Raw genomic sequence first — 57671 nt, 5'->3', positions numbered from 1 at the left:
AATACCATTGCCTGGGGCGAGATTACCCCATGATATGGCAATCACTGAAAACTATTCAATTTTGATGGACTTACCTCTTCATTGGAATCAAGGCAGTCACGGATTACACTTTTTCAAAGACCGTCCCAGCCGATTTGCAGTTGTACCTAGGCATGGCAGTACAGAAGACATTCAATGGTTCGATGCGAGTGCTTGTTACATGTACCACACCGTAAATGCATACGAAGAGAACGGCAAAATTATTATGGATGGCTGTCGCCAACCCGATCCAATTACGCCTCGCAAACCAGGTGATGGTGTTATCGAAAGAATGGAGTCTGCAGGTACTTGGAAAGATGTAAAACTTTACCGCTGGACATTTGATTTGGCGACAGGCGAAACCACCGAAGAGCAACTTGACGATACCAATGTCGAATTCCCCATGATCAATGCAGATTGGGTGACAGGCAAAAAATACCGCTACAGCTACTCAACATTAATGCCCACAGAAAGCTTAATTAATTTTAGTGGGATTTTTAAATTTGACCATCAAACACGGGAAAATCAAACCTACGTGTTTCCTGCAGGAAGCTGTGGTTCTGAAACGCCATTTGCCCCAGCTGATAATGCTGTTAATGAAGATGATGGGTACCTGATCAGTTTTCTTACCTATGCTGAAACAGGTGAAAGTGAAGCTATCATTCTCGATGCAAGAAAAGTGGATGCTGGCCCCATTTGTCGTCTCAAAATCCCCAGTCGTGTGCCTGTTGGATTCCACGCCTGTTGGGTTAGCAGCGACAAAGCTGCAGGTTTATAAACGTAATCAATAGTTAAAGAGAGTGTTATGACTGGACAAAACATTTACATTTTAGGTGGCCATCAGACTGATTTTAGTCGCAATTGGGCCCGTGAAGACAAAGGAATATACGACTTATTTGAAAGTTGTTTACAACAAAGTTTAATCGACTCAAAGATTCCACCTAAGGATGTAGATGTTGCCCATGTGGGTAACTTTGTGTCTGACCTATTTACCGGACAAGCACAACTTAATGGTTTTTTCGCCCACGCCGTTCCTGAATTTGCCGACATACCTACATCGCGTCATGAAGCAGCCTGTGCGTCAGGCTCCATCGCCCTACTAAGTGCCATGCGCGATTTGGAAGCCGGCCATTATCAAGTAGCTTGTGTGATGGGTATAGAGTTAATGCGCAATGTTAACTCAGCCACAGGAGCTGAATATTTAGGCGCAGCAGCTTGGGTAGGTAAAGAAACCGAAGGTTGCAACTATGTATGGCCGAAAATGTTTGCAGACCTGCTTGAACACTATCAACATAAATATGGTATCGATACTCGGCACCTTTCCAGAATTGCAGAGCTCAATTTTGCTAATGCTAAACGTAACCCCAACTCTCAAACCCGTAACTGGCAATTCTATGAACAGAGTTTTATGGATGATAACGAGTTTAACCCCATCGTTGAGGGGCGACTACGAAAACAAGATTGTGGACAAATCACCGATGGTGCAGCGGTGGTATTCTTAGCGTCGCAAAGTTACGCAACTGAATATGCAAGAAAACACAACATTCCTCTATCTTCAATCCCGAGAATAAAAGGTTGGGGACATCGAAGTGCGCCTTTATTGATGAACCGTAAATTGGAATTAAGTGAACAAGATGGATTGATATTTCCCCACGTGAAACGCACTTTTAACGATGCATTAATGCGCGCTAACTTGGAAAATGTGCATAGCTTAGATTTACTCGAAGTGCATGATTGTTTCTCTATGACCGAGTACATGCTAATTGACCACTTAGGCTTGACCGCACCTGGTGAATCATGGAAAGCCATAGAAAATGACATCATTGCCTTTGATGGCGATTTACCTATTAACCCTAGCGGCGGACTCATTGGTCTGGGGCACCCTGTTGGCGCAACTGGTGTAAGAATGATGTTGGATGCTTATAAACAAACGACGGCGCAATGTGCCGATTACCAGATAGAAAATGCCAACAATGTGGGTATTTTTAACCTAGGTGGTAGTGCAACTACCTGCGCATCTTTTATCGTCGGTACCGATTAGTATTAGCCAGTACCAAGGAAACACGCTGGTTTGATTGCATGTGAGCTTAGTTTAGTGAATAGCTTAGTTTAGTGAATAACTTGGTTTTGCATTTGTTCAAATTGCACCTCCTTTACTTTCGTTACTAAACTAAGTTCTATGCAAAGCAGCAACACCTCATACGTAACGAATATAAATCGACAAGCTATAGAACTAGGTTGAATTTTATTAGGGTTTTAGACAATAAAAGAGGTTAACAAATATATTGCTAGTAACTTTCATAATCACACCTTTATAATTGGAGATATATTTTAGATTTGGAAGTCAGCTTACGTGTCAGAAAATAAGGAACCGATTCAATTGGGGAGTGCACCTAAAGATGTAAAGCTCATTCAGACTTGCTCAATTTGGCGAGCACTTGAGATTATTGGTGACAGCCCAGTTTTGTTGCTTATGGAGAGTTATTGGCTCGGAGCTAGACGATTCGATGAGTTCTGCCAACAAACTAAACTCCTAAAACCTGTTGTAAGCAATAGACTCAAACGTCTAATTGATAAAGGTTGTATGGTTAAAGTTGCATACAGTGAGCGCCCCAAACGATACGAATATAAAGCCACTGAAAAATTTATCGACCTGTATCCCGTTGCGCTAGCAATGCTGCACTGGGAACGTCAATGGGGACAAAAGTCCGGGAAACTTGAAATTGTTTTAACCCATAAATTATGTGGCAACACCACCGAACCCTTTCCTGCCTGTGAGTCTTGCGGCACTGAAATTAGCCCATTAGATGTTAGCTGGGAAACTGGCCCAGGTGCTGGAGAAATGGAAGCGGAATACAGTGCTAGACGAAGAAAAACATCTAAATCTGGCAGCAGTACAACGTTACTCGATGACAGTATTCAAATCATCGGAGACCGCTGGGGCATGTTAATATTTCGCTCATTGTTCAGTGGCATCAATCAGTTTCAAGGCATACTTAAAGCCACGTATATTGCCACTAATATTTTGTCCAATCGCCTTTCAGAGTTATGTGAAGATGGGTTTCTGATCACCACCGAAGTGCCTGGAGATTCTAGACGGATTCAATATAAACTAACTAAAAAAGGTATGAGTATTTATCCAATAATACTGACCTTAATGCAATGGGGAGACAAATGGCTTCCCTCCCCTGATGGACCACCACTGCTGCTTACCCATAACATATGCGGAGATCCTCTCAAGCTTGAAATGGTGTGTTCCTGCTGTAAAAAAGAGGTATTGCCAACGGATATTACCTACGCACTGCAAATCCGTAATAGTCGGGGCAAGCTTAGTCAGTAACGAGTACGCTTTGCTTAAATTACCCCGTTTGTTTTGAATCCTCTGATCTGTTCGGCTGTGTAACCTACTTCACTGAGTACTTCAGTGGTGTGCTCCCCTAACATCGGCGCTCGGGTAAAATCATCGACCTTAGTTTTTGAATATCGAATAGGATGATCCGCAATAGGCGTAGGAGTTTCAACACCCGGATATTCGCAGTATTGGAACATATTTGCGGCCACCACATGCTCATTTTGTAGCACTTCTCGGGGAGTTAACATCTCCCCACATGGAATACCGGCTTGGGCTAATTCAGTGACTACTTGTTGGTTTGTTCGCTGCTCACACCAAAGTGACATTCGCTGACAAATAATATCACCGTGATCGCCACGGGACTGATCGGTGGCAAACCTAGGATCATCTAACCAAGACGACTCACCCATTAATTTCGCCCAACGTTTAAATATTCCCGCGCCAACGACCTGCACTGTGACATAACCATCAAGGGTACGGAATGAGTCGGTTGGCGCATTATACTGCCCCCTAGTTCCACTGCCTGTTCGCCCTAGAGCAGATACAGCTTCTTCCATTAACGGAGCATTATTAAAGGTTAAAGCAGTTCCTAACAATGTGCCTTCAACCACTTGGCCTTCGCCGGTTTGCCCGCGGTGCATCAAAGCAGCTAAGGTACCAAAAGCACTTAGTGATGCAGTACCAAAATCATTATATGGAGCAAAAGACTTCCCAGGCTCATCTTCACTGCCACTTAGATACATACTGCCTGACATAGCCTGAGCCACGGTATCAAAACCACCTTTTGCAGCATAAGGACCAGTGGAGCCAAATGCTGAGCCAGTAGTCAAAATAATATCCCCCTTAATCTGTTTAAGGGTTTCGTAATCTAGCCCCAGTTTTTTTAGGGCAGGATAAGGCAAGTTAGCCACCACCACATCAGCCGTTGAAACTAACCTACGAACCACTTCACGACCTTCTTCAGACGTTGGATTTAAGGTTATGCCGCGTTTATTTCGGCCAATCTGAGTATGATAGGCCCCCTCACCTTGAGCATTTATTGGTACCGTGTAACGGTCTTCTCCGCCACTGGGTTTTTCTATGCGAATAACGTCCGCACCTAAATCGGCAAGAAGAGTGGCGCAAAAGGGCCCAGCAATATATCGACCAAAATCTAATACTCGAATGCCATTTAAAATCTTGCTCATAAAGCTAGCCTCTTATTTTACTGAATAAAGAAAATCTCATAGGCAAAAACCACATACCGTCGAGCCGACTAGTTTGGGGTTTTGCTTTTAAATCGCTGGATAGCTGCTTCATATTCCTTGGCGAGATCAGCAACAATATCAGCTACGGGTTCAATACTGTGGCTGCGGCCAACACCTTGCCCTGCCGCCCAAATATCTTTCCAACGTTTATTGTCGCCTCCCCCTGAGTAATCTCGTTTCCCTTTATCGTTAAGGGTCTCGGGATCAACTCCAGCTTTGAGTAAACTTGGTTTCAGCCAGGATGCTTTTGTTCCGGTAATGGCCGCTGAGACGATTAAGTCATCTGAATTCGCTGCCACCACCATGTCTTTGTACTCGGCTTGTGCCATGCTCTCTTTTGCTGGCAAAAACCGCGTGCCCATATACACAAAATCGGCCCCCGCGGCTATCGCTCCAGCCACCCCTGCGCCGTCGGAAATGCCGCCTCCTACCGCAACATAACCATCAAAAAATTCCCGCACTGCGGAAATAAATGCAAAAGGAGAGAGTTGACCAGTATGGCCACCCGCGCCGGCGCTAATGCACGCTAAGCCATCAACACCAGCTTGCGCGGCTTTTTTAGCCAGCTTCAAATCCACCACATCAGCAAACACCTTACCGCCATAAGACTTTACTGTTTCCATAACCGGTTTGGGTGAACCCAAAGCAGTGATCACTATGGCGGGTTTGTACTTAGCCACAAGTTTTAATTCTTCTTCCAAGCGGGTATAAGTTGAATGGGTGATTAGATTCATTATCCAAGGAGCATCTTGATCCGTTAGGGCGCTGGATATTTTATGCATCCACTCATCTAACTCTTCAATGGTGCGGGTATTGGTGGACGGAAATGCACCAGAGATCCCCGCCTTACATGCGGCAATGACCAGCTCAGGGCCTGATACGAGAAACATCGGGGCACAAAATACTGGCAAGTTTAAATTTAACGCTTTAGCTTTATTCATTGATACAATTCTCTTATGGTGTTTTAGCTAGATATGAGGCCTCAAATTACACTTTTTCCAAAACCGTAACTGTAGTCACGCCCTCTTCGACACCTAGAAAGCCGCCACCGTTTTCTGCCACACCAATACGAGCACCATCGACCTGTCGCTGACCTGCCTCTGCGCGCAATTGGGTAGTTAATTCGTACATTTGGGCGATGCCAGTAGCGCCGACAGGGTGTCCCTTGGCAAGCAGTCCACCAGAGGGATTAACCGGTGTTCGTCCACCAATTTTAAAGTCTCCTTTTTTTAAAGCGGCTCCCACTTCTCCTTGCTCACACAAACCTAAATTTTCGATTTGAACCAAAGTAGAAAACGCTGTGGCATCGTGTACCTCTAAAACGTCAATATCTTTAGCAGCAATGCCAGCTTCTTCATAAGCAACTTGCGCCCCTCTTCGACTAATGTGATGAGCGTAATCAAATTTATCCCGTGTAATGGTGCTTAATAACGCCAACGAGCGAATACGTACCGCACGGGACAAACCAATCTGTTTTAATGCTTTTTCACTACATAACACCAACGCAGAAGCGCCATCACTGACGGGCGCACACATGGCGCGAGTAAAGGGTTGGACGATACTTTTATCGGCTAAAACCTGTTCAACGGTAAAAGGGGTGCGATACTGAGCATTAGGGTTATATTGTCCATGACAATGGGTATTGGCAGCGATACGAGCGAAGTCTTCTTGGGTTGAGCCAAAACTATCCATATGCACCCGCGCTTGAGCGGCATATAAGTCCATAAACAAACTGCGATCAGGTCCAGGCTTCTCTCCGCCAATGGAAACGATATAATCGAGCACACTTTTTTGGTCGTGGATATCAGTACCGCCAGCAAATGCAGCCGCCACTTTTTCAGGGCGATCTTTGTAAACCATTTTTTCAGTGCCAACCACTAACGCAATATCCACCATGCCTGCTTTTATTGCGGTCATCGCCTGATGAACCGCCGTTGAGCCTGAGGCACAGGCATTTTCAACATTGATGATGGGGATCCCTTCAATGCCTGCAGCACGCAGCGCAATTTGCCCTCGAATGGTATTTTGACCTTCCAACATTTGTTGACGAGTATTTGAAAACCAAGCACCTTGAATAGCTTGTTTGCTGATACCTGCATCCTTAAGAGCGGCTTCCACTGATTGAACAGTTAAAGACTTAACCGTTTCGTGAATACGTTTGCCAAAGGGTGTCATTGATGCCCCAACAATATACACATTCTGGCTCATGCTGCGCCCTCGGTAATCGGCCGACGTCGTTGTGCAATTCGAAAACGCGAAGCCACAAAGGACAAATCGGCTAAACATGCATTGCCCGCAGGGTTCAAACCAGTAACATGATAATCACTGTATGCTGCCGCGAAATTAATCCACATAGCACCGGTAAGATTAATTGTTAGATTCGCTCCCACTTGTGCATACACATCAACCCAACGGTCAATATAATCTTCATCGGTTGAATACATGTAACAAGAAATAGTACCGCGAGTACGCGCAAGTTCGGTGGCTTCTTGGGCGGCATCATTACCGCTATTTGCCGCCACAATAAATAACACTGGACCAAAACGCTCTTCGGAATACATTTGTTTATGTTCAGATGTAGCAGAGATCACAAGAGGTGTGCGTGTTCGTGCATTAGGAAAATCCGGATGATTGTAAGGTTTGGCATGAAGTAAAATAGACAAACCTTGTTCGTCTGCCATTGCTGCGGCAGCTTCGACAACATCAAGACTGACTTGCCCTTGAACTGCGCCCATAATACCAGCAGCTAGTTTAGGATCTTGTGCAATAACGTCGATCTCATTGACGATAGTTTGCGCCACCTGCTCAAAACTAACATGCCCTTGCGCTGTTTTAATTCCCTCTTTTGGTACATATACCACTTGCGGGCTGGTGCACATTTGCGCCGAGAATAAACAGGTCGCGCGCGCGATAGCACGCATTGATTCTGCTAAGTTATCGACCGACTCGACCACCACGCTATTTACCCCTGCGGTTTCAGTATAGAGCAGCTTACGAGTAACGGTACTCTCTAAGTAATTACCAAAACGAGGGCTACCGGTAAAATCAATGATCTGCACATCAGGGTGATCAATGTATTGTTGTGCAATAGGCTCTGCAAGGGTGTCGGTTGCCAAAGTGACTAAATTGGGGTCAAATCCAAATTCGGCCAAAGTAGCACGACAGGTTTCCACCACCAGCGCCATTGGCAAAATAGCAATAGGATGGGGTTTAACCACAACTGGGTTTCCGGTGGCGAGACTAGCAAACATTGCTGGATAGGCATTCCAGGTGGGAAATGACGCGCAACAAATGACCAGGCCAATACCTCTGGGTACTAAGGTATAGGTTTTTTCTAAATTAACTTCTTCACGGCCGAACATCCGATGATATTGGGCGCTTGGGGTCACATTGTCCATGGCAATAGCAGCATACGCTAAAGCCTCAATACCACGGTCTAATGCATTTGGACCTGAACCACTAAAGGCTTGGGTATAACTTTGCCCAGCCACATGCATCACCGAATGGGCCATTTCAAAATTTCTATCATACATGCGTTCAGCAATTTCTAGACACAATGAGACTCTTAAATTAGGCGCGGCTTTTGCCCAGTCTGTCATACTGCTTTTTGCCGCCGTTATGGTGGCATGTGGATCACACAGAGGATATGTAATGCCTAGTTTTTGTTGAGTAAAAGGCGAGACTTCTTCTCCTGCCCAACCTTTAATCCCAGGTAAATCCAAACGAAAGGGTTGATGCAGATGAGCCTCAAATGCAGCTTTACCGAGACCCGGTTTTTCTGGACCATGTATCTTAGTTGAAGGAGAGTCTTTAAACGGACTCCAGCTTTTTCGAGTTTTAACTGCCTGTATGGCGTGATCTAGGGTTGTTTGATGCTTGGCGACGATATCTATCGAAGGTTGTTGTTCATTCATGCTCATTCCCCCAATCTCTCAACAATGATGGCACTACCAATGCCTGAAGCACCCGCAGCAACTACGAGACCATATCGCCCCTTTGCGACATCTAAAGTGTCGAGTAAAGTAGATAGTAATATTGCCCCCGACGCTCCCAGAGGATGGCCTTTAGCTAAGTGGCCGCCAGCAACATTGACCTTATCTGGAGACACATCAAAATCACGAAGAAATTTGACGATACTAACGGCAAAGGCTTCCATGTATTCAATTCTATCCATGTCGTTTAACGACAAACCTGAACGCGCTAATACTTTTTCCATGGCATCAATACCCGCCGTTAGTGACTCTGCGGGGTCGCCACCCACTTCAGCACAAGCAACAATTCGTGCCCGAGGTTTAGCATCTATGGCATCTTTAGCGCCAATTAACGCTAAACCAGCCCCATCTGATATGGGTGGAGCATGGGCAATCGTGTGACGATGATCGATATCCTTATCTAGAATTTCTTTGTAGTATTTAGCCGCACCACCAAAGGCAGGTTCGAGAGATGCTAAAGACGCTTGGGTTCCAACATGTAGACACTCTTCGCGATCTAAGCCATTGACTGAGATCCGCGATGCAACTAACTCGCTATCTTCAGCAGCTTTTGTGCGTTGTTGAGACCTTAGGGCAGCTTCATCAAGCTCTTGTCTACTAATATTTTGTTCATCGGCTAAACGATCAGCGGCTAGTGCAACCAACAAGTAGCGACTGCGCAGAGGTAAACTTCTGTCCGTGTAAAAATCAGCTTTGTCAGCCATAAATGGCACACTAGACATCATTTCCACACCACCGGCTAAGACCGTTTCTGCTTGACCAGAATCAATCATAGCAGCCGCTTGAGAAACCGCAGTTAGTCCAGAAACACAAAAATTATTGAGTGAGAAGGCAGTAGTCGAATCCGGTAAGTTAGCTCTAAATTTGGACACCAGAGCAATGTTTCCGCCCTGAGAGCCCACTTGTCCTACTGCACCTAAAATTAATGCGTCGGGCTTTATATCACTGGCAGTGCGCTGGGCAATTGCCGTAACTAATTTTGACACAAGTTCATCAGGTTTCATTGAAGCTAGTGCACCGCCCTCTTTTCCCTTAGCTCTTGGCGTTCGTACTGAATCAAAAATGTAAGCCATGTTGTGTTACCTCCTGCTTTACAACCCATTGAAATAGCACTGCAATCAATGTTTGTTTAATTTCTCTATTTAGTGGAGGCCATCATCACACAACTAAGTATATTTACGCAAGCTAAAATGTTAACGGATTGTAATACTCGAATTTTAACGAGATAAAAACAGGCATGAATTACCATTCTCAATTTAGAAAAAACACGGTTTTATTTCAAACTGAGAATACCCAAGAAGGACAATCTATCAGGGTCTGCAACCCTAATTTTATTATATGTTTATATAGGATAAAGAAATATTTGATCTGTATTTGTTGAACTTAAAGTAGCTATTCTACTTGTGCTTTCACGATGACCTTCTGTTGCAGTAGTTAGGTAATCATTAAAAGAACAAGCGGTGTCTGGGGTAGTTAAAAAATAAACTTAGTTTTAACTTGCAAGTTAATTTCAATACAGATTTAAATCATATTAAATTAACCTTCGCCTTGGATACGCATTAAAAACCCCTTGTTTGCCTGTTGTTTGCATCAAATGAACATAGCGTATAACCTCAACAAACTATTATGCTTGAGCATGACAATCTAATTTTGGGATAAGATGAATTTATGATACTGCGCATTGAGCATTTAACTCGTCATACATACTCTGGGCCCGTTAGTTTTTCAGGACATAGTTTGTATCTGCATCCTGTTGAAGGTCATCAGAGGCGTGTTTTGGCATTTTCTGTGGAAACAATACCACCCTCGCAACAAAACTTTATCAGCGATGTGGAAGGTAACTCAGTGGTAAAATGTCACTTCGGTCTGACTGAATCAGATACTTTAGAGTTTAAAACTGTCATTGAGGTAGAGGTTGATGATGACAACCCTTACGATTTTCTACTCGAATCATACGCCCTTGAATATCCCTTTAAATATCAATCGTCTGACCTAAAATCCTTGGGGCCTTACCTTTTAGATGCTGTGGATGAAAGTGAATCACAAGCTCTGGACTGGTTTCAGCAAGCCGTGCCCTCTCCTGCCAAACACCCAGATATCGTGCAATTTTTAACGGATATCAACCAAGCCATTGGTCGAGACATCCGTTATGTGCGCAGAGATGAAGAAGGTATTCAGAGTCCAAATGAAACACTTTCGTCAGGCTCCGGCTCCTGCCGAGATATGGCTGTATTGTTTATTTCAACTGTCCGTCAATTAGGTTTAGCTGCGAGGTTTGTCAGTGGCTATTTATATGATCCCCCAGCAACAACGGGCGAGAGTTATCGCTTTAATCGCGCGGTGGGCTCTATGCATGCTTGGGCGGAAGTTTACTTGCCAGGCGCAGGCTGGAAAGGCTTCGATCCTACCAACGGCATTTTAGCAAACAGCTTTTTTATTCCCACCGCCGTAAGCCATAACCCTGACACTATAGCCCCTATTCAAGGGCACTATTTTTCCAAACACAGCACTGAGGCTGTTTTAGATATTCAATTGCATATTCAAGAGCGAGATAATGCAGAAGTGAAATCATAGAGATGAAGAAATAGAAGTGTAAATGGGGATTGAGAAAACATCAGCTAATAACCATTACAGGGTTATTAGCTGATAAAAATAACCTATTTATTCGACGGAAAACTCATCGAACAGTTGTACTTCAGAGTTCAAATTGTTTGGATCAAACACATAACTCTGCACAGTTCCGGTTCCAGTATCTAAAATAGAAAAAACCGACAAGGTATTACTGGTCACAAAAGGTAGGTTTGGATAATCTTCATTTTCCAAACTCATGGGGCTAAATACTGTTGGAAAACTCATTGCACGACCCTGAGGATCACCATTTGGTGGATAGTCTTCAATTGCCCAACGTGGGTTTTCCGAATTTACATCAGCCCAAAAATCCGCATAACTGGAGCGCACATCGTTAGTGTATACACCGCTGCTGTCCACATAATATGCGCCATAAGAGTTGCCGACGTTGGAGCTCTCTAAATAGTGTAAATCTTCAACTTGTGCACGATTCCATAAATGCGAGTGGCCTATGTGCACTAAATCGACACCATTTTCTAACAACAGTGGTTCAATATCATTCAGCCAAACATCTTGAGCTACAGGGTATTGATAACGTACTTCAGTAATACTACTAAGCATAGGCTCCACGTTGTTGGTCCAAGTATCCGCGCTCAAAGGAAAGGTAAATTCAGTAATAGTTTCAAGTCCTTGTGTATCAGTTTCCACCAGTTGCATTACAGGTTGAGATAACACTGGAACAGTATTATCGCCCAAACCAAATACACCTTGGTGAGCCATAACGACTTTATATTTTGCATTCTTAAAAGCCTCTGTTTGCATAACCGACTCTAACCATGCGTACTGTTCGGAGTCTTTATCAAAACGTTCAAATAAGAACTCACCAAATCCCCATTGTGATGGATCTTCTAAAGTGGTTAGGCTCTCAACAAATTTAGATTTGCTGGCACCAGATACACTCCATGAACGCCATATTCTGGATACATTCATCGAGATAATAAACACATCACCAAATGCAGTAGCATAATATTCTTCACCACCTTGACCATCATCAGGGAAAGAGAAAATATCTAAAAAGCTGTTTTGGTTGTGGGATTGGTCAGCTATCCATTGGGCTTTAATATCCGCATCATCCGTTGGATTCACTTCTGCCTTTACTTGTTCGTAAGCGGCTTCTGCATACCATGCAGGTTGAGGATCATTGAAACCACCATTGAGGGAGTAATCATCTTCAGTTGGACGAAATCGGCCCATGACCTCATGATTTCCAATAGTGCCAAATAGCGGAGAATGTTGCAGAATCTCACCGCCATTGTATGGGAAACCAGGTAGGTATTTTTGATAGTGACCTTGCAAAGCCGGGAAGAAACCAGGGGCATTATCTTTTGCTTGATCAAACCACTCAGATGCACGATCAGGTACATTTACGAAGTCACCGGCAAACAAAACCGCATCAGGGGTGCCTACGGTTTCAACGACTTTTTGATAGTTCGCTACCACATTCTTTTTCGACTGCAAGTCAGAAGTAAGCAGTATTTTCAGAGGAGTTTCTTTAGCAGGCGCAGGGGCTAATGTAAAAGTATCACTGCTAAACACAAAACCATCTTCATCTTTACTGGAAACAGAGTAATCAACTCGCGTACCTTGAGTTAAACCCTCAGCAACCGCCTCATGACGGTAAACCGAGCGATAGCTCACCTCGTCATAGGTTTTGCCAAATTGCTGAGAAGAAGCGTCTTCCATCATTCGAGTCAATGAGGTTGTGACAACGTTGCTAGTGGTGGTATCACCATATTGCAAACTGTGTTCAGTCCCCTCAAAATTAGTAAACCACACCACACTAACTGAAGTCTCAGTGGGTAATTGCAAGAATGGGTCGCTCAACATGGTGTGCTCTGCATTCACCATAACAGGGACTTCAACAGGCACTTCTACTGGTACTTCTACCTCTACAATTTTGTCGTCATCACAGGCACTAAGACCAGCCACAAGACAAAGTAATCCTAACGAACGTGAGTTCGAAAACTTAGTTTTCATTGTTGTTATCCCTTCAGATATGAGTTGATTTTTTAATTTTACGTAAGCTAACCTAAGCCTAATTGGCACTCGGTTTACGTCTTGAACGTTATATCAAACCACTAAAAATCAGCACAAAACACACGGGTATAAATGCGTCTTACGAAACTACTTTTTAATCAAAAGTTCGATGAATCGTGTGATAAATAGAAATCGCTTAAAACAGCGCAGCAAAAACTAGCAGCGGAAAAAGACAGGAATATTACAGATAAAAAGTGTGATAAATATTTCACAAAACTGAAATATCAGAATGACTTAAGGAAGTTTCTACACCACAAAAAATTGACGTATATCTTAAAAGAATAGTTTTCAGGCTGGCTGTTGCACAACCGAAATGTGAATTTAGTTTATCCTAGAAGGTTAACAAATTATCAATAAAAAGCAGTTACGACTATTCTTGAAAGATACTATTGCGACCAGATCGTTTGGCTTCATATAGGGCCTTATCAGCTCGTTTGAATAGGCTTTCGAAATTATCATCTTGTCGCATTTGAGCAAATCCAATACTGATAGACAGTTTTTCACCTTCAATAAGTTCCATTCCATTGATGTGTTCTAACAGTCGATTACCCACCAGCATAGCGGTTTGACTATTGGTATTGGGCAAAAGCACAATAAACTCGTCCCCACCAAAACGACCTAATAGGTCATCAGGTCTCAATAGTTGTTTAACCATTTCACTGAGGTTTACTAGCGCCTGATCACCTGCGTTATGGCCGTGAGAGTCGTTAATGTTCTTAAAATGATCAATATCGTAAACCAATAAACATAAGTCTTTGTTTTCCCACTGGGCCTGACGCAATTCGATCATCGCACGTTGAGTGAGGTATTCTCTTGACGCAGTTTGGGTTAAGTTATCAATAAATACTTTATTTTTAAGAAGATGGTTGTGTGCAGTTAGCGCGGGCACCGCAATGGCAAACATTGCGTTAGTTGCCACAACATTGATGGCATATTGATAAACCATTACAAAATCCATCAACCCTAATTTATCCACTAAAAAGACAATTAATAGACTACTTAATGCCAAACTAAGTACATTTAAAAATGCATTTTCAGTACAGGCAATCCACATATGGGGTAACACCAAAAAGAAAATCATAAACGAACTATCTACAGACTGAGTATAGTAAGAAACTACCATTGTAATTACTACTAAAGATAATGAAATCAAAACCTTATATTTAAATTGTGGTGTTGGAATAGGATTCTGGCCTTCAATATGATTGAGTATATGAAATGACTTTTTCGGGTATAACACATGCAACACGCTAAAGAATAAAGGACTTAGTACAATGATCCCTGCCATATCGCCAACCCAGAAAGGTAGCCAAGCATGAGTAAACTCCTGAAACGTCATAATATTGGAGTAAACCAAAGACATTAAAACGGAAAAGGTAGCAACCATGGATGAAATAGCCGCTATGATAAGAAAGCTAATAATAGATAGGGGAAGAGTTAGTTGCTTGCTTTGGGTTAACCACCTTAAGCACCGGCTGCCAAAGTAATACGGGATAATATGAGCAAAGCCAAAAAGCACACCACTTAATAGTACTTGATAAAAATTTAGGTGAATTTGATAATTGTTATTGGTAAATAGGGTTACCAATACGGCACCAAGCATAATAATGGGTGTGGCTCGAAGGCCAACTACAAACAACACCGCAAAGCTTAAACCCGCAGCAGGAAACCACACACTCGCGTGATTAGTGTACTCAACTAAAGCACCACTAAACCAAACAAGCAACCAGCTTAACAATAACAAACATGCTCTAGCGTTAGCCGAATTCTGAAAATAAGCTAAGACTTTTTGTTTAATTCCTGAGTACTCTAATTGTGCTGAAAAATCACTTTTCTGCATTTAAATATTTAATCCTTTAGGTCTGAGCATAGCAAAAATAAAGACTTTACATCTTTGCTTAGTATAGCAATAGGATAGGAAGAGATAATATGCTCATTTTGTACTCAGGTATTAATTACGCTAATAAAGTGCAAAAGTACTGGCATGTTAACTCTATTCACTGTCTGCTTTGGTATTTACCAATAACAATAGCGCTGTTAGCTCAACATTTATTCAAAGCTAACTGACGACAGAATGGTTGATTTTATAAGAACGAAGAAGAGGTGTTAAGGAACCGCCTACGGAAAACATCAATAGGCGGTGAATTTAGCGCTTTTACTGTTGCTAGCGCTAATGGTTATGGCGTTGTAGTTGGCCTTAACACACGTATTGGATTACCTGCCAGCGTGGTTATATCTTTTACTTTAACACTGCGTTTTGCAGTTCCCATAAAAGTAACTTCTATTGTAATGGGCTGTAATTTTGCTAATCCAAAATAAATGGGCCTAGCACTTTGAGCATTGTAACCACCACCAGTGGGAACAATTCTGGAACCAAGAATCCCTCCCTGCTCGTCATAAAACCTGACTACCGCACCTTGCTGGGTATAATTCCCCTCGCTATCAAGCACCAATACCGACACACCTCTTGCTCTAGCAGCTTTGTCCAGCTCGTTTTTAAAAACAAAATGTCCGCCTTCACTGCCAAAAGTATCGGTAATTGATACGTCTAGATCACCATCATTATCGTAATCGATCCACTCGACACCATGATCCCCTTTTGAGGTCAATTCCGGGTAACTTTGTTCCACAATAAAACCTTTGCCAGTATTTTTATACAACAAGCCTATGGGTTGAGAAATACCATTTACCTTTTTTGAACCAAGGGCTAATAAATCAAGAAAACCATCGTTGTCGTAATCTCCCCACGCAGCGCCAACGGCGTGATCAGGCAAGGTTAATCCTAAGGATTGAGCCACTTCTTCAAAGCGACCATCTCCGGTATTTTTATACAAAAGGTTTTCACCATAGGTAGTAACGTACAAATCCAGAAAACCATCATTGTTGTAATCGCCAATAGCACAGCCTACTCCGCCCTCTTTCACCGTGCGCAAGGTTTCATCCATACCCAATTCAGGAGCAATATCCACAAATTGAGTCAGATCATTTCTTGCCAGCGTATCACTATCACCGGCTTGATTAGCTAAAAACACATCCAAGTCACCATCGTTGTCTATATCAAACCAACAAGCGCCAACGGTGCGTTTAACATCTTCTACACCAGAGGAAATCCCTAAGCGTTTAAATGTTCCATCAGTATTTTTTAGTAATTGATTACGGCCAGTTCGATTGGCTGCATTTAGATCGGAATCACCGTCATTGTCGTAGTCAATCCAACTGGACTGACGGCTGAAACGTCCTAAAATAGCGAGGCCAACGGACTCTGCCATCTCGACAAATTGTTTGCCTTCGTCATTTCGGTATAAATAGCTGCGACTGGGGATCGGACTAACATTAGAGCCACCTAAAATATCCAGATCGCCGTCGTTGTCAAAATCTCCCCACGCCACACCCCATATTTCATCACCTGTTGATGGTAATCCGAGTTGCTTAGAAACGTTCACGAATACGCCATTATTGTTTTGATAAAGACGAAGTTCTCCACCTTTAATGGATACCAAAAAATCTAAATCACCATCATTATCAAAATCAGCCCAAGCATTTGATAACGAACCCGGTGTATTAAAGGTTTCAGGTTGTATGGAAGTAAATTTTGTTGAAACTGCATATAAATGCGTACTTGTTAACAGGCTCCAAAATGCCCATAAACTGACTAGTAAATATCTATTCTTAAGCATATTCATTGTTCTCTAATAAAGGGGGGAAGTTAATGAATAAAAAAGCTCTTCACTTCAATTAAGTATCTTCAAAGATGCTTCTAGTTCAGGTGTTGGAATGACTTGCGCGGCCTTAAACAAGGTTAACACCACGCAAGCATCTACTTAGAATGCGACAGTTAAACCTGCAAAAACAAATCTTCCTTGCGCATCATATATTTGCGGATAAGTATTACCTCGACCAGAAGTTTCACCACCACCATATCCTGCGATAGATGTTAATGGAGGATCTTGATCTAGGATATTATTGATACCGGCTCTTACTTGCACATCATCGTTAACATAATAGTTTGCCGACAAATCTATGTAATAAGTTGACTCTAACTCGTCAATAATTGGGCTAGTACTAGTTCCATATTGATCAACACTACCAATATGACGCCAAGTTAGTGTGGTACTAAAGTCATCATTGACTTGCCATGCTGCTGAAGCCCAGTGGCGATACTCAGGTCTAGGTGTACCGCATGAACTGCCATAGAAACCAGCGCAATCAAATGCCTCTTCATCCGGTAACGATTGCTCTTCAAAATCACTTAACAAGGTCGCTAAATAATTAAGTTGTAAAGAGCCATAACTGCCAATATCGAAAGAGTAACCTACCGCGATATCAAATCCTGAAGTCGATAAACTCCCGGTATTGATATTAGTCGCTTGAATATAGCTCACGTTATCAGTCAACCAAAGGGTGCCCGCTTCATCTCGGTTCACCAAGCCACAAAAGAATTCGTCACCGCTATCCATACAATTATTCAACGCCAGCTCTGGGGGCACAGTACCAACAAAACCATCAACATCTATTGAGAAATAATCAATACTGATATTTAAGTTAGGTAATGCCTGTGGAGTGATAACAATACCTACGGTTACCGTATCCGACTCCTCAGGCTCAAGGTCTGGGTTACCGCCAGTCAACGTTGGATATTCACCAGTTGAACTGTCTAAAATCTGCCCATAGGTTGCGCTAGTTACACCAGTAAGCATACATTCTTCCAAGCTTCTTGAAGGCTCTGGAGCATCCGTTGATGGATCGAAATCACCGGCACAAGGATCGGAAAGACCATTTGAACCTGCAGAAAGGGAGAAACGCCCATTGGCTTGTGAACTAAATAGCTCAATTGGATTTGGTGAACGCGTAGCACGTTGGAATTGTGCGCGAACAAGTACATCCTCTGTAGGCACCCAAGTTAACCCGCTCGAATAGGTATTTTGTGCGCCAGTGGTATCGTAATCTGAATAGCGGAATGCGCCACTTAAAGTTAGCTCTTTAATACCGGTTTTATTTTGCACCAATGGCAATTGGATCTCGGTAAAGAGTTCCGATACTGAGATATCCCCTGCTACCGGCTCTCTAACTACCGTTGTACTGCTACTTGTATCTGGAGTTAACTGCAAACTATCTTTACGATACTCAAATCCAAACACAACTTGCATGGCTGTCTGCGCAAAAGGACTGACAAAACCGTAGTTTTCGAGATCACCAGAAATGCTACCACCTAAGATCTGTTGTTTAGTGGATCCTGTGCGAATGCTCGGTGCGGTTAAGAACGCAGTAGACGCGGGATCAACAGCGCCCGGTTGAAAAATATTCCATGGCAAACAGTCTGGTTCTTCGCCAGTTAAAAACGAGCGGCACACTGCTTCGCCAGTAGATGGATCTGTAACCACATCAAGCGCTAGGTCAACCCGTTCGGTTAACACATCATTTGTTAGGGTTTCAGTGTAATCAACATGGGAATATTGACCAAAAATTTCATAGTTAAAATCTTCAAAGATTTCACCACGTAGGCCCATCACCACTCGATTGGTCACCAAAGTAGATTCAGTGGCTCTAGAACCACCTTCGATATTCCGTCTGGCCATCAACAACGGCGCTCTAAGTACACCATCATCATCCAGATAAGTAACGCTAGGCTCACAAAATACAGACGACTGATTATCACTCAATAGCGGGTTATCACAGTTAATGGATGTGCTTCTACCTAACGACAATCCACCTGGTGCAATCTGCGCAGTGGTATTATTGCGGCTAAAAGAATAATCCATAAACCAATAGGTATCGTCAGAGATATCGTAATTTGCAAACGCACCTAAGGTAATACGTTCGCGAGGACGCTGCAGATAGTTACCGCCGATAAAATTGTATGCGTCGCTGTCAGAAGAATAGTTGCGCAGTAAACCACTATCGGCATCAACGGCTAAATCGAACGCTCCTTCTCCGGTGCGGCTAAATCGTGTATTTTCAGGTTGTGCACCGGATCCAGTGCAACTAAATTCGGTACCGTTATTGGCCAAACCTAAAGGACAAGAAGAAATGTCTCGGTCTTCCCAACGCACGGCTTTGTCTTTGGAGTAGCCAGCATAAGCAGTAATGTTGCCTTTACCATTGTCTAAGTTGCCACCGGCAATCACATTGAAGTCGATACTTTCACCATCCATTATGGAACCTGGATTAGGTTGTCCGTAACTTTCTAAAAGATCGCCCATGGCCTGGTTGTTATTTTCAGCATAAAAGCTGCTGCCTTGAAGATTAAATTCTAAACCTTCAAAGTCACGCTTCATCACGAAGTTAACAACCCCCGCAATTGCATCAGCACCATATACTGCTGAAGCACCACCGGTTAACACTTCCACGCGATTGATAAGTTGGGTAGGAATTTGGTTCAGATCAGCTGCCACTGAAGTAGGCGAACCATAGGGTAAACGCTTGCCATCAACCAAAACTAAGGTGCGATCGGCCCCTAATCCACGTAAATTGACCGTTGCTGTGCCTGTACCAATACCAGATGAAGAGCTTTGTGCAGACAATGCCTGTGGCAAGGTATTCAGTAGGTCTTCTACTCTAGTGATACCGCGGTTTAACACTTCTTCAGCACCCATCACGGTGACTGGACTGGTTGAAACTAGGTTAGTGCTCTTAATACGAGAGCCGGTTATCACAATCTCTTCAACTGAAGTTGCCTGAGTGTCGCTATCTGCTGCACTTTGAGCCGTTGCACTTGCGCTAAAAATAGCCAGTAACGCACTAGACACGGCACGTCGCTGCATACTTTTTTTCTGGTTTTTCACTTCCGCTACCCTCTCACTGTTTTGTTCTTTTTGATTTTGTGACAACGAAATTTTAATTGCGCCGTCTTCAGTGAGGCTGCTGATGAGCCCAGAATCTTTTAGCAGTAAAGTGATCGCTTGTTGCAGCGTATAATCTCCGACAACCGCGTTGGATTGTCGAACTTTTGCATCTTTATAGGAGAACAATAAAATAGCATCTGTTTGAAATGCGAGCTCATTCAAAGCATCCGCTACATTCATCACAGGCACATTAATATTGTGAGATTGCTTATCTACTTCCATGCTGGCACAAACAGCTGGCCAACTCGAAAGTATAAGAAGCCCCAATCCTCCCAAAAAATTGATCACCACAGCTCTGATAATGGGCATTTCAGTGCCTCTCAAAAATGAAGACAAGAGACTGAGTTAAAACCGGACATTTTATTTTTAGAAAAATAAAAATAAATTAACTCCTTTCATCAGCTTTCTTCTACAGCAGAGACAAGTTGCACTTGGTTATAGTTTAAATGCCTGACTCTTAACCCAAAATTGGCTTCTAAGGCGTTAAACATTGAGTTGGTATCACCCACCTGAATTTGGCCTCCAATTTCAATACCGCGTAATTCAGGATCCAATACTTCTATGGTAACGGGGATATAGCGATTTATTTCTTCCACTGCCTCGGCCAAGGTTTCACCAGAGAAGATTAATAAGCCTTTGCGCCAGGCCATACGTTTAATTTCTTTTTCCCGCCCTAGAGCTTCAGTTGGCAATAGTTCAACGTAAGCACTGCTGTCAGTCTGCTGAGCTGTTGTTGCGGGTAAGTTGGTTGCGACTTTTTTCAAAATGACACTTTGACCAGCTTTAACAATGCCCAAGGTATTCACCTTTCCGTCGCTGTAATCGTCTTCAACGTTCGCCACAGTAGAGGATGTTGCCGTTTGTGATTGTTGATTAGCGTTATCAGCCATTTGACTTTGATTTGAACTAGCATCGTCATTACTGCTTGATAACGGCAAGGTAGAAGCAAGGGCGACACTACCTTCTGTCACCAATAAATCGAGATTACCTTGGTTGAGATAAACATTAAACGCAGTACCTATGGCTTCAACACGCCCACTATCGGCATACACTCTAAAAGGTTTGTTAGGGTTTTTGGCCACTTCGAAATGCGCTTCACCGCGCAGTAAGCGAATATTCCGAAAATCATCACCGTAATCCACTTGAATTTCACTGTTTGTATTTAATTGAGCCTTAGAGCCATCAGCTAAAGTAATGGTTTTTTGCTGCCCGACAACAGTGACATATAAGCCATTGGAACGAGTGAAGTCTTCGCCGCTAAAAATGCCGGTGAATCCAATAACAACTAACAATATCGCCGCTGTAGCTGCAACCCCATAACCCCAAAATGACCGACAAAACGTTTTAATTTTGTTTTTGCATATAGCCATTACGCTCAGTGGTTCAGCCAACTGGCCCAGTACATTGCAATGACTCCAAAACACATTTAGGTTCTTAAGAGCCTCTCGATGTGCAGGGCTTCGCGCCAACCAGGCTTCAAAATCGTGTTCTTCGGCCTGACTTAGTGGTTTATCGCCATCAAGCCTAATCAACCAAGCGATAGCTTCATCTTCGATTGTTTCGTTTACTGGTAAATCCATTTTGTTACTCATGCTATAACCTACCCTGGGATTTTTTTTGAGCTAATCGTTGCTCACCATTGGCACCACTTTGATGACAATTTTGAATATAAGCTCGACTTCGCTTAGTACCATTTCGGAGGTGTTTTTCAACTGTACTAATAGAGATCTCGAGATGATCCGCAATCTCTTGCTGACTCATACCATTCACCTTTCTCAACAAAAATACTTGGCGACACTTCTTAGGTAAACTGGCAACCGCCTCATAGTAAAGTTTGACCGATTGCTGTGCTTCAAGTTCATCTTCCACAGAATCATTGCCGTCGACTGGAATAGACGCGATGCGATCTTCGATATAGTCGGTCATCTGCCGCGACTTTCGATTTAATTCGTTGAGGGCGATGTTTTTAGCCACTTTAAACAAATAAGCTTGGGGCCTTTCAACACCGTTTTTTTGTTCCGCATGGTAAGCTTTCATGTAAGCCTCTTGCGCTACATCTTCAATGTCCTCTGCCTTATACAAAAAGCGTTTTAAAAAGTTTTTTAAAAACTCTCTGTTTTCCCAAAACGCACGGGACACATTTGACATAGACGCAATCTCAGCATGAGATTTTTTCATTTAGTTCATCCGTTTGTTATATTTTTTATAGGGATATTTTTGTTCTTCAATTTATTTTCTTTATCAATTCATGCAAGAATAAAAGAGCACGGTTAATCACTAATAGAATTTCCACTGTCATCGTCAATAAATTGTGACTAAAAATCACAGCAATACTCAGTTTAATACGGTTGCTCTAATAGGCTCACAACAGCATTGCGCATGGGGCTTAGAGCGCATTTGGGCAAAATACTGAGAAATGGATCTATAGATTGAATCAAATTGAATAGTGGTTCGCGAACTTCAAGATAGATTCACCACCCTATTCAATATCGACATATTGCCACATCACCACAATTTGGCAAATTCAATGATTGATAAAATAAGCTTTCATGCCTGAGTATCGATAAGTTTAATGGTACTTTCGCCCCCACAAATTGTTCATTTTTAAAGCAGAGGTAAGACACTATAAAAATAAATGTATGAATTTAGATAAAAAAGTAGCGGAAAAGTGTGGGTTATTGCTCTGTAACTAAGAGACTCCCGATAAAAACTATAACTTGTGAGGATTTTATGAAATTTCGTGACTTAATGTTTGGCGCTTTTTTGGCGTTAGCTGGCACTTCGCTAACCCAAGCTCAAAGCTTCAAAGAGTTTAATGAGGGCTTCCCAGAAACAGTTAAAAAGATGTATCACGTGCCTGTGGCGATGCGTGACGGTGTGAAGCTAGCAACGGATATTTATTTACCTGACAAAACAGGAAAATATCCAACATTGTTAATTCGCGATATGTACACCAATGGCTCTGCTGCTGGCCGCCAAAAGTACGCAAAGTTTGCCACCTTCAATGGTTATGCCTTGGTATTCCAGTCTGTTCGTGGCCGTTATGACTCCGAAGGAAAGTGGTATCCCTATTTTCAAGAAATAAACGATGGGGATGACACCCTAAGCTGGATTGCTGAACAGTCATGGTCTGACGGTAAAGTGGGAATGTTTGGCTCTTCTTATTTAGCTTCAGTTCAGTGGTTAGCTGCGATAAATAAAAACCCAGCATTGGTTGCCATAGCACCAGCAGTGAGCCCTGGTAACTACTATCGTGACGTAGCTTATCCAGGCGGTGCGTTTTCGCTGTTATCCAGAGCTAGTTGGGGAATTGGTTTAGTTGGTAGCAGAACCAATATGTCGTTTCCGGTTGATTGGGTTAGCGGGATCAATCACTTACCCATAGAAACCTTAGCCCAAAGTGTGGGCTTTAATGTGCAACATTTTCAGGATTGGATCGCCCACCCTTCCTACGACGATTATTGGAAGCCATTAAACTTAGAAGACAGAGCAACCGAAATGGATGTGCCAGCCATTAATATTGGCGGCTGGTTTGATGTATTCTTACGCAGCACTATTGGCAGTTATTCCACCATGGCTGAACAGTCTGCATCAAGCACCTCTAGAAAAGGTCAACGCTTAGTAATAGGTCCTTGGCCCCATGGTTGGAATCAATCCTCCAAGCTAGGAGATATAGATTTTGGTGAAAACGCTCTGATTGACGCTCCAGCGATGTTGCTAGACTGGTTTGATTACTGGATGAAAGGCTCAACTAAACCTACAGGTCTAAAAGCAGATGAAGCACCAGTGCGTATCTTTATCATGGGCGAAAACGTTTGGCGTGACGAGCAAGAGTGGCCATTGGCAAGAACCGATTATCGTCCGTTTTATTTCCACGACAATAAAACCCTTTCAGAAAAATCACCGGCGAAAAAGACAGGCACCTTGAAATACGATTACGATCCAGCGGATCCCGTGCCTACCCTTGGTGGCAACATCATGATGCCTAAATTAAGAGGCCCTTACGATCAAAAGCCTCTTGATGACCGTAAAGATATTTTGCGATTTGTCACAGAACCCTTTACTGAAGCCACGGAATTCACCGGCCCGATTAGCGCTGAAATTTATGCTTCAAGTAGTGCTCCTGACACCGACTTTATGGCCAAATTAATAGTGGTTAAACCTGACGGTACCGCATTCAACTTGGTTGATGGTGTAATTCGAGCCCGCTATAGAGAAGGCTTTGAAGAACCCAAGTTAATTGAACCAGGTAAAGTGTATAAATACGAAATCGACATGTGGGCCACAAGCTACAAATTGTCTCCAGGCGATCGTATTAGGGTTGATATCACCAGCAGTAACTACCCACGACTTGCCAGAAACTTAAACACCGGTGCTGAATTCGCTAAAACCTCAGAAATGCAGGTGGCCAATCAGACACTACATATGAGTAAAGACTATCCATCTAAAATAGTGTTACCCATTATTCCTTAAACAGGTAACTCTGCATCCAAAGCGCCCGTTATGCTGAACCTAAATTCAACATAACGGGCGTTTTGTTATTGCCTTAAACTACCCCAGCCAGTCCCCTTTTAGGGACGATAAGAGTAGGTTACCCTAGAACGCCCAACCAATAACAAAGATAGGCTCTGGCGCGTTTAAATCAGCATAACTGTGTTTTTTATGACGAACTGAAAGGGTAAGATGACTCGATTAGAGCTAAAGAGAAAACACTAAATGGAAGCTAGTTGTTTTAGGTGGGAAATCTGATGGTAACACTGAATAAATATGGACTCTGAAAACCGATAATAAGCGAGTTTTAGCTATCGTCGGTTCAGAGCCCATACAATTTACTTAGATTTATTTAGCAGGTCTATGAACTAATAAGGGTTTATTGGCTAAGGTGGTAATATCTTTTACATCCACCGTTAACTTTTCATTGCCCATAAAGTTCACCTCAACGGTGATAGGTTGTAATTTCGGTAACGAAAAATACACAGGTCTGGCGCTTTGTGCATTATACCCGCCTCCGGTTGATACAATCCTTGAACCTAATATCTTGCCTTTTGCGTCATAAAACTTAACCACTGCGCCTTGCTGGGTATAATTGCCTTCGCTATCGAGCACAAGCACCGATAAGCTTTTAGCACGGTCTGCCGGCTTCATTTCATTTCGAAAAACAAAGTGTCCACCGACTTTTCCGTAGCCATCGGTAACCGACAAATCTAAGTCGCCATCGTCATCAAAATCAATCCATTCAACACCATGATCACCGGCTGCAGTTAATTCCGGATAGCGCTCATCCACCTCAAACTTAGTTCCGGTATTGCGATAAAGCTTACCGTAGGGTTCTGATTGCCCATTGACTTTATGATAACCCACGGCGATTAAATCCAGATAACCATCGTTGTTGTAATCCCCCCAGGCAGCGGCTACAGCATGGTCAGGATCCACCACGCCCATGGCTTTACCTACTTCGCTAAAGCTGCCATCGCCATTATTTTTATATAACAGGTTGGCACCGTAAGTAGTGACGTACAAATCGATAAAGCCGTCATTGTTGTAATCACCTGTAGCACAGCCTACTCCACCTTCAGCATACAGGCGCTGTGTCTCATCCATGCCTAATTCAGGAGCGATATCCACAAACTTATCAATGTCATTTCTAGCAACAGTGTCGCTATCGCCAGATTGATTGGCTAAGAAAAAGTCTAAATCACCGTCATTATCAATATCAAACCAGCAGGCTCCAACCGTACGTCTCGAATCATAAACCCCTGATGCATAACTTAAGGGCTTAAAAATTCCGTTCTCGTTTTTTAACAAGCGATTGGCACCCGTTCGGTTGGCAGCATATAAATCTGAGTCACCGTCATTGTCATAATCTATCCAATTTGATTGTCGACTGATGCGCCCTGGAATGGCTAAACCAATAGATTCAGCCACTTCTTTGAACACAGCACCATCATTTCGAAAAACATAAGTACGACTAGGAATCGGCATTTCATTAGAGCCCCCTAAAATATCTAGGTCACCATCATTATCGTAATCACCCCAAGAGACCCCTCGTATTTGATCCCCTTTTGTAGGTAATCCCATTTCCTTGCCGACACTAACAAAATGACCATCATCATTTCGATACAGGCGAACTTCTCCGCCTTTTATCGAGACGAGGAAATCAAGATCACCATCTTTGTCATAATCGCCCCATGCATTGGAGACCGAACCTGCAGTATTAAACGTGTCTGTTTGAATAGAAGTAAACTGAGTTGTTGCTGCGAAAGAATTTGTCGTAACTAATGCACATAACGCGCTTAGTGCTGTAACTTTAAAGTATGAAGATTTTTTCATTACGTTGTTCCTAACTTTGACTAAGTGTTCAAAATACAAATAAGGAGAGATCAAACCTCTGATCTCACCCGTTAACAGACTAAAACACTACCAAGCGTAAGATGTGCGAACGTACCAACTACCACCGGTGAAACCGTATGGCGAATAGGTATCATAGAACCCCGTCCCTAGTGAATTGACTGTGCGCTCTTCAGGATAGGTATTGAATATATTGTTGGCACCAGCGAAAAACTCTAAGCCACTTTCAAATTGATACCCAGCTTCCAAATTAACAATCCATTTTGCTTCATTGGTCGTATCCAAAGACTCAGAACTGCGCACCACTGTCCACTCACCAAAGCGAGTTGCACGGGCATTCATCACCCAACCGTCAACACGATAATTGGCTGAAAATGTCGCTTTAGAATCAGGCACGGCGTCCGTATAAGTACCTAAACGAGTGCGATCAAATTGCTCTACCTCTGAACCATCGGCAAGGACTAATCCTGACAATTCCTCTGGATTGGCATCTACATTCTCAATTTCAACTTTGTTGTAATTATAAGCCGCACTTAAGGTTAAGCTACCGTAACTCACCTCTGGCGACCAAGTGGCTACTAAATCAACTCCTTTGCTGCGAGTATCTATGGCATTGGTAAAGTAGTTAACCGCTCCTAAAGACTCATCAAAACCAGCAGCATCAAGAAGAGCAGAAATCTCATCCCCTATTGTTCCGCCAGTAATAGATAGCCGGGTATCACCACGGTTAAATTGAGATGACTGAGCAATACGGTCATCCACGTCAATTTGATAAACATCAACAGTCAATGACATATTTTTCATGGGTGTAAAGCTAATACCAGCACTAAAGTTCACTGATGTTTCTGGAGTTAAAGGTTTAGCTCCTAAAGCAGATGCAGCCAGATCCGTTGGCGGTAAGGTTTGGCGTAACACGATAGTTTCAGCCACACCGTCGTTATCTAAATCGGTGAATTGTCCTCGACTTCCGCGGAAACCCAACTGTTGAATACTGGGCGCTCTGAAACCTGTACTAAAAGATGATCTTAAGGCAACCGAATCACTAAGTTCATAGCGTGCATTCAACTTACCTAAAACCTCTTCACCAGCGGAGTCATTAAAATCCTCATAACGCAGTGCACCGGCCAAAAATAATTTATCGGAAACATCCCATGCCAAATCAATATATGCGTTTATATTATTGCGAGATACATCGTTTTCAGCTTCAGGTTCGAAGCCAGGAAAACCTTGAGCACCAGGTGACAAACCATTATTGCCATCAGCGTAACTAAGAGGCTCGCCTTTGACTATCTCAAAAGACTCTTTTCGATACTGCATACCAAATGACACTTGTAAATCACTGTCTTCAAGAGAGACAGAACGAGTAGCATCTAATTGGGCAACCATTTCATCTGCATTCATTTCACCCAGAAAGAATGAGGTAGGACTTGCCGCACCAAGACTGGAGTTCAATCCACTGGTGTTGTACCACTTAGTGTCATTACTGCCGTAACTTACTGAAAAGTCCCAATCAAAATCAAAATGAGTTCCTTTTACCCCAGTAACCACCTCAATATCATCTTCTTTAATTTGTTCTTCAGGACGGAATCCACGGGGAAATATTTCAACGATATTCCGCGAATCATATGAAGTTCGATAGGTAAAGGTTAAATCAGAACTGCGATTAGCATAGGTTGCAAAGGTGTATAACTCTAGATCTCCAGCACTAACCCCAGCATTTAAACCAAAAACACTAGTTTGTTGGGGGAAATTACCGAAATTTTTGGTCACTTGACGATCTACTGAGGCTTCTCTTGGGTCCCAGCTACCATCTTCTAGAGGTAAAAATAAGTTTAAGCCACCATCTTCGGGCAAGGCAACGGTTCTTGCGCGGTTGGAAATTTTGGTTTCCTTAAAATCGTAGGACAAGTTAATAAACCCATCTTCAGAAAATTCAAAACCGTTATTTATGCCAACGCTATAAAATTCGCCATCTCCGCGATCAAAGTTTTCACCGGTGCTGACCACGACTTTGCCGCCTTCAGCGTCATCTTTAAGAATAATATTCACCACACCAGCTATGGCATCGGAGCCATATTGAGCTGACGCACCATCACGTAAAACTTCGATGCGTTCAATGGCAGAGGATGGAATTAAGTTAATATCAACGCCAGCAGAGCCACTAAATAACCCTGTACTGGTATTAATAAGTGCGGTTTTGTGACGGCGTTTTCCATTTACTAATACTAGGGTTTGATCAGGGTTTAACCCTCGTAAACCGGCTGAGGCGATAAAGGTACCGGTACCACCACCAGAACGTTGTGGAAGGTTCAGGGAAGGAACTAAATAACGTAAAGATTCGAATAATCCAGTTTGACCTTGCTGTTCTAGCTGTTCACTTGAGAAAACGTCAATGGGTATTGGACTTTCTATAATAGTTCTTGGGTTTCCTCTTACCCCAGTCACCACTACACTTTCCAATTCACCTTCTGCATCACTTGTTTCAGTGAGTTGTTCATTTTCTTGGGCATAAACTGACGTCATCGTCATGATTGATGCAATCACACCAGAAGCAATTGCTTTGACTTGTTGTTCTACTTTATTTTTATTCATTTTCTCTGCTCTCTGATCGCGGGTAGCAGCATTCAAGTCGTCATCACTTGCGTCAACAATAATTGTTGAATTTGAATGTACAGTTCCTTTTAGGCCTGTGTTCGCAAGTAATGCTTTAAGACCGTCTGCAACTGTAAAATAACCCTGTAACTTATTAGTTGTAATTGGCGTTACAAGTGCTTGTGGGAAAATCAAAGCTAAGTTGGTTGCTTGCGCAAACCTCCTTAGTCCATCACCGGCAGGTTGTTTTTTTATGTTGAAATTCACTTTGACTACAGCTTCCGAACCCAAGCTCTTGCCATATGTAGCAATAACTGGGTTCACAGCCAAAAGCGTGAAAATAACAATTAAAACGTTCTGTCGAATCAAGGTTTTCCGCTTAAGGTCAGACAGAGCAATCATATCGACACATCATGCATCAATAATGGATTGCCTGCTTGTGACCTTACCTATACAGAGAAATAAATAAAAAAAACCCTCTATCTATTTTTAAATTAATTAAAATAAATTAAGGAACATAAAATAAAATGGAAGTTTAACTGTGGGGATGAGTAATATAATAATATTCGTCATCCACTCTTTTTATCACTAACCCAAGATTTAATTCCAAAGAACTAAAGACACTTTCCAAATTACTAATGGGATAATAGCCCCCTACTTTTAATTGTTGGATATCGTCATCAAGGATAATAATTTTTTTACTGGTATAACGAGAAACTTCTTCAACTACTGCTGATAAGGGCTCATTGTCAAATGCAAGAAACCCTTTTTTCCATGAAAGTTGGTTAGATAAACTCTCGTTATTTTCTTGTACCACTGACTCTACTTCTGCTTCATCAAAAACAACATTATTTCCCGCAGTCGCGATAACCTCGTTGTTTCGAGTTAACGGTTTTTTGATTGCTGAGGGTAAATGGCCTTCATTATCTTGCGCTCTTATTCTTACAGTGCCATGGGAGACCAATACCTTGACTTTGTTACCATCTAAACGCACCGAAAAGCTGGTGCCCAAAGCCATCACATCTCCTAGCCCTGCTTTGACGGTGAAAGGCTTACTTTTGTCGGCTGCAACTTTAAAATTAGCCTCACCTTGAAGCAGATGAATATTGCGCTGATCACGGCTATATAAAACCTCAACGATACTATTGGTGTTGAGTAAAATTTCTGAACCATCAGTTAGAGTTATGATTTTTTGCTGGCCAATTTTGGTTGCATATTGTCCATTTAGTGACCTAAATTCAGATAAATTATGAAAATACACTAGCACTGGCAACACCAGTATCAACACAAAATAGCTTAAGGTTTTATAGCTGAAGATATTAAAATTCAGCCCCAAACCTCCGGCTTTTGAAGCCTTGGATGCAGAGGACGCTGAGCGCTGACGTTCACCAATATCAGACATGCTATCCCACAGTTGAGTTAGTCTTTGTAATTGCTTTTTATGCTCTGGGCTAGTTGCAACCCAATGCTTCAATTCAACTTGTTCATCCTCACTCAGTTCACCGGTTTCCATACGCGCAATCCATTCACTGGCTTCGCGTTTAATTGTTTCTAGATTTTTAGGAAAATCCACCACGCCTGTCATTCTTATTTACTCTTTTTACTATGTAACATAGTTATGTTTTGATTCTGATGCTTGCTATCTTGAAAACAATGATTTGATATATAAGCGTCGCATCGCTCTATTCCTTTAGCTAAATGCTTTTCAGTAGTACTAATTGCGATATTTAGCTGTTTCGCAATATCTTTAATTCTAACACCTTCAAGCAACCTTAACCTTGTCACTCTTTGACATTGAACGGGCAAAGAATCTAGGGCAGCAAGTAATAAAGTCTGTTCTTCATGCTCTGACAAATGTTTAAATCCGTCATTTTCATTGCTTAAGAGTAATGAGTCGTTAGAATCCTCTATATAGTCGGTCAACCGAGTTGCCATTTTGGTGTTTTCACGAATAGCTAAATTCTTGGTTGTTTTAAATAAATAAACCTTAGGAAAAGTGATATTGCGCTGTTTATCTGCAACGAAGGTCTTCACGAAAGCTTCTTGCAGTATATCTTCTAAATCACTATCTCTATTTACGTAACGCCGGGCGAACCGAGTTAGCGAGGTCTTATACTCAGAAAAAATAGATAAGATAGATTTTTTATCTAACGACTCATCTTGCATTTCGCTTCCTTGTTATTTTTACCATGACTTGTTCGCGTTTTTTAATAATTCAGTTTGAAATGAATAAATATGCAGATGTTAAGAACACTGACTTTAGGCACTAGCCTAAAAGGTTCATTTACTACAAAACCTATTGAGTTCAATGACTTGTTGAAGTCAACGTTGATATCAACAATGTGTTGGTCAAAAAAATAACTTCTTGCTCATAGAGGAGCTGAATTCACGAACACAAAATATGCAACAACTACACCAGTCACACCAACAAACATAAGGCATTGAATTTTATATCTTTTATATAAAATCACTATAAATTTCCTTATGATTTACTAATTCAAGGCACATTAAATGTGCATAAGGTTAGGTAAAATGCTGCAGATTTGTGATGTGCTTAACTTCCCAATCAACCTCCATATTCATATTGTCCTAAACGACTCGACCAGTAAAAAAACCAATCATCCTCGGTATATACCGTTAGTCATATTTTCCGCAATTACGCTTTTTAGGTGGTTAAGCTTTGTCTCACTAATTAACGAGAGGAAACAAACATGTTCACGTCAAAACACCTAAAATCTGTTGTCATAGTTTTAATCGGTTTACTGCCTGCATTTGCGTCCTTGGCAAATGTTGTAGGAAGCTGGCAGGGAGAGCTTAAAGTTAATCAAAATACTAGTTTGCCGATGATCGTGCATTTTAGTCAGGAAGATTCGCAAATTACCGCAACTTTAGATAGTCCAGCCCAAGGTGCCACCGGTATTCCCATAAACGATGTTGAGGTAACGGCACAAGCAGTAAGCTTCAAAGTCAGTGCTATTGGCATGACCTTTACTGGTAACTTTAGTGATGCAAACACCATAATAGGCACCTTTACTCAAGGCAGTGCTCAATTGCCACTGACCCTAAACCGCAACCAAGATTCGGTAAAAGCCCCTAATCGTCCACAAACACCAGTGGCCCCATTTAATTATGTGAGTGAGGAAGTGTTATTTAGCAATCCCGATGCAAAAATCACCCTCGCAGGCACATTGACGAAACCCAAAAGAGACGGAAAATTCGCCGCGGTTATTCTCATTTCTGGCTCGGGCCCGCAAGATCGTGATGAAACCTTATTCAACCACAAGCCCTTCGCTGTGATTGCCGACCACTTAACCAAGCAGGGTTTAGCCGTTTTACGTTTTGATGATCGCGGAACCGCGCAATCTGAAGGTAATTTTGCCACTGCCACCAGCGCAGATTTTGCCACCGACGTACAAGCAGCTGTTGCTTACTTAAGCACTCGCTCAGACATTCTGGCGGATAAAGTTGGCCTAATTGGACACAGTGAAGGTGGCATGATCGCCCCTATGGTTGCCAGTAACAATCAAGACATTGCCTTTGTGATTATGCTTGCTGGTTTAGGGGTGGATGGTGTGACCTTAGTTACTCAACAATCCTATGATATTCAAAAGTTAATGGGCAAAAAAGAAGCAGCGCTGCGCACTGAACGCCAACAAGACACTCAATTGTACAGACAAATAGTTAATGGCATGGCCACCAACGAGATCCGTGATTATTTTCTGCAACAAGGACTAGGGGAAACCGCAGCTAGCGCCAAAGCTCAACAATTGGGTTCAGATTGGATGCGCTTTTTTCTTGGTTACCAACCACAACACTATTTGAATAAGGTTACCAGCCCTATCCTCGCCATTAACGGTAGCAAAGATTTGCAAGTGGATGCAAAAGCCAATTTAGCTGGACTAGAGCGTATTTTAAAAGCAAATAAACACCCCGATTTTGAGATAAAGTCACTGGCAAATTTAAATCACTTATTTCAAAAAGCAGACACAGGATTACCCAACGAGTATGCTACTATCGAGCATACGATGGATACTCAAGTGCTTGTTTTAATGGCTAAATGGATAAAAGCTAGAATTTAATGATGTTACGATCTTTTGTATTTTTACAATTACTGGGTTGGTTGCTATTTGGAGCAATCAACTTTTTCAGTCGGGCCATGCTGCAAGGAGGCACTTGGGTAGAATTTATTTCTACAAGCGTCTTAGTGATAGTGGGATTGTTAGTTTCTAGCGGATTAAGACGCTTCTATCACCGCCCTAAAGTACTTAAATTGCCACCTGGAATGTTAGTTTTAACCGCCTTTTGTGCAAGCATAGTGGCAGGTATTTTTACTACCTTAGTGGTGTTTATCTTATTCGAGCCCTTTGCTCAAACCCTCTACAACACCCCAACGTTATTTACTGTGATGCAAGTTACCTCCAACATTATCAACCTGAGTTTGGTGATGATCATTTGGTCGGCTTTGTATTTTGCTATTAAGCGTTACCACAAATTTGAACAAATGAAGGCGGAGAAATTAGCCTTAGACAGCACCCTCAAACAAGTGAGCTTAGAGGCATTAATCAATCAATTAAATCCTCATTTTATGTTTAACACCATAAATAATATCCGTGCGCTGATTTTAGAGGATGCGAACAAAGCAAGAGATATGTTGAGCCACTTAGCTGACATGTATCGTTACACCCTCAACACCGACAATAGCCATCTAGTCACCTTGGCCGACGAGTTAACCATGATAGATGACTATCTAGCCTTGATGGAAATTCAATTAGAGGGCCGACTACAGACTGAGTTTGACGTTGAGGCTGCTACCCCAGCCACGTTCATACCCCGAATGATGCTGCAACTGTTAGTTGAAAACGCAATTAAATATGGTATTGCCAATAAAAAACAAGGTGGACAACTTACCCTAGTGGCCAAACGTCAATCTGAAGCTTTATTTTTGCAAGTTCGCAATACCGGAAAAATCGAAAGTAGCTTACAAGATAGTACAGGTATGGGGTTAAACAATATCCAACAACGTTTAGCCCTGCTGTACGCTGATAAAGCCTATATTACCATGACTGAACAAGATGCCCAGGTTGTGGTGACCATATTATTGCCATGGAGTACTAGTGATGATTCGCGCAGTGATAGTTGATGATTCCCGTTTAGCTCGATTAGAGCTGCGGAATCTATTGGAACAGGTAAAAGACATTGAGGTTGTAGGCGAAGCTCAAGACGTTGATGACGGTCTTGATCTCATTGATGAAACCAATCCAGATTTAATTCTGCTGGATATCAATATGCCAGAAAAAGACGGCTTCGATTTGCTCAGCGAATTAGATACTGTACCTCAAGTGATTTTCACCACCGCCTATGATCAATACGCAATTAAGTCATTCGATTTTAATGCCTTAGACTATATTCTAAAACCCGTTACCGCGGCTCGACTCGAACAAGCCATTGAAAAGGTCAGAGATAAGCTAAGAACAACAGCGCAAACCCAAAGTAAAAGTGATTTACTCACACCCGATAGCCGCTTTTTTGTCAAAGAAGGTGAACAATGTTGGTTAGTTAAGATGGCGGATGTGCATTTAATTGAATCTGTTGGTAATTATAGTCGGCTGTATTTTAACGGCAACAAACCGATGATCTACAAAGCCTTAAGTAAAATTCAAGCTCGTTTGGAGCCCGGCCTATTTTTCCGCGCTAATCGCCAGCAGTTAGTAAATATGACTGAAATAAATGAGGTTTCCCCTCTGCTAAATGAAAGTTTGGAACTCACCTTAAAAAACGGCGTAAAAGTCAACGTATCACGTCGCCAAAGTGTAGAGTTTAAAACCCTATTTAAGCTCTAAACAACAAATGTCAAACATGGTCATATCCAGCTGTAGCTTAATTTAAGGGGATATTTCGCAAATCTTAAACGCCTTACAGGGATAAGAATAAATTTCCGGCTGAACCGCTTTTAGCGCAGCCATTTTTTTCGCCTTAAATGCGCTTTCGAATTGACTGATGCGTTGATAATAATCCACGAGTAACTGCTGTTTAGTTTCTTCATCCACAAAAGCAAATGTCAGGGAGTTTGCACCGACTTTTACCAACTCCGACCAAGACAAATTAAAGTTGGTGACCGCAGTGTAATACTCATCGGTCATATTCGAATCCCACATACCTCGGTCATCAGTTGATAACGCAACTGGTACCCCTAAGCGCAAATACTCAGGAAAAGGATGCTGTGAATAATCGTCAACATATTCTAATAACAAGTTGCTGATTAGGTTGATTTCGATTAGATAGTGATTGTAACGCATCAATAATAAGGTATCGGCATCATCAATTAGATTAAAGCCATGGCCGATGCGAGTAGCCCCTAATAAAAGCGTATCGCGAATGTGCTGATTAGGCTCATCACTTTCTCCGGCATGAATGGATAAGTTCACCCCATGGAACTGATGCCTTAGCTTTCGCATGGTTGATAAAAATCGTTGAGGATGGCCTTTATCATTATCTTCACGGCCAACCAAGTCAACGGCAACATAAAGCTCAGGATGTTCAGAAACAAATTTATACATCCACTCAAGGCCATTTAAAGCCTGCGAAGAAAACCGCAATAACGCGTATTGCAAACGAACTGTAACACCGCTGTCGATGGCATCTTGTTGGGCAAAACGTTTACGGTATATCTGATACACCTCTTCAGGTTCAAAACTGCTGCCATCACCATGAACATAACCTTTAACGCCAGCATCGGTTTCTAAATAAGACAAACCTTCAGCACCAAATGCTTGCATATTTTTGACAATTAAATTGGCTTGCATATAAGGATTAGACAACAAGGAATTAAGACGATTCCAATGGGTTTCAAAGAACTCATCACGGCCCTCACTGACTTTATCGAGTCGAATACTGTTCATCCAAGCTTGTTTTTCTTGGGAGTTAAGATCTTGTAGACGTTTGTATTCGGACTGCTCACAGCTATCTAGCTTTTTATATTCAAACTCTTGAATATTCACAAATAACATTAAATAGGGAGATCTTGAACGCCTATCTGAACGGTGAGCTTTGCAATTATTTATTTTTACTTTTGTATAATAAACATAACCGTTTTGCTGTTGTTTAATGGCCTCGTTAAACCACCACGATGAACGATTTGAACCTGTGGAATGGTTATGTAAATCGCCCCCTTTGGGCATTGCATATAAAAAGGTATATAAGTCTTCAGCCGAGGCCGTTTTTTTAAAAGATTCGAACTCTTTATCAAAGGTTGCTGCAAATGTGCTAGATACAACACTCATACAAAAGATAGAGAGTAAACACACCAATTTCATTGTAATGGCTCCAAAGGGGCTAGTGATTGATATCAACTAGCTTAATGCTATTTGTGTTTAGAAAACGAATTCTAAGGCGGACTATTTTACTTCGTAAGGTAATTGACTCTGGTAATCATCCCAGTTGCTCACAATTTTTTGAATCACCGTATTGGCAACAGTATAGGCGGTATTTTTAGCCGGATAACCACCGTCTGGATAAGGAGCGGTCACACTCCAACTGCTTAGTTTGTCTGCCGGTGCCATGGTATAATTACTCACGGTTCTAAGCACCATAATTCGCTGCGGATCAATTTTATCAATACGAGCAAGGCGCATTAAGGATGTTAGGGTTCCAGAGTCTTCCATATTACTGGTCATAAAGTTAGCCGTATCACCACCATATAACTTCAGCCAATCGTTGGCCCATTCGTTCAGGTGTTTCCCGTGCCAATATTTACTTGCACTTAAGGTATCCCCTTGGGTCACAAAAGGCGGCTTTTGCGCATTAGGCATGGTTTTGTATAAGGCTCTGAAGGCTTTTATCCCTTCACTATCTGGCAATTTAAGGGATTTTGTTTCACTAAAGGCCCAATCGGCTAATTGACTGTTTAGCTCAAAAGACACCGTATCTAACGTCCATCCCGTTGAGATGTCTTCAGGCTCTTCCGCCGGCTGTGTTGCCCCCAATGGAATAATTCCATATGGCCAAGATGCGGGAATTTCCCGGGCATCAATTTGATAAATCAGATCACCATCTACAACGTGCTTCGCCCATGCTGCCGAGCCTAGGGATATATCTTCAGGATCGCCACCGGCAATACCCGCAACCACCCAATAGGCTTTACTCAGATCAAAGCGCGGATCCAACCCCAATGCCATGATCGACGCGGTTGCATTGGGAATACCACCACCAACACAAATTACCAGCACGCCATCGTCATTTAAGTATAAATCGTATTCGCCTAATGGGAAATCCAGCTTGTGATTGAAATTGCCACGCTCTAACCAAAGTTGCAATTCACCGGCGTCATCTCCCATTGCTTCACCAGACTCGTACATGGTTACCACTACAGCTTTTATGGCATGGATTTGTGCATTAAGGTTAACCTCGTTGATGGCCTCAACTTTAGCTGGTTTAGGCTGGTTGCTAGTCGTTTCGGTATTACCACAGGCGACTGTATTCGCCGCTAACAAACTCAACATAACTGGCTTAGCGTATTTCAAAAATGACATATTTATACTTCTCCTTACAAGATCCCATTGCTCAACATAAAATCATATTACATTGCACTTAAAACTTGACCAACCGGTCAGCAATTATCATACCCTAAGCATAACTTTACCCATAAATAATGACTAAACACCCAAAATATATGGCTAACCATTTGATATTAAAAGATTATATTGATTTATTGGAAAACCTAAATTCAAAATTAACCTGGCAACTCTCCTTATTCAAAACCTCGTATTTTCGCCACACAAAGAACACCTTAGCCCATCAGCACCAAATAAGGGCGCAGATTCTTAACATAGGCATAGAACCGCAGTGACATTAAAATGTGAGGTTGGGAGGGTGCTGATCTGTAGTGCAACAGGGAATAATTGAGGAAATAAACATCAAAGAATAGCAAAGTTAACTAGGTACAACGACGACCTAGTTAACCTTGTTTCGTGAACTTTAAAAAGAGCTTAATTTTAAAAGTACTTAACTTCTAACAAGCTTACATTCAAAACAGCTTACTCAGCAGTGACCTCGGTAAACACATAAGAATGCTGCATATCAATGAGTGTCAGTGTACGTTTTCCTGAGTCAGTTTGGCCAATCACTAACTCCATTCCATACAAGATAGGATTTAACACCACAACAGACGTTGAACCATCTGAATTAGTTTTAGTGGTTAACGCAGTCGTCCAAACGCCGGGGTTGAAAATAGTTTCACCGTCAACGTTAGATATCCATACATCACCTAACGTATCACTCTCATAGTGCTTGGCTAAATTGGCTAAAATAGCCGCGTCTCCAGGCATATCAATTTCATCAAAACGGGATGCATGTAGTTTTTGTTGTTCAAGTACATCAACTTCTACCTGTTCACCCGCTTTGGGCGTGGCATCATACAATAACTCAATTAACTTGCGCTGAAATGCAGAGGCCAAATAATACCCTTCGTCAGAGTTGGTCAAAATAACCGCTGCTACATTCGCACTGGGTATCACAATAAATTGCGATTGATACCCAGCCAAACTGCCACCATGTTCGATGAACTCCACACCGGCAATTTTTCGTGTTGATAGCCCCATGCCATAATACTCATCTTTACCAGAAGACACGCCAGGTACACGTCTTTCCAATAGGGGAGTTTCCGCAAACAGTCGTTTTCCGTCAGGACTAACACCTACCCTTAACTCGTTGATGAGGTACTTGAGCATATCGGAAGAAGAGGAAAACGCGCCCCCTGAGGGACGATAAGGTACAAGCGTTAGATTAAACCCCTCAGTTGCGGTTTGTTCAACTTCCACAGACTCAAATTCAATACCGATAGCATAAGGTTTGGCAACATTGCCCGCTAAGGCCTTTTCAAAAGAAAAAGTGGTACTCTTCATTTGCAAAGGATCAAAGATAAATTCTTGCATAGCTTTATCGTAAGCGGCCCCCAACTCCATGTCGGGATACAGAATATGACCGGCAATAAGCCCCGCCACTGCAGGCATTTGATTATTGTATTGGTATAACTCACCAAAATCACTGGTAGGCTCTACATTGGCTAAATCTTCAACGGCCATTACACTTGGCGCATTGGGTCCGCTGTTAAATATCCAAGTCATATCTTTACGAGGTAATCCTGTGCAAGCACAGACTAGATGACGAATAAGCACTTTATCTGTGGTTTCTTGGCTACCTAATTTAAATTCAGGATAGTGATCAGTGACTTTATCATTCCAGTCGAGCTTGCCCATTTCAACTAGCTTAGCCAGCAGTAGGGTTGTCATGCCTTTGGTATTTGAGGCCACGGCAAATAATGTGTCTTTATCAACAGGTTCATTAGTCTGGATATTTTTAACCCCTACCCCACCTTCATACGCCACCTTACCGTTTTGATAAATGGCGATGCCAGCGCCTGGTACCTGTAACTTTTTGGCCGACTCATCGACGAAACTCAGCAACGCCTCGACTTTTTGGGTATCCAATTGATGCGGAAGATTGCCTGACACATCTTCAACCTCAAAGCCTTGCAATGTATAACTGTTTGCTAAGGAACTTAACTGCGAACTGCGTTTTCCTAATACCGCCAAACTAGAATCAACTAATACAATATGCCAATCACTGTCTTTACGCAGTACTAGAGCAAAAAAAGCCCGCTCCTCAGAAATAACACTTTCATATTCAATAAAGGTTTGCTGTTGCCAACCATTATCAGCCACCTCGTCGTTAATAAAACGCACTTCGCGGGCAAAGTCGGGAGAGACTTTGTGCCAAGCTTGCAAGGCAGCCTGCTCTGCATCGTTAGCACCTTTAACCACAGTAATTACCATGAAGCTATCATCTTCAGGTGCAGTGTATTTAATTAACTCAGTGCCTTTGTCTTCAGTCCAATTTCCCGGTGCATCATAGGTTGCCCCTAACCAATCATCAGAGAGTTGACTTGCCCCATCCAATCCCGACAATTCAGAATCAGCAGGTGGCTCAATATTAGGAGTGTCGCTAGTACAAGCGTTTAAAAAGAAAAATAGTGAAAAAATAACCGAGCAGCAATGAAGTTTACGCATAACATCAGTCCTTTGAGTTGATTAAAAAACAGACTACACAATAAAGACATAATCTTCCAGTGATTAAGTAACCCAATGATGAAATTACAAAAGTAAGTATACCGCTATCTTCGAAAGACAGTTTCTACTCGTAAAATATAGAGGCGTATTAGCAAGTCTAAAAAAGCCATCGATATCCGCATAAATATTTTTAACTGTTAACTTTAACTGAAATTAGAATATAACTTGTTGAATCATTACTGTGCAGCATTTATAGTCATTGCTAACGTCATGAAATATCTAGATTTATAAGGAACCGTCAATGAAACTTAATCAAGTTTTATCAATAGTTAATCAAGTAGAAAAATCAAAATTCATAACTAGTCTAGACAAACTTTGTCAAGACGCAGCCAAAAGCAATAAGAAACTCGCTAAGACAATTGAAAACATTGACGGTCAAATTAAAAATGCATCAGGAAGTGAAATTACACAACTATACTTTGCAGTTAGAGATTTTTATAAGGTAGCCATCAAAGAACAAATTTTGATGAATTCTGCGCAAATTAATTTACTCGTTAATATACTAAGCCGAGACGGAAACTGTGTCGCACGAATTAGTTGGATCGAAAATCTTTATAAAAACGAATGGTCAATTTTGCAGTCATTAGCTAAAGAACTGCAAGCAGAAATCCAAACTAACTCCAGTGAATCCATCAATACTAGGGCAAAAGTTTTATCGGTTTACCATGCTTGTATGAAAGAAGCATACACAAACGATAATAGATCGAATAGAGACGCAAAAGTAACAGATGATGAAAGAGGTATATTGAATGTCTTAGGTACCCAACTTGGATTAGCAACTGATGAATGTGCTGCGATAGAACATCTTGTGGACAATATACCGAAAGATGGTGTTTTAGATGCTCTAAATATTCTGAGAGATATGGGTGTTTTATTTATTAGCAAGAAGCGACAAGAGGTATTTGTACCAGATGAAATTGTAGAGTTATTAAACGAAATTCAAGGTAAAGACATGCCGGATAAACATAGATTGAGGTTGATGAGAACGTTCTCCGACGCCGAATTATCCAATGTATTAAGAGCACATGGACGAAAAAGCAGAGGAATAGATCGAACTGAAAAGATATATACAATAATCCATTCAGGTATAAATGCTTATGATCTTTTATCAACTGATATGCATGCAGTTGAAGATAACCAGAATCAGAGAAAAGAAAGGCTTAAGCAATTGATTGCGGATCTCGATGTTGATACAGATAAACTTGGTACGACATTAGATGAACGTATTCAGCTTATAATATCTTCTTTAGCAAATGCTACTGAAAAAGAGTTTGACTCTTTGAGTGCTAGTGGTTTCAAAGAGTTACTAAAAACTTTAGAAGAACATTTCCCAACAATTAATACTGTCATAAAAGCCCAATTTGAATTAGAAGAAAATGAACTTGTAGATACCGAGAAACTGAGATCACTCAGTATAACTCCTTTCGATATTTTGTATTTACTCTCGAATGAAGAGATTAGGAGCGTACGCGACAGTATGGGGCTACCTAAACGCGGAAATCCCCGCTTTGCTATTCTCGAATGCTTCGCCAATGCAACAGATAAACTTATAGATAATTATGATTTATTAGCGCTACGCGATGTAAATAAACTTCGTGAACTAGGTTCAGAGGTAGCAGAAGCGGATATAGGTGTAAAGTTTGAGGAAGTAACTAAAGCCATTTTTGAATTACTAGATTTGAATATTGACGAAGACGTTCGAAAAGAAATCAATACATCTAAAGATAAAGCGGACATAATAATATCTCTAAGTGATGATGATATAATAATTGGAGAGGCTAAAACCTGTAAAAACGGTGACTTCGCTAAATACTCCACAACATCAAGACAAGTTAAAGCGTATGTAAACAGGGCTGAAAATTTAGGTAAAAGAGTGGCCCAAGTATTAATCATAGCTCCAAGTTTCTCAGACGACTTTATTGAGTCAGCTGAAATGGATACCGAAATAAATATTTCATTGCTAGAAGCCAAGGGATTAAAGCTTATTTTGGATGCTTTTAGAGCTAAAAGAACCCCAAAATTTTCAGCCAAACTGCTAACTAAAGGCGGCTTATTAAAAGCTGAATTAATAGCAAAAACTATTTAAAAAGCAATTATTACTTACATGTTTAAATTATTCATATTTTTGAATAAAAAACAAACAATTGTATCCGAGTGACTGATGATTCACTCGGATACAGCAGTACTAGTAATCCTGTCGATTAGTCGATCTTAAGAATGTGGCCTAAATTACTTTCGGTATATAAAAGTAAATTCATTCGTTACGGATCCAATATTATGAAATTCCGTCATTAGTTATCATATTAGAAACGTAACTTCGCCGCAAAATAATCTATAGTTTAGGCTGTCTATTCAAGCTATGGATTGCATATGAGTCGCAAAGAGCCTTCACTTCTGGTCATTTTTTCTTATCTCCCTTGGTGGGCTAGTGTGACCGCGGGTGTATTAGTTTATGTCTCATTAGCTTATGTATTTCCTGCACTGATTATCGAAAACCCAATTATTTCGATGATGATTATGGCAGGTCAGAATGTAGCGTGGATTTTTGCTTTGATGTTTACTCTCCCCGCAGTATCTTCGATATTTAAACATAAAAAACGACAGCAATTATTACAACACCAACAAGGAATAGACACCCTGCGTGAAATCTCATGGAGTGATTTTGAAGTGCTAGTAGGAGAAGCATTTCGTCGCAAAGGTTTCTCAGTTCAAGAAAATATGAGTGGTGGTGCTGACGGTGGCGTAGATTTAAGAATTTCAAAAGACGGTAAATTACATTTAGTCCAATGCAAACATTGGCGTTCTTCCAAGGTAGGCGTTTCCATCGTACGAGAAATGTTTGGCGTACTAACGGCATCAAAGGCCCAGAGTGTTTACCTAGTGACTTCAGGGGAGTTTACCAATGAGGCGATTAAGTTTGCTAATAACCTTCCCATTACACTTATCAATGGCCACGCCCTACTTGCTTTAATCAATGAAATAAAAACACCAGTTAGCCCAATGCAAGTCAGCCACAACACAATAAAAGAACATATGCATAGCTCTGAAAAGATCTGTCCAAAATGTCAATCTCAACTGGTCAAACGAACTGCCAAAAAAGGCAAATATATGGGCAATGAATTTCTAGGATGCGTAAGTTTTCCGCGCTGTCGTTATACCGAACAGCTCTAACCCCCTTTAAAAACCGAAACAAGGAACGTTATGTACCGAGGTAAACTAACAAATTGGAATGATGATAAAGGCTTTGGCTTTATTAAAGCTGATGGCTTAACAAGAGATACCTTTATCCATATCTCAGAACTAAAGCACATGAGTCGCAAACCAAGAACGGGTGACTACATCAACTTTGAAATAGCTAACACCAACGGCAAAAGTAGAGCAATAAAAGCAAGTATTGAAGGCGTGAGCGCTATTCCAAAACCAATTTTCAAACGAAACAATAAAAAACAATTCAAGTTGCGGTTTTCTTACATTTTGATCCTGATAAGTTTTGGAATACTTGCCATTAAACACTTTCAAGAACCCGATAAAAGCACTTCACAATCCACCGTCATTTCGTGGCCCACCTTTACAGAATCAGAGAGTAAGCAAAACTTTTCATGTGATGGCAGACAGCATTGCAGCCAAATGACATCAAGGGCCGAAGCAGAGTACTTCCTAAGAAATTGTCCCAATACCAAAATGGACGGAGATAGAGATGGAATACCTTGTGAAAATGATTCGAGGTTTTAACGCTATATAGTCGTTAGCGCAGAACCACCAGTTTGTTTCAGATGAGCAAACTGGTTATATACATAGGCTTACTTTTTAAACCGTTCTTCTCGGTGAAACGCCAAGTAATCTTGATGCTCCTTTACCAATAGAACATTCATTTGCTTATCAATGCCTAAAGTTTGATATTCTTCCAGCTGTTCTGAAATCAATATCTTTCCTTTATCACTAAAACTCACATATCCTAAATCAAAAGCCTTATCTAAATTTGCTAACAATAAAAAACCATTGAACTTATCTAACCTCTCTTTATTAGAAGATTCCTTCCAAGGTTTTATATGAGAGGCAACTAATAAAGCACAATTAGGGTATTTTGTCACTGCGCAACCGTTCCATAGTCCAATCAGTTCTTTTCTAAATTGACCTTGCCCTATTCGAGTGTTTACTAAAGTTGATTTTTCCGTGTCGGAGATCTGTTTATCCATGATAATTTCGTCGATATCGTGCTTTAATTCAGCTTGCGTAATGTCAGACAAAAATCCTCTATATGCATTTAGCGCAGCAGAATACATTCCTTTGCCTTTCTTGTCTTTAAGCTGGAACTCTTTGACGTCATGAACTTGACTAACAATCTTCTGATATTCGAAATATGAGCTCACAGACAACAAATTTTTATCACTAATACCAGTGTCATGTGTCCAATTAGATATCGAACCTTTTAACGCACCTAGATAATTCTTTATAGTTTTTTCTGACTTACCAATAGATTTCGCCCATCTTGAAAACTGCTCATCGAGGGTATCCAAATTACTTACTAATGCATTTTTAAGTGTTAATAACGTTTCTGAGCTTTGCAGTAATTGAAACAACTCTTTATCTAAGAATGCATAATCGACATAATTTCGAATCGTTGCTTCACCTACAGACTTTACAGCACGATATCTTTCTTGAGAGTTATTTTTGAATGCAAGAAACCAAAAACCTGAAGACTGCAGATGATTAAAAGGAAGGAAGGGACTATTCACGTCATTCACACTTTTCAGTAGTTCAAAATGCCATGTAAATCTTTGTTTCAATTTTTCATCATAATAAATTCGATTATGTTTAATATGTCCTTGTTCAATCAAATCGATTACAGCAAACATCATGCAAACTTTATGAGGTTTAGCTCGACCTGAAGAACGATCAGGTCGGATACTCTTCATTTTATTGACATAAAAACTAAGACTCATTGGGCAGTTCCTTTTTAGAAAAAACTATCGTTTGCCAATTTAAGTCACTTCGATTGAGCTTATCTTCATCAATCCTGTCCAATCTACAAATCAATCCCAAATTGGCGGCTTCTTTTATTGTCGAACTAACATCGACATTTTCTGAAGTACGCTCATCACTAAAACAGCCGATTCGAATTGTTATAACTACTATCCCATTAGTGTTAATTAAAGAATTAATCCTATGTAAACTTAGCCTCTGCTCTTTTTCTGTTAGATGCATCCAAACGGCACTGACCAATATAACATCATACTTTTCATCAGGGAGTTGACTAAGCATAGGCAAGCTATCAATAATCCAATTGATCTCATTAGTATTGCTATTCTTACTTAATTGACTAAGCTCAATTGCAGGCTCTACTGCACAAACCTTAAAACCTAGCTCTGCTAACGCAGAAGCATCTCGACCACTTCCAGCTCCAATATCTAGTGCTCGTTTACCCGACAAATCATGAAGAAAAGAAGCCCAATGCTTATGGACTTTTTGAAATGAAGTGGACTGGTATTGCTGGAACAACTCTGCAGCATGTGAATTATAAAAATCGATAGTTTTGTTTTGTGAACACATATTTTTCTATTTTTATAACCTTATATACCAACGAATTAGAAAGCTTACTAAATGCTTCAACCAATAAAACAAATGACGATTATTAAACATTACAATAAACTCTTTTCTCGCTATTTGTAAAAGTTTAGTTGTAAATTTTATAGATATACTGGCCTCAAAGTTTGATATCCTCTTTTCATGCTGCGTCTCTACTACTTAAATGCGACAAGCTTTGTGCTGCTGTGTTTTGTGCAAGTAAATTTCTTCACCCTCTACCCTACTTACAATGCATTTCATTACATTGTTTGTTTGGGGCTTTATATCGTTTTAATTTGCATTGCAGTTTTTCAAGTTGATGCAAGTTGTCGGCAAAAACACTTTTGGAGCCTAATTCTTCACTTAACACTATATGGGCTTTCACTAATTTAACTAATTTGGTGAAGTCTGCATCTTTTCCTGCCTTTTCAATAATTGTGTTTTCTCGGCTTATTTCTAACGTTATGTGTAGAAGGTTGGCATCCATAATTATTTCTCATTTTTTATTTTTGTTATCTAGAAAAACGTATTTAAATGCTTGAATAGTCAATACTTGTGAGTCCCCTTTGTGCTCCATTAGAGGTATACGATAGGCGTTTCTTTTTAGTGAAATGAGTGAGTATTGAGTTGTAGTTATTTCTGGAGTGTTTGGTTTTACCCATTTCAACGCATAGGGGCTGCGTCCAAAGGCGGAACAATGTTGAAGAACCAAATAGTGTTGCTTGATGTTGCGTTTTCATACTGCGTCCCTACTACTAAAATGCGACTGGATTCGCCTTTTGTCATCACCAATTTCTATTAAACTGGTGATGCGCTGTTCACACCAACTTTTTGCCGATTCAACAATATAATTGAAGCCTTTATTGTCTAATCTTTTGTATAAGTGCAACGAGGTTTGAAAATCTCCCACCTTTCGATAAAAAATTATGCATAACAGATTCATTGCTCCTCACTTTTTTGCATAATCACCTGCAATTTTTTACCTTATTCTTTGCACAGATTTGTTAAGCTAAGCCAAATTATTAAACTGACTTAAATCAATGACTCACCAAATTAAATCTAATTTTTCGTATTTTTTAACCTTCACCATTTGCGTCTTTTTGTTGGGCGCTTGCGCGACTTCTCAAAAGGCTAAGCTTCCCGTTGCGGTGTTAACCACTGAATACGGTGTCATTCAGATTGAGTTGGATGTAATTAATGCCCCTGTGAGTGCCAATAACTTTATCGCGTATATAAAAAGCGGCGACGTTAAAACTCTGACTTTTTATCGCACCGTTGACCACAATAACGATAATCACCCACTAAAAATTTCGGTTTTACAGGGAGGTATAAATGCGGCCTTAGATGACCCATTCGATGCTCCATTACCGCCTATCCAACATGAATCAACAGCTCAGAGCAATCTCCTTCACAAAAGAGGTGCAGTGTCTTTTGCTCGTGGTGATTTAGGCTCTGCTCAATCGGAGTTTTTTATCTCTACCGAAGATAACCCCCACTTAGATGCGGGCGGATTGCGCCATCCAGACAAACAAGGGTTTGCGGTATTTGGTAGAGTCATTGCGGGCATGGAAGTTGTCGATAAAATCGCTGCACTGCCTGCTAAGAGACATCACGATAATCCCTATGTAAAAGGGCAATTGTTAACTGAGCAAGTTCCAATTCTCAAAATTACCTTAAAAAACTGAAGCGTTGCTCAACAATTGTTATCGAGGCTGTTCTTGGGCGATATGGGAAGTTAGCGACTAAACCTTAGCGCCGGTAGAGTGATTCGACTCCTCTTTTGAAGGCGCTAGGGAAGTATATTTTCCAATTTGGCATTTTTTGAAAAAACTTAGGACATTCATGTACTTGGATAGGTTTGCTTAAGGTCGTTTTACTGATAAACTTTTCAAGTGAATTTTTATCTAATAGTTAATAAACTCAAACAATAAATACTTAGCCGTTAATACAAAAAATTATCCGCTAACTATTGATTTGAGGCATTCAACAAACTCACCATTTACATTAATAGAATAATAATAGAGCTAAAGATAATAATTTCTACGCACATGCATTTCCCAACTATCAATTAAATAACTGTATTAACAAGGGATTCACTAAAGTGACACATCAAAAATCTTCGACACCTTTTTTTATTGCTCCAACATTCAAGAGCAAAACCCTAGTGGCTATCGCCGTAGCTACCTGTTTATCACCCATTAATCTTTACGCCCAATCCAATGCCAGCGGCGCGACTGATGCAGAAGTAGAGCGTGTTGTAGTAACTTCTCGTAAACGTTCAGAAGATATGAATGATGTGCCGATTAGCATTAACGTGGTAACCGACGAGCTAATTGACAACCTTGGAGCGGCAGACTTTACCGATTTGTTAGGCGTTGTTCCAAGCTTAACGTCTTACCAAAATGGCCCAGGCAGAACCCGTTTATCTATCCGTGGTGTTGCCAATGGTGGCGGTAACGACAACGATACCCAAAACCAAGAAACTGTGGGTATCTATATGGATGAGATCCCAATTTCTATGGGTGGAATGAATCCAGAGTTCGCACTGTTTGACTTGAAACGAGTGGAGGTTCTACGCGGCCCACAAGGGACGCTATTTGGAGCGGGGTCAATGACCGGGACAGTACGTCTTGTTTCAAACGAACCGGATCTTAACGAATTTGGTGGCCGCTATGAAGCCACTGCATCATCCATTAGCCACGGTTCACAGAATTACTCAGTGAAAGGCTTGATCAATACGCCGGTAATCGAAAACCAACTGGCCATTCGTGCAAGTGGATATTACATGGACAACGGTGGTTACATCGATAACGAAGTTACCGGTGAAAAAGACATCAATGATGGAATTTCTAAAGGCGCTAAAATCTCCACATTGTATTTCCCAACGGATAATTTACGCGCTGAATTAACCCTACTTCACCATAACTATTCAGACAATGGTTATCCTCAAGACATCGACTCTACACCGTTTTTAACCAGAAACTATACGTCTTTCGATGGATTTGATGATGAAGTAAACATTGCTAACCTAACATTGAAATATGACCTAGAGTGGGCTGAATTAGTCAGTTCTACTTCGTATTTTGACCGCTCCATTATTAACCGTCGTTCGTTAGATTTATTGTTTGAATCAGCACTTCCACCAGAAGTGACTCCCCATGAACTAATCGATTTCACTGACTCTGAAGTGTGGGTACAAGAACTACGCTTAGCCTCTACTACCGATGATAAGTTGCAGTGGACAGTGGGTGCCTATGCAGACAAAAAAGATGTGTTTTATGAAAATACGTTCCCAGTTCCAGGTGCAGATGCAATCTTGGGCGTACCGTCTTCGGCCTTTGGCGCACCAGAAGATCACTTATATTACGGTTTTGACGACCTAACCGTAGAAACCTATGCTCTTTTCGGTGAAGCCTATTACGACATTGGCGACTTCTCTATTACCGCAGGTTTGCGTTACTTCAACTGGAAACAGAATATCGAATTTTACCAGTCTGGTTTGTTTAACGGTGAATCAAATGGTGATGTTCGACCAGAAAGTACTACCGATGGTGTGAATCCAAAACTGAATGTGTCTTACCGTGTAAATGACGAAGTGCTAGTTTACGCCCAAGCTGCAAAAGGTTTCCGTTACGGCGGCATCAACGGCGCGATCCCTGAATCTGTCTGTTCTGAAGAATTGGCCCAGGTTGAACGTGAAGGTGGCGATACTCGTTTCTTCGATCCCGATGAAATTTGGAACTATGAAGCAGGTATAAAAGGCGTTTCTAGCGACGGTAAATTTAGCTATAACACCACTGTATTCCACATTGATTGGAGCGATATGCAAACCAGCCGTTCTTTTGAATGTGGTTTTGGTTTCCGTGAAAATGTGGGTGAAGCTACCAGCCAAGGGATTGAGTTTGAAGTTAGCATGAGACCTGTTGAAGCATTAACGCTATCGGTAGGCGGTGCTTACATCAAGAGTACCTTGGATGCAGATGTACCTAACTTATCTGCGTTAGAAGGTGACTCAGCTCCATTCGTACCTGAAACCACCCTAAATGCGAGTGCTGATTATGAGCGCGCGTTAAGCCAAAACTATATGGGCTTCGCATATTTTAATGTGCAATATACCGGTGATCGTGCAACAGAATTCAACGAAAATGCAGACAACTACCGTAAAATGGACGCTTATACCGTTGCCAATTTACGCTTAGGTGTACGTTTTGACGAGTTTGAAGTGTCGTTGTTTGCAAATAACCTGTTCGACGACGATGGTGTGGTTCGCGCCATTGGCAGACCACCATTTGATCAACCAGCTACTATTCGCGTAACGCCGCGTACGATTGGATTAACTTTCCGCGGTAATTACTAAGGTTAACCTAAGCAAACTAGGGTTATTACGACTGCTTTTAATAAGCAGATTGAAGTAACAAAACGATGGGGCAACCGCACTGACATTAGTGCAGTTGCCTATCAATAACAGGAGAATAGTTATGAAGCAATTTGCTGCCATTATGATGGTGATAGTTTGGTCTATCACCAATGTAAGTTTAGCTAACCCCCAACAATCAACGATGACCAGCGAAACTGAGTCGATTAATACACTGATGGACGGCCTGCATTACGCTGCTAGCCAAGCGGATCTTGAAGGATACCTTGGTTCATACACACAAAACGCCGTGTTCATGGGAACCGATGATTGGGAAAGGTGGGCTCGCCCAACGACTTTGGATGCCTATGTAGCAGAGCGTTTTAAAGGTGGTACAGGTTGGACTTACAAGTCAGTTGAACGTCATATAAACTTTGCTGAAGGCGGCAATATAGCCTGGTTAGATGAGATAATTGTCTCACCTAAATGGGGCCGCTTCAGAGGAACAGGTGTGGTAACTAAACAAGGTGACACTTGGAAAATAGCCCACTATTCAATGTCTGTTTTAGTGGCCAATGAAGCATTTGTTGAGATTTCAGAAATCAACAAAAAAGCATTTGCGGTTAGAAAGAACAAATAAATAAAGGGGCATCACTACCTGATGCCCTTCTTCCCTCTGCCACCGAAAGCCGTCCAGCAGTCTCGAAATCAAAAGGAACTAATCTTATGTTTTTATTGATTTTTAACCCTAGGCGTTTAGGCTATCAAATCTTCGTGATGTAAACCAAAGCAACCGCAGAAAGCACTAGGCATGAACATTAGCAGTGATTTAATACGCGCATATAAGAATACCGAGTACGTTGTTTTTGCTGATCCTCAATTTATCATCTTGGTAGATAAATACTCTCACGACCTACAAGCACTTATGTATCAATACGAGTGTAAACAGGCTGCGTTTATCACCGCGTACAATCCTCACAGTCAGCTAGTCGCTGATTCTCAGAACCTTAAGGCACAAACCCAACTTATAAACGAATTGCACAATTTAGGTTATAAAGTGTTGAGTGGACAAGGGAGAGATCCACAAGGTTTGTGGCCTGCAGAAGATAGTGTGCTGGTATTCAATATTGATAAAAGCAGGGCGATAAAGTTTGCCAAGAAGTATGCGCAAAACGCAATAATCTGGATACAAAACGATGGGATCCCGCAATTGTTATTGCTGAATAACTAAAACCTTTTCCCTCTTATTTTTTAACCTCCCGATCCGTCAATTTCTCCAATTCATTCGGTCTTTAATTCACTTTTACCCGTCACTTTTTGCCATTAGAGAATAATTCTAACCGAACAATGAAGATACCCTCTCAAAACACACAAATAACAATGGTTATCATTTGCAATACGATTAGTGTTAACTATAATAGCTCCGCTTTATCACACACACATCATTACAGAGAGCACTATGAATAAAAGGCACACTTTTGCATTATCACCGTTAATGCTGGCGTTAGGCATGCATGCGCAAGCAGCAGAATCAAACAACGAGAATTCAATTAACACAGCAGAAAATGACATTGAAGTTATTCGTATTGTTGAAAGCCGTATTCAACGAATTAGTTCTGGGGCCACAGGTCTTGGCCTTGATAGTTTTGACACTCCTCAATCTCTGTCAATCATCGAAAAAGACACTATCGATAATTACAACTTGAGCGATATCAACAGCCTGTTTAAAAACGTAACAGGTATTAATATTGATCAAACTGAAACCGACCGAACTTATTTCAACGCCCGTGGTTTTGATATTACAAGCATGCATGTAGATGGTTCAGGCATTCCCTTTGGTGATATTTTTGTTGGAGATGTCGATACTGCTATTTACGAAAAAATTGAGTTTATTCGCGGTTCAAATGGACTAATTACTGGCTTAGGGAACCCTTCAGGGACAATAAACTATGTTAGAAAACGTCCTAGTAACGATCCACAAGCAAGTGTCGCCGTTACCCTAGGAAGATGGTCAAATATGCGCGCTGTAGTGGATGTGTCAACACCATTGACCGACTCAGGTAGTTGGGCTGCGCGAGCCGTAGTTGTTCATCAAGATAAAGAAAGCTGGCTAGATCGTTACGAAAATAACCGTACAGTCATTTACGGTGTTGTTGATGGCCAAATTAACGACGATGTTACCCTTACTTTTGGTTACACCTACCAAGATAACAACAGTGATGGCGTGACTTGGGGTGCGGTGCCAATGATTTATTCAGATGGGACACAAACGGACTTTTCTGTTTCTGATTCCACCAGCATGAACTGGACGTATTGGGATACTTTGAATGAAACCGCCTTTGCTGAATTGAGTTGGTACATCAACGATGACCTGAACTTTACGAGTAAATTGAATTACACCAACTACGAAGATAACTCCGAACTTTTTTATTCTTATTCCAACACTGGACTAGATCACGATACAGGGTTAGGCATGTTGGGCAACCCTGGTAAATTTTATGCTGAAGACGAAATCTTAATTTGGGATAACACCCTGCAAGGAACCTTTCAAGCCTGGGGCTTAGAACATGCCTTTAATTTAGGCATAAGTTTGGCAGACTCAGAAACTCTCGATTTAGATTCCGGCGCACTAAGCGGTTTCGATGTTATGCCTGCCCTACCCGGCTGGACGGGAACCGAAGTGGCAAGACCTGACTGGGCAGAACCCTATCAGGCAGGCTATACAGATGTCACTCTAAATCGCTATTATGGCTCAGTCCAACTCGCTATAACTGAAAATTTTGACTTTGTACTAGGGGCAAGTTTCGTCGATTACGAAAACGAAGGGGAATCATGGGGCGCATCCACGTCCACAACAGAAGATGGCTCTAGTCCCTATATTGGCTTTACGTGGGAGGCGATGGATGGTCTTAATATTTACGGAAGTTACAGTGACATCTATCAACCGCAATATTACCTAAACGAAGATCTTGAAACCCTAGGTTCGGCCGAAGGTCGTGGTTATGAAATGGGTATTAAAAAACAATTCGATAATAACCTATTGATCAGTTTCGCGGTGTTTCGAACCGAACAAGAAAATCTTTATGAATTCATCGAATATGGCGATGGAGATGGCGTAGACGATGATGACTATTCAGACGACTTCGACTATTCACTTTATCGTGGTGTAACGGTTGAATCCAACGGTTTCGAGTTAGAAGTATCAGGTAAAGTTTCAGATGAGTGGACCATTCAAGGCGGGTTTACTGCGTTGAGTATGGATGATGAAGATGGCAATGAAGCCCGCACATTTATTCCTCGAAGAACATTAAAAATACTTGCCGACTATGCGCCTAAATGGGAAGAGAAGCTCAGTGCTGGCGTGTCAGTGCGTTGGCAAAGTGACATGTATTATACAACAGGTTTCGGACGTATCACTCAGGGCAGTTACGGACTTATTGGTGGTTATGTGCAGTATCAATTTAATCAACAAATATCCCTGAGCCTTAACTTGGACAATATTACAGATGAAAAATATCTCAGCTCTGTACGTACTGACCAAGCATTTTATGGCTCCCCAACCGACTACAGCATGACGTTGCGCTGGCAGTTTTAGTCGCGCAGCAAGGCTGAAGCTTATTAGATTAATAAGCTTCTCTTGCCTTACTAACAATGATTACACGTAGTTGATGTATTAAAAAAATGGGAACCTGACATGAATACAACACCGATATTATTTTTAAAAAACAAACGATTTTGGCTCAGTGGTCCTGCTACTTTAGCGGTCTCTTTGCTATTTATGTTGGCTATGGCGGCATGGTTTCCGCCGGGAATCGGTAACGTAAATAACATAATGATGCCTTTGTACATGTTCCCATTAATCTGGGCTATTTTGTTCTTTTACACTTATCTGACAGCAGATTTACAAAAAGCCCAATGGATACTTGGCGCATTGTTTATTGCCAACACTGCCATTCTTGCGTTTCAATTTTTAGGTTAACCCTTATGACTGACAACTCCCCTTCACTTCGTTCGAAAGCCAAAGCCCTGCTCAGTCTACACTCATGGTCTGGCATTATATTGGGCATGCTGCTTTATGCGGTTATATTTACTGGTACAGTTGCGGTGGTTGCCGATGAAATTGGCGAGTGGTCAAACAGTAATTATCATAAAGATCTGTTAGTTGCCTCTGATGTCTATGCAACGGTTTCTCGTTTAGCAGACCAAACCCCAGTAGAGTATTTGGATGAAATTTCTGTTTATGAAAACGATAGGCAACAATTGGTGTACTTTTTCCACACCCACAAGCAAAATCCATCGGGTGATATGGACGAGTATGGCGTTCAATATTTAGTTAATTCTCAGGGACAAACCATCTCAAAGGAAACCGGTTTTGGCAGCGAGATATTCGCTCAAGATGATACCTATGCCTTAAGTCGATTTTTAGTTTCCATTCATACTGAATTGCATATTCCCTCCCCTTGGGGTTTGATTCTCACGGGAATCTTAGGTTTAGCCATGTTAATTGCCTCTGTATCCGGCTTTATGATACATCGTCATTTGTTTACCGATATGTTCTCCATTCGCAAGCAACGTGACGGCCAGCCCCTCAAACGGGACTCCCACACTGTAGCGGGTACATGGAGTATTCCGTTCGCCATTTTATTAGCATTTACCGGTAGCTTTTTTAGTTTTTCCACTGCATTTGGATTACCAGCTATGGGAGTTGTAGCCTTTGGTGGTGATCAAGAAGCACTTATGTATGCTTTGGTGGGTGAACAACAGCATAAAAGCGAAGCACCAATGACTTCTGCTAATTTTACATCTATGGTCAGAGATGCCGCAGCACGACAATCATCAGTACCCTCTTACTTGTCTATCTCTCATATGGGCACAGAGTCGGCCAGTTTATTGGCTTTCTTTATGCCAAATGAAGGCAAGGTTGGATACGAACAATTAGTATACGATGGCACTAATGGTGATTTCATTGAGCACAAACCCTTAGTCGGCACTGTACCCTCAGTATCAAGTGAGATTCTGTCGTTAATTTACCCTATTCACTTTGGCACCTTTGCCGGGCTTATGTCGAAAATTGTGTGGATAAGTTTAGGCGTAGCCGCTTGTTACGTGACTATCACAGGTTTACAACTCTATGCTCATAGAAATGAAAATAAAAACCAAAAAACGGCGAACGCTTGGCGCTGGTTTAGCCGAATGTGCGTGTGGGGTTTTTATGGCCTTCCCTTGTGTTCTCTAGCCAGTGCCTTTGGCTTTTTTGTTAGTGGCAATATGGGGGCGAGTCAAAGCTTATGGACCCAATACTCATTCGTGATTGCAGCCGCATTGATTAGTTTAGTTAGCTTGGCGATGAAGAACCTCAAACAACTGAAAATTTTACTGCTAACAGGAAATGGGATTTTCTGTTTAATATTACCTGTATTGCGCTTTAGCAGCTCTCACGTAGGTTGGTTAGAGGCATTGAATTACAACATGATGGATATGTTGTTTATCGACTTTGCATTGCTAACCTGCGCTCTTTGGTGCTTTATCGCCCTGCATAAAAAATGTCAGCAGGAAAGCCAAGATAGTAACGTTTGGACACCAACCCTATCTGATGTAGAGGTGAGAAAATGAACCATTTAATTATGACCCTGCCTTTTATCGCGTTCAGCTTACTGGTTATTTTTTTGCTTGCCCTCTCCGACCCAAGGCGCAAGCAACTGTCTAACAAAACCAACAACAAAACGTCCCACAGCTTAACTTTATCGCCTATGCACAGAAAGTTACTAGCGTGGAGTTTAGCTCTGCCATTTATTCCGCTAGTAATCATGAGCAATTATGCCGGCATATTAATGTATGCAGGGGCAGTAACAACAATAGGTTGGGCAATATCAGAACTGCCCTCGTCAGTGGTGTAAATAGCAAAGGGGCAGATTGTATTAAGTTGAGTATAAAATCATTGCGCTAGAAAAAGGTAAACAATCAATCTGAGAGCTCTTGTAAAAAGGGCTCTAAACTGAAAAATTAGAACTCTTCAATTAACTTCATTGTGTTTTGGAAGCCATCATAATCGTAGCCTAACAATTCGAAATCCAATCGAAAATAATTCCAAATTAGACTTTTACTTTCTTCGTCATAGTAATCTTTGTAATGTTTGTTTTTGCGATTTTTGGACGGGTTTCGGTGTTCTATTTCTCCAGAAACAGGCAAGTTTAATTGTTGTTTTATGCTGGCGGTATCTTGTGCAAGATTTTCAAACCGGCCTACATAATCAACAAGTTTTTTATCTCGAGACTCATTCATCAAGAAGTCTATTTGCAGCGGCGGTTTCTTAGCTAAATGCCATTGCAAAAACTCTAAGAAGGTCATATTCGAAACTAATTCATGAGAAATATGTTTTTTTGACTGCATTATATAAAAGTACAAACTAACGATAAGGTCAAACGGGTTTCGTACGAAAGCGAACTTGTAATAACTAGCAAAAGCTTCACTACCAAACTTGGCTTCCACTTCACAAGCTCTTGCATGTTTATGGTAACCGGTAAACTGTTTCATACCGTCGTTACTCCAGCCCATTAGGTTATTAATTTGTCCATAAATACCTCTTGAGAACCAATTTTGGTAAGCCAAGCGATCAAGAATTCGACAGTAAGGAACAAATTCATTAGTAATTGACGTTCCAGCCGTTTTATAGATATGGATAAATATAAACTTATGTGCGTGCGACATTAACATTATTTAACACTACCTCTTACAGTGTTTAGTGCCCCTTTTAAAGAAGCTCTTTTATAACAACAGCGGAGTAGCATCGTCCACTGTACTCACATTCTAAACTGACGACTAATTCTGCCAGTGGTTTTATAAACTGAATGAATAGTGCTTATAGTAACACTGCACCGAACACTAAACGCAAAAGTGAAATTAAAAGCACTGAAATAGCATACCAAAAACGCCCGTTAGATTTAGATAAAAAACGGTTTAACGGTAAACTTTTCCGTTTAAATTAATTTCTAAATTTTAATTTTTGCCACTGTTCATTGTATTGCAGTTGAATTAAAACCCAACCTAAAAATGAACACACTAATTAATTACTGGAATTGTAAGTACTCAGTAAGTGTTTTGAAGCGGAGTCAAAGCCCTCAAACTCAGCAGGATTTGAACTCTCGGGTTTAGTGCAGCATGTTGGCAATGGGGTTTAGGGTCGGCGTGAGGGGGTCGTTATACGTTGCAGCTGATTTTTTCAGTCTAACTAGTAAGCAGACCTACCTTTTCATCGCTTCTAGATATTTATTTTTATCCTTTAACATGGACAGCCACAAACTAGACTAGAGGTTATTAGGACAGCCACAAACTAGACTAGAACTAGACTCTTAGGAAAATAGAATAAACTAAGCTTTAGTATGTTTAATTCAAGGAGTGAATGATGCCACTGGCACGGAAGCGACAAATCAATCTTTCCGATACCCCTTATTATCATTGTGTATCTCGCTGTGTTCGGCGCGCTTATTTGTGTGGAGAAGATAAACTAACAGGGAAAAGCTATGAGCATCGTCGTCAGTGGGTAGAGGACAGGTTGCTATTTTTAACCACCGTA

Annotated in this window: 42 protein-coding genes and 1 pseudogene (1 of these 43 running past the window's edge); 20 read left to right on the top strand and 23 right to left on the bottom strand. The window is 41.3% G+C overall.

Annotated features, from left to right (window positions below):
• From ABJV04_RS18200 to ABJV04_RS18190, 3 genes are all read left to right on the top strand, one after another.
• A protein-coding gene (locus tag ABJV04_RS18200; RefSeq protein WP_348493029.1) for a carotenoid oxygenase family protein crosses the window boundary here: on the top strand, positions 1-796 show its 3' portion. 692 nt of this gene lie to the left of the window's left edge; 796 of the gene's 1488 nt are visible here — the last part of the coding sequence; its start codon lies off the left edge, out of view; its stop codon occupies positions 794-796.
• 27 nt (positions 797-823) lie between these two features.
• Positions 824-2059 (top strand): acetyl-CoA acetyltransferase, encoded by a 1236-nt coding sequence (locus ABJV04_RS18195; protein WP_348493028.1) that lies wholly within the window; start codon positions 824-826, stop codon positions 2057-2059.
• Between the two features lie 312 nt (positions 2060-2371).
• Entirely contained in the window at positions 2372-3358 is a 987-nt protein-coding gene (locus ABJV04_RS18190; RefSeq protein WP_348493027.1) for a helix-turn-helix domain-containing protein, read from the top strand.
• A 14-nt stretch (positions 3359-3372) separates the two neighbouring features.
• Here the strand turns inward: ABJV04_RS18190 and ABJV04_RS18185 are convergent, their stop codons facing one another.
• The 5 genes from ABJV04_RS18185 to ABJV04_RS18165 all read right to left on the bottom strand — a co-directional run bounded on the left by ABJV04_RS18185 (position 3373) and on the right by ABJV04_RS18165 (position 9682).
• Entirely contained in the window at positions 3373-4557 is a 1185-nt protein-coding gene (locus ABJV04_RS18185; RefSeq protein WP_348493026.1) for a CoA transferase, read from the bottom strand.
• Positions 4558-4625: 68 nt separating this feature from the next.
• Positions 4626-5558, bottom strand: a complete 933-nt coding sequence (locus ABJV04_RS18180) for a nitronate monooxygenase (protein ID WP_348493025.1) — start codon at positions 5556-5558, stop codon at positions 4626-4628.
• A 46-nt stretch (positions 5559-5604) separates the two neighbouring features.
• Complete coding sequence (locus ABJV04_RS18175; protein WP_348493024.1) at positions 5605-6825, bottom strand: thiolase family protein; 1221 nt, start codon at positions 6823-6825, stop codon at positions 5605-5607.
• Positions 6822-8531: a phenylacetic acid degradation protein PaaN gene (gene paaN / locus ABJV04_RS18170; RefSeq protein WP_348493023.1), complete on the bottom strand. Its 1710-nt coding sequence runs from the start codon at positions 8529-8531 to the stop codon at positions 6822-6824. Before paaN ends, ABJV04_RS18175 begins: the two co-directional genes overlap by 4 nt.
• A gap of 2 nt (positions 8532-8533) precedes the next feature.
• Positions 8534-9682, bottom strand: coding sequence for an acetyl-CoA C-acyltransferase (locus tag ABJV04_RS18165; RefSeq protein WP_348493022.1), 1149 nt, complete (start codon positions 9680-9682; stop codon positions 8534-8536).
• Between the two features lie 595 nt (positions 9683-10277).
• On the opposite strand from ABJV04_RS18165, the gene ABJV04_RS18160 reads away from it, so the two are divergent.
• A complete protein-coding gene (locus ABJV04_RS18160) occupies positions 10278-11183 on the top strand; it encodes a transglutaminase family protein (RefSeq protein ID WP_348493021.1) in 906 nt (301 codons plus the stop codon).
• Between the two features lie 87 nt (positions 11184-11270).
• Here ABJV04_RS18160 and ABJV04_RS18155 read toward each other — a convergent pair whose 3' ends face one another.
• The 6 genes from ABJV04_RS18155 to ABJV04_RS18130 form a co-directional block, all read right to left on the bottom strand.
• Positions 11271-13214, bottom strand: coding sequence for a fibronectin type III domain-containing protein (locus ABJV04_RS18155; RefSeq protein WP_348493020.1), 1944 nt, complete (start codon positions 13212-13214; stop codon positions 11271-11273).
• 430 nt (positions 13215-13644) lie between these two features.
• Complete coding sequence (locus ABJV04_RS18150; protein ID WP_348493019.1) at positions 13645-15114, bottom strand: diguanylate cyclase; 1470 nt, start codon at positions 15112-15114, stop codon at positions 13645-13647.
• A 337-nt stretch (positions 15115-15451) separates the two neighbouring features.
• On the bottom strand, positions 15452-16951 hold the full coding sequence (locus tag ABJV04_RS18145; protein WP_348493018.1) for a VCBS repeat-containing protein: 1500 nt from the start codon (positions 16949-16951) through the stop codon (positions 15452-15454).
• Between the two features lie 144 nt (positions 16952-17095).
• Positions 17096-20425: a TonB-dependent receptor gene (locus ABJV04_RS18140; protein WP_348493017.1), complete on the bottom strand. Its 3330-nt coding sequence runs from the start codon at positions 20423-20425 to the stop codon at positions 17096-17098.
• Between the two features lie 89 nt (positions 20426-20514).
• Positions 20515-21708 (bottom strand): FecR domain-containing protein, encoded by a 1194-nt coding sequence (locus ABJV04_RS18135; RefSeq protein ID WP_348493016.1) that lies wholly within the window; start codon positions 21706-21708, stop codon positions 20515-20517.
• Between the two features lies 1 nt (position 21709).
• The gene (locus ABJV04_RS18130; RefSeq protein WP_348493015.1) at positions 21710-22294 is read right to left on the bottom strand and encodes an RNA polymerase sigma factor; all 585 of its coding nucleotides are present in this window, start codon (positions 22292-22294) and stop codon (positions 21710-21712) included.
• Positions 22295-22846: 552 nt separating this feature from the next.
• On the opposite strand from ABJV04_RS18130, the gene ABJV04_RS18125 reads away from it, so the two are divergent.
• Positions 22847-24589, top strand: a complete 1743-nt coding sequence (locus tag ABJV04_RS18125; protein ID WP_348493014.1) for a CocE/NonD family hydrolase — start codon at positions 22847-22849, stop codon at positions 24587-24589.
• Positions 24590-24955: 366 nt separating this feature from the next.
• On the opposite strand, the gene ABJV04_RS18120 is transcribed toward ABJV04_RS18125, so the two are convergent.
• The 4 genes from ABJV04_RS18120 to ABJV04_RS18105 form a co-directional block, all read right to left on the bottom strand.
• Positions 24956-26446: a VCBS repeat-containing protein gene (locus ABJV04_RS18120; RefSeq protein ID WP_348493013.1), complete on the bottom strand. Its 1491-nt coding sequence runs from the start codon at positions 26444-26446 to the stop codon at positions 24956-24958.
• An 87-nt stretch (positions 26447-26533) separates the two neighbouring features.
• The gene (locus ABJV04_RS18115; RefSeq protein WP_348493012.1) at positions 26534-29458 is read right to left on the bottom strand and encodes a TonB-dependent receptor; all 2925 of its coding nucleotides are present in this window, start codon (positions 29456-29458) and stop codon (positions 26534-26536) included.
• Positions 29459-29591: 133 nt separating this feature from the next.
• Positions 29592-30641 carry a FecR domain-containing protein gene (locus tag ABJV04_RS18110; protein ID WP_348493011.1) on the bottom strand — a complete coding sequence of 350 codons (1050 nt, stop codon included), beginning with the start codon at positions 30639-30641 and terminating at the stop codon, positions 29592-29594.
• Positions 30642-30643: 2 nt separating this feature from the next.
• A complete protein-coding gene (locus ABJV04_RS18105) occupies positions 30644-31222 on the bottom strand; it encodes an RNA polymerase sigma factor (protein WP_348493010.1) in 579 nt (192 codons plus the stop codon).
• A gap of 545 nt (positions 31223-31767) precedes the next feature.
• Here ABJV04_RS18105 and ABJV04_RS18100 point away from each other — a divergent pair.
• Genes ABJV04_RS18100 through ABJV04_RS18090 form a run of 3 tightly spaced genes read left to right on the top strand, consistent with a single transcriptional unit; the run spans position 31768 to position 34896 of the window.
• Entirely contained in the window at positions 31768-33135 is a 1368-nt protein-coding gene (locus tag ABJV04_RS18100) for an alpha/beta fold hydrolase (RefSeq protein WP_348493009.1), read from the top strand.
• Entirely contained in the window at positions 33135-34196 is a 1062-nt protein-coding gene (locus ABJV04_RS18095) for a histidine kinase (protein WP_348493008.1), read from the top strand. The genes ABJV04_RS18100 and ABJV04_RS18095 overlap by 1 nt, the downstream gene beginning before the upstream one ends.
• Positions 34174-34896 (top strand): response regulator, encoded by a 723-nt coding sequence (locus ABJV04_RS18090; RefSeq protein WP_348493056.1) that lies wholly within the window; start codon positions 34174-34176, stop codon positions 34894-34896. Before ABJV04_RS18095 ends, ABJV04_RS18090 begins: the two co-directional genes overlap by 23 nt.
• 42 nt (positions 34897-34938) lie before the next feature.
• On the opposite strand, the gene ABJV04_RS18085 is transcribed toward ABJV04_RS18090, so the two are convergent.
• The 3 genes from ABJV04_RS18085 to ABJV04_RS18075 all read right to left on the bottom strand — a co-directional run bounded on the left by ABJV04_RS18085 (position 34939) and on the right by ABJV04_RS18075 (position 40119).
• Complete coding sequence (locus ABJV04_RS18085) at positions 34939-36369, bottom strand: adenosine deaminase (protein ID WP_348493007.1); 1431 nt, start codon at positions 36367-36369, stop codon at positions 34939-34941.
• A gap of 81 nt (positions 36370-36450) precedes the next feature.
• Positions 36451-37584, bottom strand: a complete 1134-nt coding sequence (locus ABJV04_RS18080) for a purine nucleoside permease (protein WP_348493006.1) — start codon at positions 37582-37584, stop codon at positions 36451-36453.
• 504 nt (positions 37585-38088) lie between these two features.
• On the bottom strand, positions 38089-40119 hold the full coding sequence (locus tag ABJV04_RS18075) for a serine hydrolase domain-containing protein (protein ID WP_348493005.1): 2031 nt from the start codon (positions 40117-40119) through the stop codon (positions 38089-38091).
• Positions 40120-40420: 301 nt separating this feature from the next.
• Here ABJV04_RS18075 and ABJV04_RS18070 point away from each other — a divergent pair, with 301 nt between their 5' ends.
• The 3 genes from ABJV04_RS18070 (at position 40421) to ABJV04_RS18060 (ending at position 43911) form a co-directional block, all read left to right on the top strand.
• Positions 40421-42265 carry a hypothetical protein gene (locus tag ABJV04_RS18070; RefSeq protein WP_348493004.1) on the top strand — a complete coding sequence of 615 codons (1845 nt, stop codon included), beginning with the start codon at positions 40421-40423 and terminating at the stop codon, positions 42263-42265.
• A 284-nt stretch (positions 42266-42549) separates the two neighbouring features.
• Entirely contained in the window at positions 42550-43350 is an 801-nt protein-coding gene (locus tag ABJV04_RS18065) for a DUF2034 domain-containing protein (protein ID WP_348493003.1), read from the top strand.
• Between the two features lie 30 nt (positions 43351-43380).
• Positions 43381-43911 carry an excalibur calcium-binding domain-containing protein gene (locus ABJV04_RS18060; protein WP_348493002.1) on the top strand — a complete coding sequence of 177 codons (531 nt, stop codon included), beginning with the start codon at positions 43381-43383 and terminating at the stop codon, positions 43909-43911.
• A 68-nt stretch (positions 43912-43979) separates the two neighbouring features.
• On the opposite strand, the gene ABJV04_RS18055 is transcribed toward ABJV04_RS18060, so the two are convergent.
• From ABJV04_RS18055 to ABJV04_RS18040, 4 genes are all read right to left on the bottom strand, one after another.
• Positions 43980-45122, bottom strand: a complete 1143-nt coding sequence (locus ABJV04_RS18055; RefSeq protein ID WP_348493001.1) for an HNH endonuclease — start codon at positions 45120-45122, stop codon at positions 43980-43982.
• Positions 45112-45729, bottom strand: coding sequence for a class I SAM-dependent methyltransferase (locus tag ABJV04_RS18050; RefSeq protein WP_348493000.1), 618 nt, complete (start codon positions 45727-45729; stop codon positions 45112-45114). Before ABJV04_RS18050 ends, ABJV04_RS18055 begins: the two co-directional genes overlap by 11 nt.
• Positions 45730-45985: 256 nt before the next feature.
• Positions 45986-46231, bottom strand: a complete 246-nt coding sequence (locus tag ABJV04_RS18045) for a hypothetical protein (protein WP_348492999.1) — start codon at positions 46229-46231, stop codon at positions 45986-45988.
• A 43-nt stretch (positions 46232-46274) separates the two neighbouring features.
• On the bottom strand, positions 46275-46484 hold the full coding sequence (locus ABJV04_RS18040; protein WP_348492998.1) for a hypothetical protein: 210 nt from the start codon (positions 46482-46484) through the stop codon (positions 46275-46277).
• 300 nt (positions 46485-46784) lie between these two features.
• On the opposite strand from ABJV04_RS18040, the gene ABJV04_RS18035 reads away from it, so the two are divergent.
• The 8 genes from ABJV04_RS18035 (at position 46785) to ABJV04_RS18000 (ending at position 55995) form a co-directional block, all read left to right on the top strand.
• Entirely contained in the window at positions 46785-47429 is a 645-nt protein-coding gene (locus tag ABJV04_RS18035; protein WP_348492997.1) for a peptidylprolyl isomerase, read from the top strand.
• 449 nt (positions 47430-47878) lie between these two features.
• Positions 47879-50101 carry a TonB-dependent receptor gene (locus ABJV04_RS18030; protein WP_348493055.1) on the top strand — a complete coding sequence of 741 codons (2223 nt, stop codon included), beginning with the start codon at positions 47879-47881 and terminating at the stop codon, positions 50099-50101.
• Between the two features lie 121 nt (positions 50102-50222).
• Positions 50223-50738: a nuclear transport factor 2 family protein gene (locus ABJV04_RS18025; RefSeq protein ID WP_348492996.1), complete on the top strand. Its 516-nt coding sequence runs from the start codon at positions 50223-50225 to the stop codon at positions 50736-50738.
• Between the two features lie 171 nt (positions 50739-50909).
• Positions 50910-51329, top strand: a complete 420-nt coding sequence (locus ABJV04_RS18020; RefSeq protein ID WP_348492995.1) for a DUF3293 domain-containing protein — start codon at positions 50910-50912, stop codon at positions 51327-51329.
• Between the two features lie 228 nt (positions 51330-51557).
• A complete protein-coding gene (locus ABJV04_RS18015) occupies positions 51558-53693 on the top strand; it encodes a TonB-dependent siderophore receptor (protein WP_348492994.1) in 2136 nt (711 codons plus the stop codon).
• 99 nt (positions 53694-53792) lie between these two features.
• Positions 53793-54077, top strand: a complete 285-nt coding sequence (locus ABJV04_RS18010; protein WP_348492993.1) for a hypothetical protein — start codon at positions 53793-53795, stop codon at positions 54075-54077.
• A gap of 5 nt (positions 54078-54082) precedes the next feature.
• The gene (locus tag ABJV04_RS18005; protein WP_348492992.1) at positions 54083-55711 is read left to right on the top strand and encodes a PepSY-associated TM helix domain-containing protein; all 1629 of its coding nucleotides are present in this window, start codon (positions 54083-54085) and stop codon (positions 55709-55711) included.
• On the top strand, positions 55708-55995 hold the full coding sequence (locus ABJV04_RS18000) for a hypothetical protein (protein WP_348492991.1): 288 nt from the start codon (positions 55708-55710) through the stop codon (positions 55993-55995). Before ABJV04_RS18005 ends, ABJV04_RS18000 begins: the two co-directional genes overlap by 4 nt.
• A 106-nt stretch (positions 55996-56101) precedes the next feature.
• Here ABJV04_RS18000 and ABJV04_RS17995 read toward each other — a convergent pair whose 3' ends face one another.
• Positions 56102-56812, bottom strand: coding sequence for a sulfotransferase family 2 domain-containing protein (locus tag ABJV04_RS17995; protein WP_348492990.1), 711 nt, complete (start codon positions 56810-56812; stop codon positions 56102-56104).
• A 688-nt stretch (positions 56813-57500) separates the two neighbouring features.
• On the opposite strand from ABJV04_RS17995, the pseudogene ABJV04_RS17990 reads away from it, so the two are divergent.
• Positions 57501-57671: pseudogene (locus ABJV04_RS17990) on the top strand (transposase); the annotation flags it as partial.

Source organism: Aliiglaciecola sp., assembly GCF_039982535.1.
In the GTDB taxonomy this organism is placed as follows: domain Bacteria; phylum Pseudomonadota; class Gammaproteobacteria; order Enterobacterales; family Alteromonadaceae; genus Aliiglaciecola.
The sequence above is the reverse complement of the archived record's forward strand: the minus strand, read 5'-3'. Positions and strand labels throughout refer to the sequence as shown.

Coding starts and splice junctions, on each gene's coding strand:
- ABJV04_RS18085 (WP_348493007.1), bottom strand. CDS start 36,369: ATGAAATTGGTGTGTTTACTCTCTATCTTTTGTATGAGTGTTGTATCT.
- ABJV04_RS18180 (WP_348493025.1), bottom strand. CDS start 5,558: ATGAATAAAGCTAAAGCGTTAAATTTAAACTTGCCAGTATTTTGTGCC.
- ABJV04_RS18070 (WP_348493004.1), top strand. CDS start 40,421: ATGAAACTTAATCAAGTTTTATCAATAGTTAATCAAGTAGAAAAATCA.
- ABJV04_RS18000 (WP_348492991.1), top strand. CDS start 55,708: ATGAACCATTTAATTATGACCCTGCCTTTTATCGCGTTCAGCTTACTG.
- ABJV04_RS18115 (WP_348493012.1), bottom strand. CDS start 29,458: ATGATTGCTCTGTCTGACCTTAAGCGGAAAACCTTGATTCGACAGAAC.
- ABJV04_RS18040 (WP_348492998.1), bottom strand. CDS start 46,484: ATGAAAACGCAACATCAAGCAACACTATTTGGTTCTTCAACATTGTTC.
- ABJV04_RS18035 (WP_348492997.1), top strand. CDS start 46,785: ATGACTCACCAAATTAAATCTAATTTTTCGTATTTTTTAACCTTCACC.
- ABJV04_RS18015 (WP_348492994.1), top strand. CDS start 51,558: ATGAATAAAAGGCACACTTTTGCATTATCACCGTTAATGCTGGCGTTA.
- ABJV04_RS18175 (WP_348493024.1), bottom strand. CDS start 6,825: ATGAGCCAGAATGTGTATATTGTTGGGGCATCAATGACACCCTTTGGC.
- ABJV04_RS18080 (WP_348493006.1), bottom strand. CDS start 37,584: ATGTCATTTTTGAAATACGCTAAGCCAGTTATGTTGAGTTTGTTAGCG.
- ABJV04_RS18060 (WP_348493002.1), top strand. CDS start 43,381: ATGTACCGAGGTAAACTAACAAATTGGAATGATGATAAAGGCTTTGGC.
- ABJV04_RS18045 (WP_348492999.1), bottom strand. CDS start 46,231: ATGGATGCCAACCTTCTACACATAACGTTAGAAATAAGCCGAGAAAAC.
- ABJV04_RS18025 (WP_348492996.1), top strand. CDS start 50,223: ATGAAGCAATTTGCTGCCATTATGATGGTGATAGTTTGGTCTATCACC.
- ABJV04_RS18160 (WP_348493021.1), top strand. CDS start 10,278: ATGATACTGCGCATTGAGCATTTAACTCGTCATACATACTCTGGGCCC.
- ABJV04_RS18150 (WP_348493019.1), bottom strand. CDS start 15,114: ATGCAGAAAAGTGATTTTTCAGCACAATTAGAGTACTCAGGAATTAAA.
- ABJV04_RS18095 (WP_348493008.1), top strand. CDS start 33,135: ATGATGTTACGATCTTTTGTATTTTTACAATTACTGGGTTGGTTGCTA.
- ABJV04_RS18155 (WP_348493020.1), bottom strand. CDS start 13,214: ATGAAAACTAAGTTTTCGAACTCACGTTCGTTAGGATTACTTTGTCTT.
- ABJV04_RS18165 (WP_348493022.1), bottom strand. CDS start 9,682: ATGGCTTACATTTTTGATTCAGTACGAACGCCAAGAGCTAAGGGAAAA.
- ABJV04_RS18135 (WP_348493016.1), bottom strand. CDS start 21,708: ATGAGTAACAAAATGGATTTACCAGTAAACGAAACAATCGAAGATGAA.
- ABJV04_RS18100 (WP_348493009.1), top strand. CDS start 31,768: ATGTTCACGTCAAAACACCTAAAATCTGTTGTCATAGTTTTAATCGGT.
- ABJV04_RS18195 (WP_348493028.1), top strand. CDS start 824: ATGACTGGACAAAACATTTACATTTTAGGTGGCCATCAGACTGATTTT.
- ABJV04_RS18005 (WP_348492992.1), top strand. CDS start 54,083: ATGACTGACAACTCCCCTTCACTTCGTTCGAAAGCCAAAGCCCTGCTC.
- ABJV04_RS18055 (WP_348493001.1), bottom strand. CDS start 45,122: ATGAGTCTTAGTTTTTATGTCAATAAAATGAAGAGTATCCGACCTGAT.
- ABJV04_RS18075 (WP_348493005.1), bottom strand. CDS start 40,119: ATGCGTAAACTTCATTGCTGCTCGGTTATTTTTTCACTATTTTTCTTT.
- ABJV04_RS17995 (WP_348492990.1), bottom strand. CDS start 56,812: ATGTTAATGTCGCACGCACATAAGTTTATATTTATCCATATCTATAAA.
- ABJV04_RS18130 (WP_348493015.1), bottom strand. CDS start 22,294: ATGAAAAAATCTCATGCTGAGATTGCGTCTATGTCAAATGTGTCCCGT.
- ABJV04_RS18050 (WP_348493000.1), bottom strand. CDS start 45,729: ATGTGTTCACAAAACAAAACTATCGATTTTTATAATTCACATGCTGCA.
- ABJV04_RS18090 (WP_348493056.1), top strand. CDS start 34,174: ATGATTCGCGCAGTGATAGTTGATGATTCCCGTTTAGCTCGATTAGAG.
- ABJV04_RS18065 (WP_348493003.1), top strand. CDS start 42,550: ATGAGTCGCAAAGAGCCTTCACTTCTGGTCATTTTTTCTTATCTCCCT.
- ABJV04_RS18010 (WP_348492993.1), top strand. CDS start 53,793: ATGAATACAACACCGATATTATTTTTAAAAAACAAACGATTTTGGCTC.
- ABJV04_RS18120 (WP_348493013.1), bottom strand. CDS start 26,446: ATGAAAAAATCTTCATACTTTAAAGTTACAGCACTAAGCGCGTTATGT.
- ABJV04_RS18125 (WP_348493014.1), top strand. CDS start 22,847: ATGAAATTTCGTGACTTAATGTTTGGCGCTTTTTTGGCGTTAGCTGGC.
- paaN (WP_348493023.1), bottom strand. CDS start 8,531: ATGAATGAACAACAACCTTCGATAGATATCGTCGCCAAGCATCAAACA.
- ABJV04_RS18110 (WP_348493011.1), bottom strand. CDS start 30,641: ATGACAGGCGTGGTGGATTTTCCTAAAAATCTAGAAACAATTAAACGC.
- ABJV04_RS18145 (WP_348493018.1), bottom strand. CDS start 16,951: ATGCTTAAGAATAGATATTTACTAGTCAGTTTATGGGCATTTTGGAGC.
- ABJV04_RS18185 (WP_348493026.1), bottom strand. CDS start 4,557: ATGAGCAAGATTTTAAATGGCATTCGAGTATTAGATTTTGGTCGATAT.
- ABJV04_RS18020 (WP_348492995.1), top strand. CDS start 50,910: ATGAACATTAGCAGTGATTTAATACGCGCATATAAGAATACCGAGTAC.
- ABJV04_RS18105 (WP_348493010.1), bottom strand. CDS start 31,222: ATGCAAGATGAGTCGTTAGATAAAAAATCTATCTTATCTATTTTTTCT.
- ABJV04_RS18140 (WP_348493017.1), bottom strand. CDS start 20,425: ATGCCCATTATCAGAGCTGTGGTGATCAATTTTTTGGGAGGATTGGGG.